The sequence below is a fragment of the Pontixanthobacter luteolus genome (assembly GCF_009828095.1).
Lineage (GTDB): Bacteria > Pseudomonadota > Alphaproteobacteria > Sphingomonadales > Sphingomonadaceae > Pontixanthobacter > Pontixanthobacter luteolus.
Genome location: NZ_WTYP01000001.1, coordinates 1,699,271 through 1,755,000, shown reverse-complemented (window position 1 = coordinate 1,755,000; position 55,730 = coordinate 1,699,271). Strand labels below are relative to the sequence as shown.

General features: G+C 59.5%; 39 protein-coding genes, 1 tRNA gene and 2 rRNA genes (2 of these 42 running past the window's edge). 26 read left to right on the top strand and 16 right to left on the bottom strand.

Annotated elements, in window-relative coordinates:
• The 3 genes from GRI43_RS08430 to GRI43_RS08420 all read left to right on the top strand — a co-directional run.
• Positions 1-1,417, top strand: a 23S ribosomal RNA gene (locus tag GRI43_RS08430); it begins 1,375 nt to the left of the window's first position.
• 130 nt (positions 1,418-1,547) lie between these two features.
• A 5S ribosomal RNA gene (rrf, locus tag GRI43_RS08425) occupies positions 1,548-1,662 on the top strand.
• A 118-nt stretch (positions 1,663-1,780) separates the two neighbouring features.
• Positions 1,781-1,857, top strand: a tRNA-Met gene (locus GRI43_RS08420).
• A gap of 724 nt (positions 1,858-2,581) precedes the next feature.
• On the opposite strand, the gene GRI43_RS08415 is transcribed toward GRI43_RS08420, so the two are convergent.
• Both GRI43_RS08415 and GRI43_RS08410 read right to left on the bottom strand, forming a co-directional pair.
• The gene (locus GRI43_RS08415; protein WP_160730536.1) at positions 2,582-3,736 is read right to left on the bottom strand and encodes a hypothetical protein; all 1,155 of its coding nucleotides are present in this window, start codon (positions 3,734-3,736) and stop codon (positions 2,582-2,584) included.
• Between the two features lie 154 nt (positions 3,737-3,890).
• A complete protein-coding gene (locus tag GRI43_RS08410; protein ID WP_160730535.1) occupies positions 3,891-6,281 on the bottom strand; it encodes an outer membrane beta-barrel protein in 2,391 nt (796 codons plus the stop codon).
• 291 nt (positions 6,282-6,572) lie between these two features.
• Here GRI43_RS08410 and GRI43_RS08405 point away from each other — a divergent pair, with 291 nt between their 5' ends.
• Positions 6,573-8,039, top strand: a complete 1,467-nt coding sequence (locus GRI43_RS08405) for an MFS transporter (RefSeq protein WP_160730534.1) — start codon at positions 6,573-6,575, stop codon at positions 8,037-8,039.
• On the opposite strand, the gene GRI43_RS08400 is transcribed toward GRI43_RS08405, so the two are convergent.
• Positions 8,040-8,516, bottom strand: a complete 477-nt coding sequence (locus GRI43_RS08400; RefSeq protein WP_160730533.1) for a MarR family winged helix-turn-helix transcriptional regulator — start codon at positions 8,514-8,516, stop codon at positions 8,040-8,042. It abuts the gene before it with no gap.
• A 129-nt stretch (positions 8,517-8,645) separates the two neighbouring features.
• Between GRI43_RS08400 and GRI43_RS08395 the strand changes: the two genes are divergently transcribed.
• From GRI43_RS08395 to GRI43_RS08375, 5 genes are all read left to right on the top strand, one after another.
• On the top strand, positions 8,646-9,608 hold the full coding sequence (locus GRI43_RS08395; protein ID WP_202391618.1) for an alpha/beta fold hydrolase: 963 nt from the start codon (positions 8,646-8,648) through the stop codon (positions 9,606-9,608).
• Between the two features lie 34 nt (positions 9,609-9,642).
• Complete coding sequence (locus GRI43_RS08390; RefSeq protein WP_160730532.1) at positions 9,643-11,463, top strand: flavin-containing monooxygenase; 1,821 nt, start codon at positions 9,643-9,645, stop codon at positions 11,461-11,463.
• A gap of 161 nt (positions 11,464-11,624) precedes the next feature.
• Positions 11,625-12,836 carry an acyl-CoA dehydrogenase family protein gene (locus GRI43_RS08385; RefSeq protein ID WP_160730531.1) on the top strand — a complete coding sequence of 404 codons (1,212 nt, stop codon included), beginning with the start codon at positions 11,625-11,627 and terminating at the stop codon, positions 12,834-12,836.
• 16 nt (positions 12,837-12,852) lie between these two features.
• On the top strand, positions 12,853-13,923 hold the full coding sequence (locus GRI43_RS08380; RefSeq protein ID WP_160730530.1) for an acyl-CoA dehydrogenase family protein: 1,071 nt from the start codon (positions 12,853-12,855) through the stop codon (positions 13,921-13,923).
• A complete protein-coding gene (locus GRI43_RS08375) occupies positions 13,920-15,221 on the top strand; it encodes an MFS transporter (protein ID WP_235903643.1) in 1,302 nt (433 codons plus the stop codon). Before GRI43_RS08380 ends, GRI43_RS08375 begins: the two co-directional genes overlap by 4 nt.
• A 9-nt stretch (positions 15,222-15,230) precedes the next feature.
• Here the strand turns inward: GRI43_RS08375 and GRI43_RS08370 are convergent, their stop codons facing one another.
• The gene (locus tag GRI43_RS08370; RefSeq protein WP_160730529.1) at positions 15,231-16,970 is read right to left on the bottom strand and encodes a class I adenylate-forming enzyme family protein; all 1,740 of its coding nucleotides are present in this window, start codon (positions 16,968-16,970) and stop codon (positions 15,231-15,233) included.
• A 131-nt stretch (positions 16,971-17,101) separates the two neighbouring features.
• On the opposite strand from GRI43_RS08370, the gene GRI43_RS08365 reads away from it, so the two are divergent.
• The 12 genes from GRI43_RS08365 to GRI43_RS08310 all read left to right on the top strand — a co-directional run bounded on the left by GRI43_RS08365 (position 17,102) and on the right by GRI43_RS08310 (position 35,064).
• Positions 17,102-18,379 carry a serine hydrolase domain-containing protein gene (locus GRI43_RS08365; protein WP_420849990.1) on the top strand — a complete coding sequence of 426 codons (1,278 nt, stop codon included), beginning with the start codon at positions 17,102-17,104 and terminating at the stop codon, positions 18,377-18,379.
• 13 nt (positions 18,380-18,392) lie between these two features.
• Positions 18,393-20,429 (top strand): 3-hydroxyacyl-CoA dehydrogenase NAD-binding domain-containing protein, encoded by a 2,037-nt coding sequence (locus tag GRI43_RS08360; protein WP_160730528.1) that lies wholly within the window; start codon positions 18,393-18,395, stop codon positions 20,427-20,429.
• Between the two features lie 162 nt (positions 20,430-20,591).
• The gene (locus GRI43_RS08355; RefSeq protein ID WP_235903698.1) at positions 20,592-21,179 is read left to right on the top strand and encodes a CC0125/CC1285 family lipoprotein; all 588 of its coding nucleotides are present in this window, start codon (positions 20,592-20,594) and stop codon (positions 21,177-21,179) included.
• 37 nt (positions 21,180-21,216) lie between these two features.
• Positions 21,217-21,357, top strand: a complete 141-nt coding sequence (locus GRI43_RS08350; RefSeq protein WP_160730527.1) for a hypothetical protein — start codon at positions 21,217-21,219, stop codon at positions 21,355-21,357.
• 25 nt (positions 21,358-21,382) lie between these two features.
• A complete protein-coding gene (locus GRI43_RS08345; protein WP_160730526.1) occupies positions 21,383-22,558 on the top strand; it encodes a TetR/AcrR family transcriptional regulator in 1,176 nt (391 codons plus the stop codon).
• 184 nt (positions 22,559-22,742) lie between these two features.
• Positions 22,743-25,715, top strand: a complete 2,973-nt coding sequence (locus GRI43_RS08340; protein WP_160730525.1) for a TonB-dependent receptor domain-containing protein — start codon at positions 22,743-22,745, stop codon at positions 25,713-25,715.
• A gap of 108 nt (positions 25,716-25,823) precedes the next feature.
• Positions 25,824-27,095: a spinster family MFS transporter gene (locus GRI43_RS08335; RefSeq protein ID WP_271439293.1), complete on the top strand. Its 1,272-nt coding sequence runs from the start codon at positions 25,824-25,826 to the stop codon at positions 27,093-27,095.
• Positions 27,096-27,119: 24 nt separating this feature from the next.
• Entirely contained in the window at positions 27,120-28,724 is a 1,605-nt protein-coding gene (locus tag GRI43_RS08330) for a carboxylesterase/lipase family protein (protein WP_160730523.1), read from the top strand.
• 70 nt (positions 28,725-28,794) lie between these two features.
• On the top strand, positions 28,795-32,367 hold the full coding sequence (locus tag GRI43_RS08325; protein ID WP_160730522.1) for a hydantoinase B/oxoprolinase family protein: 3,573 nt from the start codon (positions 28,795-28,797) through the stop codon (positions 32,365-32,367).
• Positions 32,368-32,435: 68 nt separating this feature from the next.
• Complete coding sequence (locus GRI43_RS08320) at positions 32,436-33,107, top strand: DUF969 domain-containing protein (RefSeq protein WP_160730521.1); 672 nt, start codon at positions 32,436-32,438, stop codon at positions 33,105-33,107.
• Positions 33,104-34,066 carry a DUF979 domain-containing protein gene (locus GRI43_RS08315; RefSeq protein ID WP_160730520.1) on the top strand — a complete coding sequence of 321 codons (963 nt, stop codon included), beginning with the start codon at positions 33,104-33,106 and terminating at the stop codon, positions 34,064-34,066. The genes GRI43_RS08320 and GRI43_RS08315 overlap by 4 nt, the downstream gene beginning before the upstream one ends.
• On the top strand, positions 34,057-35,064 hold the full coding sequence (locus GRI43_RS08310; protein ID WP_338090025.1) for a DUF2891 domain-containing protein: 1,008 nt from the start codon (positions 34,057-34,059) through the stop codon (positions 35,062-35,064). The genes GRI43_RS08315 and GRI43_RS08310 overlap by 10 nt, the downstream gene beginning before the upstream one ends.
• Positions 35,065-35,075: 11 nt before the next feature.
• Here the strand turns inward: GRI43_RS08310 and GRI43_RS08305 are convergent, their stop codons facing one another.
• The 9 genes from GRI43_RS08305 to GRI43_RS08265 all read right to left on the bottom strand — a co-directional run bounded on the left by GRI43_RS08305 (position 35,076) and on the right by GRI43_RS08265 (position 48,465).
• Complete coding sequence (locus tag GRI43_RS08305; RefSeq protein WP_160730519.1) at positions 35,076-38,288, bottom strand: amidohydrolase family protein; 3,213 nt, start codon at positions 38,286-38,288, stop codon at positions 35,076-35,078.
• A 128-nt stretch (positions 38,289-38,416) separates the two neighbouring features.
• Positions 38,417-40,240, bottom strand: a complete 1,824-nt coding sequence (locus GRI43_RS13950) for a methyl-accepting chemotaxis protein (protein WP_235903642.1) — start codon at positions 40,238-40,240, stop codon at positions 38,417-38,419.
• Positions 40,237-41,733 carry a putative bifunctional diguanylate cyclase/phosphodiesterase gene (locus tag GRI43_RS08295; protein WP_235903641.1) on the bottom strand — a complete coding sequence of 499 codons (1,497 nt, stop codon included), beginning with the start codon at positions 41,731-41,733 and terminating at the stop codon, positions 40,237-40,239. The genes GRI43_RS13950 and GRI43_RS08295 overlap by 4 nt, the downstream gene beginning before the upstream one ends.
• Before the next feature lie 119 nt (positions 41,734-41,852).
• Positions 41,853-42,725: a CheR family methyltransferase gene (locus GRI43_RS08290; protein WP_160730518.1), complete on the bottom strand. Its 873-nt coding sequence runs from the start codon at positions 42,723-42,725 to the stop codon at positions 41,853-41,855.
• Positions 42,716-43,747 carry a chemotaxis-specific protein-glutamate methyltransferase CheB gene (cheB, locus tag GRI43_RS08285; RefSeq protein ID WP_160730517.1) on the bottom strand — a complete coding sequence of 344 codons (1,032 nt, stop codon included), beginning with the start codon at positions 43,745-43,747 and terminating at the stop codon, positions 42,716-42,718. The genes GRI43_RS08290 and cheB overlap by 10 nt, the downstream gene beginning before the upstream one ends.
• 82 nt (positions 43,748-43,829) lie before the next feature.
• A complete protein-coding gene (locus GRI43_RS08280; RefSeq protein WP_160730516.1) occupies positions 43,830-44,195 on the bottom strand; it encodes a response regulator in 366 nt (121 codons plus the stop codon).
• 55 nt (positions 44,196-44,250) lie between these two features.
• Positions 44,251-44,682, bottom strand: coding sequence for a chemotaxis protein CheW (locus GRI43_RS08275; RefSeq protein WP_160730515.1), 432 nt, complete (start codon positions 44,680-44,682; stop codon positions 44,251-44,253).
• Positions 44,679-47,039 (bottom strand): chemotaxis protein CheA, encoded by a 2,361-nt coding sequence (locus GRI43_RS08270; RefSeq protein WP_160730514.1) that lies wholly within the window; start codon positions 47,037-47,039, stop codon positions 44,679-44,681. The genes GRI43_RS08275 and GRI43_RS08270 overlap by 4 nt, the downstream gene beginning before the upstream one ends.
• 91 nt (positions 47,040-47,130) lie before the next feature.
• Positions 47,131-48,465 (bottom strand): MATE family efflux transporter, encoded by a 1,335-nt coding sequence (locus GRI43_RS08265; RefSeq protein ID WP_160730513.1) that lies wholly within the window; start codon positions 48,463-48,465, stop codon positions 47,131-47,133.
• Positions 48,466-48,588: 123 nt separating this feature from the next.
• On the opposite strand from GRI43_RS08265, the gene GRI43_RS08260 reads away from it, so the two are divergent.
• Entirely contained in the window at positions 48,589-49,146 is a 558-nt protein-coding gene (locus tag GRI43_RS08260) for a (2Fe-2S)-binding protein (protein WP_160730512.1), read from the top strand.
• Positions 49,147-49,165: 19 nt separating this feature from the next.
• Here the strand turns inward: GRI43_RS08260 and GRI43_RS08255 are convergent, their stop codons facing one another.
• Positions 49,166-51,196 carry a TonB-dependent receptor gene (locus tag GRI43_RS08255; protein WP_235903640.1) on the bottom strand — a complete coding sequence of 677 codons (2,031 nt, stop codon included), beginning with the start codon at positions 51,194-51,196 and terminating at the stop codon, positions 49,166-49,168.
• Between the two features lie 193 nt (positions 51,197-51,389).
• Between GRI43_RS08255 and GRI43_RS08250 the strand changes: the two genes are divergently transcribed.
• Positions 51,390-51,734 carry an arsenate reductase family protein gene (locus tag GRI43_RS08250; protein WP_160730510.1) on the top strand — a complete coding sequence of 115 codons (345 nt, stop codon included), beginning with the start codon at positions 51,390-51,392 and terminating at the stop codon, positions 51,732-51,734.
• A 15-nt stretch (positions 51,735-51,749) separates the two neighbouring features.
• Here GRI43_RS08250 and GRI43_RS08245 read toward each other — a convergent pair whose 3' ends face one another.
• Positions 51,750-53,144, bottom strand: a complete 1,395-nt coding sequence (locus GRI43_RS08245) for an MFS transporter (RefSeq protein ID WP_160730509.1) — start codon at positions 53,142-53,144, stop codon at positions 51,750-51,752.
• A 198-nt stretch (positions 53,145-53,342) separates the two neighbouring features.
• Between GRI43_RS08245 and GRI43_RS08240 the strand changes: the two genes are divergently transcribed.
• Positions 53,343-53,927, top strand: coding sequence for a class I SAM-dependent methyltransferase (locus GRI43_RS08240; protein WP_160730713.1), 585 nt, complete (start codon positions 53,343-53,345; stop codon positions 53,925-53,927).
• A gap of 57 nt (positions 53,928-53,984) precedes the next feature.
• Here the strand turns inward: GRI43_RS08240 and GRI43_RS08235 are convergent, their stop codons facing one another.
• Complete coding sequence (locus tag GRI43_RS08235; RefSeq protein WP_160730508.1) at positions 53,985-54,803, bottom strand: hypothetical protein; 819 nt, start codon at positions 54,801-54,803, stop codon at positions 53,985-53,987.
• Between the two features lie 60 nt (positions 54,804-54,863).
• Between GRI43_RS08235 and lipB the strand changes: the two genes are divergently transcribed.
• Together lipB and GRI43_RS08225 are read left to right on the top strand one after the other, a co-directional pair.
• Positions 54,864-55,541 carry a lipoyl(octanoyl) transferase LipB gene (gene lipB / locus GRI43_RS08230; protein WP_160730712.1) on the top strand — a complete coding sequence of 226 codons (678 nt, stop codon included), beginning with the start codon at positions 54,864-54,866 and terminating at the stop codon, positions 55,539-55,541.
• Positions 55,538-55,730, top strand: partial view of a hypothetical protein gene (locus tag GRI43_RS08225; RefSeq protein WP_160730507.1) — the 5' portion only. 131 nt of this gene lie beyond the right edge of the window; only the first 193 of its 324 coding nucleotides appear in the window; it begins with the start codon at positions 55,538-55,540; its stop codon lies off the right edge, out of view. Before lipB ends, GRI43_RS08225 begins: the two co-directional genes overlap by 4 nt.

Genomic DNA, 55,730 nt, shown 5'->3' with positions numbered 1-55,730 from the left:
CCGGCCCCTAAGACGAGCCCGAAGGGGGTAGTCGATGGGAACCACGTTAATATTCGTGGGCCTGAAGATGTGTGACGGTTTGTGGAAGTAGTTTGTCCTTATTGGATTGGGCAGGCTGCCAAGCAGATCCAGGAAATAGCCTCTTCATATAGACCGTACCCGAAACCGACACAGGTGGTCAGGTAGAGTATACCAAGGCGCTTGAGAGAAGTATCCTGAAGGAACTCGGCAAATTGCCTCCGTACCTTCGGAAGAAGGAGGCCCCATCTCGAGGCAACTCTTGATGGGGGGCACAGGCCAGGGGGTAGCGACTGTTTATCAAAAACACAGGACTCTGCTAAGTCGGCTTCAAGACGACGTATAGGGTCTGACGCCTGCCCGGTGCTTGAAGGTTAAGAGGAGGAGTGCAAGCTCCGAATTGAAGCCCAAGTAAACGGCGGCCGTAACTATAACGGTCCTAAGGTAGCGAAATTCCTTGTCGGGTAAGTTCCGACCTGCACGAATGGCGTAACGACTTCCCCACTGTCTCCAGGATATGCTCAGCGAAATTGAATTCTCCGTGAAGATGCGGAGTACCCGCGGTTAGACGGAAAGACCCCGTGCACCTTTACTGCAGCTTTAGAGTGGTATTGGGAAAGAACTGTGTAGAATAGGTGGGAGGCTTTGAAACTTGGGCGCCAGTCCAAGTGGAGCCAACCTGTGAAATACCACCCTGTTGTTTTCTAATATCTAACCTAGATCCGTTATCCGGATCAGGGACCCTCTATGGCGGGTAGTTTGACTGGGGCGGTCGCCTCCTAAAGAGTAACGGAGGCGCGCGATGGTAGGCTCAGGACGGTTGGAAACCGTCTGCGAGAGTGCAATGGCATAAGCCTGCCTGACTGCGAGACTGACGAGTCGAGCAGAGACGAAAGTCGGTCATAGTGATCCGGTGGTCCCTCGTGGAAGGGCCATCGCTCAACGGATAAAAGGTACGCCGGGGATAACAGGCTGATGATTCCCAAGAGCTCATATCGACGGAATCGTTTGGCACCTCGATGTCGGCTCATCACATCCTGGGGCTGGAGCAGGTCCCAAGGGTTTGGCTGTTCGCCAATTAAAGTGGTACGTGAGCTGGGTTCAGAACGTCGCGAGACAGTTTGGTCCCTATCTGCCGTGGGCGTCGATACTTGAAAGGAGTTGCCCCTAGTACGAGAGGACCGGGGTGAACATGCCTCTGGTGTACCAGTCATGCCGCCAGGCGTGCCGCTGGGTAGCTATGCATGGACGGGATAACCGCTGAAAGCATCTAAGCGGGAAGCCTCCCTTAAGATAAGGTATCTTCGAGTCGTGATAGACCATCACGTTGATAGGCTGGGTGTGGAAGCGTAGTAATACGTGAAGCTAACCAGTCCTAATAACTCTGATCATGCTTGATGAATCCCACCATCAACGACAGGCCTGAAAAGGTGCTGCGCTTGATGATGTCGGAAGACATCCAGCCAGATCTACGACGCCTAATTAAACGTATCGCATCGATTAAACCCGCACATCCACTGGCTTTATTGCTTGGTGGCCATAGCGTCTGTGACCCACCCGATCCCATCTCGAACTCGGCCGTGAAACCAGACAGCGCCGATGGTACTAACGCTTAAGCGTTGGAAGAGTAGGTCGTCGCCAGGCATTATAGCTGGTGGGTGAGCGAGGAAAAAACCCATTCATATGTCAAAGGGCTGACCCCACAAGGGCAGCCCTTTTGGCGTCTCTAGGCTTCGCGCCTCGTGACGCCGCAAATCGGTGACGCGGGGTGGAGCAGTCCGGTAGCTCGTCAGGCTCATAACCTGAAGGTCGTTGGTTCAAATCCAACCCCCGCAACCACCGTTTTCAAGCACTTCAACACCCTGCGCCCTGCTGCAATCCAGCAGGGCTTCTGCGCGTCTGTATGACGCCCCTAATCGGGCCGAAGGCGGTACATCTGCTGTGGGGTAGTTTTGTCGAAATGCCGCCTGTGAGCTAACGATCCAATTGCGAACATTCACGCCATTCGCCATATTTGAAATATGAAGTGTCGAATGCATCCGGTCGTAAACATCATCTGCCATGGTGTGCAAAGGCCGCAAAGAAGATGGAAAAGGCCGCTTCTCGCTGTGCTATCGCTTCCGATTATTGCCTTCGGTGCGGTCTTAGTGTTCGCCAGTATCGCCGAGAAATTTTGGGTGTTGATGCTAGGGTTGCCGGTTCTCACGTATGGCTTGTTGGCCTTCATGGTCGCTATCTTGGGTTGCGATGAATGCGTCGCGAAAATTTATGGCGATTGGAAGCATGGCTGGCCCTAGGCCATCGACCAAATACATATTTCTGAGCCCATGGCCGCGGCGTTGATCAAGGTCGCGGCCAATTTCCCAATAGCGTGCAGCGAAGTCCGCTTCCCCCCCCCTTCGTGACTGATTTGACGAGCTTGTGATGTGCCAGAAACGGACGGGCTGCTAATGACCTGATAGCTGCCGTTCCGTGTTCGGATCGCGTAAGCGCAAATGCTGGTGCGAGCCAAGTATTTGGAAGCGCCGGCGATCTCAGGGGATCGCCAGCGCCCAATGTTCTATCAATCCGTGCTGTCTGCGGGGATTGCGTACTCATGGATGAAGTTGATGATCTTGCGCGCATCATCGGCAGCCTGAGAGAAGGCGCTTATCGATCCTTCTCCTGTGAAATCGACTCCACCAAAAATCACTTGATAAACATTGATTGTCGTGGGTGCCCACGTCCCGTCGGGCTGCTGAATGAGAACCTCGACTGTGACGCCTTCGTACATGTCGGAACGATCATAGGTGAAGTCGCTAAAATCAAAATTCGAATAACTGACGTCCCCAACTCTTTCGATGTTGATATCCAGAAACGCGTTGAGATAGGCGATTTCATCGATCGAGAACTGACCTGTCTTGTCGGTTGCAGCGGCCGCGAAGGACGCTGCGGCCAAGACATCGGCAGCGGTCAATTCGCCGTCGACCAGATAGTCAAATTCTGTGCCTGGCAAGTCGTCGACGCCGGGTATGGTGCCGGTCGTCATCAGGGCAATGTAAATTGCGAGGTTCTCCAACGGGGAATCGATTGTCTTGGCTTCACCGTCAACGGTCAATACCAGCCGGCCCGCTGCATCAGTTTCGATTGCGGTCGCTTCGTTGAGAAGTATGATCACCTCTTGCGCGCGGCGATCAAGAACCTGGGGCGGGGCTCTGCCAACGTTGAGACGGCCCAGTTCAACTTCAATCGCCAGTTCCGGATCAATCGGCGCGCCCTCTTCATCCAATGGGATGAGATTGCCATCTGCGTCGATCGGTTGGACGAAACCCTCCTCACTCAGGATCGGCACACCGTTTATGTCGCGCAGGATTACATACATGTCGCCAAACAGGTCGCCCTGCTTACCTGCCGTATCGGGTTTACCACCGCGGTCTGCGCTGCCGCCTTTCCCGCCTGCCCACGCAGGTTTGTCGGAATCGTCGTCGCCAGTGTCCGTGCCTGTTACGTCGCGGAAGATATCTTCAAGTCCGCCGCGCCTACCGCCTTGGCCGCGAGTGCCAGGCGCATCGCCTTTCTTGCCGCGCTGGCCCTGGGTTTCGTGATCGCTTCCGTGATCGGTATCTGTGTGGTCGTGATCGTCTGTTGAGCCACTATCATGGCCGCCGCCATGCTGTTGAAGCGACGCAGCTACCTCTGCCGAGGCAGGTAGGCTGTACCCTGCTCCGAAGACCATCATGGCAGCCATTGCGGTGCCATAGGGGAGAGCTTTCAAGCTAGTTTTGCTGACGTTTTTAAACATTTTTGACCTCACTTTGTTTTTATCTTTCCAAGCATCAATCCAGATTATTTTTCTGTCGTTACGTAGTGTTGCGGGGCTGCCGTTCGGCCCTTCAGAGTCTGAATAAGACGCCTATTCGGAACAGGTTTTCGCTGTTCTCGAATCCATCGGATGCGGCATCAATTTCGACATCGAAGCCGCCATAATCTGTGTGTGTGTAATCGAACCTGAGGGACGTTCTGGCTGCGATGCCGAGCTCGATGCCGCCGCCGGCACGGAGCCCGGTTTCCCAGTTGATTTCGCGGACGGACGCCGCCTGCGTTGCGTAGTCGGTTTCAAATCTCGTTCTGGCGAAACCCAGACGGCCATATACGTGCGCGGCTTTGCCCAATTGAAAGCCAACCCGGGCAGCAGCCCCAAAAGATAGCTCGTGTTCTGTGGAATAGATGCGACCGGTGGGTTCGCGTTCGATATTCCAGTCTATGTTGGAAATATCCGCTTCCAATTCGCCGCCGAAGATCAACCGGCCAGCGCGCGCAGACAGGCCAGCAACCAATCCGGCCAGCGGGCCTCCGCTAGCGCGATCTATAACGATCGGCGTTCCGCCCGAGCGTATGCCGGAGTTTTCGCTGATCAGTGAGCCGTGACCGACCTGAACCCCAATGTAAGGTCCGGCAAAATTGTGCGGTGGGAGATCCGTCTTCTGCTGTTCTCCGGTCTGGAAGCCGATACCGACGCGGAACTGGCTCTCCTTGCTGGAAAAATTGTCGAACCCTCCGTCTCCGGTTGGAATGTCAGTATCACCGTAAGACTGGAAGCCATATTCGGCGCGGAGAAAGCCCCGTCTGCCGGCGCCAGCTTCCATACCGACACCGAGCCCGGGGCCAAGCATGGTATCACTGATCGTAATCGAGGAATTGGCGTGGCTGTAATCGGTCCTGACCTTGGTCCAGCGCAGACCAAAGCGGGTGTAAAGTAGGTCGGAATGAGGGGTCACAATGCCCAAGCGTGCGTTCCCGCCAAATGAGTGGCGCTTGCTCACCGCAAAGTCTCGGCTCGCGATATGCTGCCAATCGGCACCATCAAGAGTGCCTTCGACTTCCAGGCCGAGATAGAATTGTCCGCTCACAACACCGTAGCCGCCGATTGCTGACAAGCTTGCGCCATCATTGCCGAAATCCGCAGTGTTCGCTCCGTCCCTGCCGCGCGGGCCATCGAGGGCGGTCACGATAGTCGAATGACCGAGCAGCAAGGCGCCATACGCCCCGGCTGGAGCATTGCCAGACGACAGGTTGAAACCCTGTCCCTCAGCGAAGCCTTTTCGAGCGCCCGTCTGCGCACCAAGGCGAAGGAAGAACCGGTTTTCATGAAAATCAAAGCCGGCGCGGTTCGAAGTTCGTTCGGCAAAATCATAGTCAGCGCCGATGTAAATCCTCGGGCTGAGCCAGAAACGGGACCAGATCTCGCTGGATAAAATGAACTCGGAGCGGGATACACCGACATAGTCCAGATGCGATCCACTGATCCCGAATCCGGCAGAGAAACGCGCCGTATTGGCGGCCTGAAGGGATAGTCGTGCGGTGCTGAGGATGTAGGCCGAAGAACCGGGCAGTGTGGTTTCCTCTACCGTTCGGTCGATGCGTAGATTGGCTGAAACACCGCGAGGGTCGCTCCAGTTGAGCAACGCGCCGAAATCCACCGTGCTGACGTTTTCCAGCGAGGGGTCGTCGAAATTCTGTTCCATGATGCCGGCGAAAATCTCGCCGCTGAGGCGCGGTGAGAATCTGTGACGGATCCCGGCGGTTGCCGTGTACCCGCTGGAACTGCGGGCGAAGCCGAAATCATCGAGCCGGGCGCTATAATCCCGCTCGTCGTAAGCGATCTGCAAGAAGGGCTGGGTGTCCGGGCTTGCCTGATATCCAAATCGGCCGCCCAACTCGTAGCGCACCCGGTCACGGTCATCATTGTTGATGGTGCCGCTGATTGACGGCACGTCGTCGAAATCGAGGTCTGCGACAGTGGCAGCGAGCCGAATGCTCAGGTCATCAGTGTCGAGCAAAAGCCCGGCAAAGCCATACGCCCGTTCGAATTGTGTTGGCTCTGTGCCATTCACATCGTCAGGCGACGAACGATTTTCATGATCCCATTGATAGCTGCCGCCGCCGACAATGGTGGCCCTGTCGCTGAGTTTCAGCCGCCCATCCAGCGTGAGCTCCCAGTCTTCATAATTTTCGGATGTATTTTCTTCATAGCGACCGATCAGGCCGCGCGCGCTTGCGGCGACGCGGTAAGCGCTATCCTGCGCAGACAGGTTTATTCGCGGGCGGATGACTGCGACCAGATCATCGATCCGCGAATTCTGGGTCGCAAAAATGTTGTCAGCGTATCCCACCGCCCCATCAAGGTCGGCGCTGAAGGAGACCTTGGCATCCGAAGCTTCGGCTTCAGCCACTTGTTCAACTACTGGTTCACTCTCCTGAGACTGGATTTCAGTTTGTGCCAATGCTCCGCTGCTTGCACATGCCGCAGAAGAGAGCATGAGAATTGCCTTGAAAGATTTTGGAATGTCGCGCCCCACCGATTTATTTTTCTTCGGGCCGAAACTAGGGTTCGCTTCATCAAGCGCGGTATCAGGATTATTCCCTAATCGCGTGCCGCAAAGATCCCGTGGCAAAAAGACGGGACTTGTATGTTAACCTACAATCTGTTCTCATCATCCCACCTTGGAGAGGGTAGGACATCGATGGTAGGAAACCGGCAAGCGGAAACACAAGCTGCGGCCGTTGCCGCTGGCATGACCGGCGCGGCGGGCGCCGAGGCTGGAGGCCGTTCGGCCGAGATACCGCCGCTGCGCCTGATCACGAAAATCGCTTACGGTTTTGGCGCGGTGGCCCACGGCGTAAAGGATCAGGGTTACAACTATTTCCTGATGTTCTTTTACAGCGCTGTTATGGGCCTGGATGCGGGCCTTGCTGGCCTCGCTATCTTCCTCGCACTTATTCTTGATGCGATCAGCGACCCACTGGTCGGGTATATCTCCGACAACTTCCATTCCCGCTGGGGCCGGCGCCATCCATTCATGTACGCTTCGGTCATACCGCTGGTGCTGGGTTATTATTTCGTCTGGACCCCGCCGGAGGGGATGAGCCAGATGGGCCTGTTCGGATATCTGCTTACCATGGCGATCATCACGCGGACCTTCATCACCTTTTACCAGGTGCCGAGCACCGCGATGATGCCGGAGCTGACCGACGATTACGATCAGCGCACGGATATTATGTCTTACCGTTATTTCTTCGGGTGGCTGGGCGGTGCATCGCTTTCCATCGTCACGCTCGCATTCTTCCTGGTCCCGACTGACACGATTTCGAACGGTTATTTCAATGTCCAGGGATACAGGACGTATGGTTTTGTCGCATCGTCGCTGATCCTGCTTAGCGTTCTGACTTGCAGCATCGCAACGCATGGCCGCATCAAGTATATGCGGGCCGCCCCGCCCAAGGAAAAGAAAACTGTGCGGGGTGTGTTTGGCGAGATTTTTGAAACTCTGTCCAACCGGTCTTTTCTGGTTCTGTTCGTGGCCGCTCTGTTCGGGGCGGCTGCAACCGGCGTCGGGGCAGGCTTGAACCATTATCTGATGGGATTCTTCTGGGGATTCAGCCCGCAACAGGTGTCCGGCCTGCAGCTCGCGCTGTTTATTTCCTGCGTTGTTGCCCTGGTATTGTCGCAAGTCATTTCGAGGAAGCTCGGCAAGAAGCAAGGGGCATTGCTGACTGGCGGAACCGCCATGATCATGACCCCGATGCCCTACATTCTGAGGCTGATGGACATGCTGCCGGCCAATGGTGAGGACGCGTTGTTCTATTTCATTCTAGTGTTCCAGATGATCGACGTTGCGCTGATTATCACGGCGCAAATTCTGATGTCGTCCATGATCGGAGACATCGTCGAGCAGAGCGAACTGAAAACCGGACGCCGGTCTGAAGGTATGTTTTTCGCGGCGATCAGTTTTTCCAAGAAATGCACCCTTGGCCTAGGTGGTTTCATGGTCGCAATCATTCTGTCGCTGTCGAATTTCCCCGAAGGCGCGCAACCTGACGAGGTGTCGCAGGCTGCCATCGACGGGATCGGTTTCTATTATATTCCGGTGATTTTCGGGCTGTGGCTGGCGATGATGCTGTGTGTTGCCGCGTATTCGATCAATCGCAGCGACCACGAGGCTAATCTAGCTGCGTTGAAGGCGCGCGAACGCGGCGAATAATCAGCCGAGCCCGACGCGCGCGTTCGCCTTGATCGCTTTCAGGACCTGAGTGGCCGTTTCCAGATCCTGCGGGGAGATTCCAGCAAACAGCTTTTCCGCGGCCGCATTTCCCAGTTCTGTCATTTGTGCTGCTGAGTCGATCGCCCGCTGGCTGGGGCGTACGCGCCTGACACGTCCATCGGTGTCGTCTTCGTGGCGCTGCAAATAATTCTTGTCCTCAAGCTGGCGGATCAGAACCCCCGCAGACGCGCGGCCGATGTCCAGCATTTCGGCAAGTTCACTCTGCGTCGGAGACCGTTTGTGAAGCACGGCCAGCAGCATGCGCCATTGCGCGCGCGTAAGCCCCAGTTTCTGCATTTCCCGGTCATAGGCGCGGCGCATCCAGCGTGTGCTGTCGCCCAGCAGATAGCTGAACCTGATCGCTTCCTCGATTGCCGGGCCGATTTCAGCAGCCGCGCCTTCATTGTCGTTTCTCATCAATTCCCCTGACCCAGCGGCGTTAACTGCATCAAGCCAAGCCCCTCATCAAGCGCCACCAGCATTGGGACCCCATTTACATATTAATATGTATTGATACAAATTGTCTGACGGAGAGGGATTACCGCATTGCACATACAACCGATCAAAGATGACAATACGCTGCTGCCGGAACCTGAAGGCTGGTTGGCATGGGTGCTGGGGCAACCGGTTTCGCGGGGTACTGCCACCGACCGGGGATGCCCGATCAATTATTTCGAGTGGGGCGACCCGGCCAACCCCCCGTTGATCTTGCTGCATGGGTTTCTCTCACACGCAGGATGCTTCGCAGCCATAGGGCCTTATCTGGCCAAGGATCATCACGTAATCGCATATGATCTGTCGGGCATGGGCGATTCCGGCACGCGCGAGCGCTATTCCGATGAGACACGCGTCGCCGAACTGATGGCGGTGGCCCGGCAGACCGGATTGTTCGATCACAAGCGGAAGCCGGTTATCATAGCCCATTCCTACGGCGGGAATGTCGCGATTGAGACGATGCAGGCGCATCACAGCGAGTTTGCCGGCGCGATCATCTGCGATCTGATGGCGCTGAGGCCGGAGCATCTGGCACGGCATTTCAGTGGCAACCGGCCGCCGGGCTCGCAGGACCCTGACCGGCCGAACAAGATTTATCCGGACTACGAAACAGCTCGCGGCCGCTATGTTCTTTCGCCCAAGCAGAAGGTGGAAGAACCCTATTTGCTCGAATACATGGCCTATCATTCCATGAAGCGGGTCGATGGCGGTTGGAGCTGGAAGTTCGATCCAGGCGTATTTCGCCGCGATACAACGCGCGAAGACAGGTGGGAAAGGCAGGGGCCGCGAATTGTCGAGGCACCGGGCCGCAAGGCGGTGATCTACGGCCAGCGTAGTTTGCTCTTCACCGACGATTCCGCCGATTATCTGCGCGAACTTGGCGGGGATGATTTTCCGATCATCCCTGTACCTAATGCCCGGCACCACCTGATGCTCGACCAGCCAATCGCATTTGCGACTGCGCTGCTTTCGGTGCTCGAAATGTGGCGTGCAGCCGACCGGACAGAACAATAACGCCGCGCAATTTTTCAAGAAGGACTGAGGGATAATGGCAGGCAACGCGCAACCGGCGGGTACGGCAGGCAGCATCGACAAGGAGGCCTTGCGCCGCAAATATGCTGAAGAACGTGCCAAGCGGCTGCGTCCTGATGGCAATGAGCAGTACCAGCGGCTGGAAGGCAAATTCGCCGCCTATGCAGAAGACCCGCATATGCCGGTCAAGCCGCGAGAGCCGTTGCGTGATCATGTGACGTTCGCTTTTATCGGGGGTGGATTTGCCGGGCTGGTCGCGGGCGCACGGCTGGCCGAACGCGGCATCACCGACGTCCGCATCATCGAGAAGGGCGGGGATTTTGGCGGCACGTGGTACTGGAACCGGTATCCGGGTGCGCAGTGCGACACAGCATCAATGATCTACATGCCGCTGCTCGAAGAAACCGGCCATATGCCGACCGAAAAATACGCGCATGGTCCGGAAATCCTCGAGCATTGCCAGCGCATTGGCCGGCAATATGGACTGTATGAAAATGCGCTCTTTCATACTGAGGTCGAAGCGCTGGAATGGTACGAGGCAGCGCATCGCTGGATCATACGCACCAATCGCGGCGACGAGTTCACCGCGCAGTTTCTGGGCATGGGCACAGGCCCGCTGCACGTTGCCAAATTGCCCGGTATCGAAGGGATCGAAAGCTTCGAAGGGAAAAGCTTTCACACCAGCCGCTGGGATTATGGGTATACCGGCGGCGATCCTTTTGGCGCGCCGATGACCGGGCTTTCGGACAAACGGGTCGCCATTATCGGCACCGGCGCAACTTCGGTCCAATGCGTCCCCCATCTCGCCCGCGCGGCCAAGGAACTGTATGTGTTCCAGCGCACACCATCCTCGATCGACGTGCGCAACAATCAGCCGATCGATCCGGAATGGTTTGCTGATGTCGCGCAGCCCGGCTGGCAAAAGCGCTGGCTCGAAAACTTCACCGCAAATCAGGCAGCCGGACCGGGAGCTTCGGAGGATCTGGTACAGGATGGCTGGACCGATATCGCAAAGCGCCTGCGCGCCCGGATTTTTACCCTACCGCCTGAAAAGATGAATCCGGAAGGGATGATGTCCGCATTCGAAGATGCCGATTTCGAGAAAATGGAGGAGATACGCAGGCGTGTCGATCAACTGGTGGAGGACCCGGAAACAGCACAATCGCTGAAGGCCTGGTACCGCCAACTGTGCAAGCGGCCATGCTTCCACGATGCCTATCTTCAGGCATTCAACACACCCGGCACACATCTGATCGATACAGGCGGCAAGGGCGTGGACCGGATTACGGAAACGGGGCTCGTCGCAGGCGGAAAGGAATATCCAGTCGACTGCATAATTTACGCCTCCGGCTTCGAAGTGGGGACGGATTACACGGCGCGGGCGGGCTATGATCCGGTCGGCCGCGGCGGCGTCAGGCTTTCCGAATATTGGGCCGATGGGATGCGCACGAAACACGGAATTCATGTGCGAGGTTTCCCGAACATGTTTGTTGTCCAGCCAACACAGGGCGCGAACCTGATTTCCAACATCCCGCACAATCTGACCGAGTCCGGCGCGACGATCGCGGCGGTAGTCGATGAAGCCATCCGAAGAGATGCGGCTGAGGTCGAAGTGACGGAAGAGGCGGAGCAGCAATGGATCGATCTGCTGCTTAGCGGTCCGGGTATGATGATCGGCGCGCAAGATTGCACGCCGGGATATTATAACAACGAAGGTCAGGAGCCGGGGCCAAAGGCCAAGCTGTCGGTCGGCTATCCAGCCGGAGCGATGGCGTATTTCAAGTATATTCAGGACTGGCGGGACTCGGGCAAATTCGACGGGCTGGAATTCCACTGAGATTTCACACGGCGTTTGGCGCGCGCCATCGGGGAAGTTTGCGAGCAGGCAAGCATTTCTCGTTCGCTTGTTGCCCAAACGCTGATCGCGGTTATATGTATGCAAGCATACAAAATGCTCGCCGGCTTCGAGCCGGACCGGGCTGATAGAGGAGACAGGCGATGGCAACACAGGTCGATAGTGCAGCAGCAAGCGAAGGGGATGCCTTTCGCGAGGAGGTCCGCCAGTTTCTGGCCGAGAATTTCCCCGCAGAGCTGAAGGGCAAGAACAATGCTCTCGCCAGCGTCGAGGGACCAACCGAGGAAAGCGATGCGCAGCGCCAATGGCGCGAAGCGATGGGCGCCCGCGGGTGGGGCACACCAACCTGGCCCAAGGAATATGGCGGCGGCGGCTTGACCAAGCCGCAGGCACGCATTCTCGATCAGGAAATGGCCAAGATCGGGGCTTTCAACCCGATTGGCGGCATGGGCGTGATGATGTTCGGCCCTACGCTCCTCGAATATGGCAGCGAAGAGCAGAAGAAAGAGCATATTCCGCCGATCTGCCGCGGTGAAATCCGCTGGTGCCAGGGATATTCAGAACCCAATGCCGGTTCGGACCTCGCCAACCTTCAAACCATGGCTGAGGACAAGGGCGAACATTACCTCGTCAATGGCCAGAAAACATGGACCAGCGGGGGCCAGTGGGCGGACAAGTGCTTCTGCCTCGTTCGCACCGATCGCAGCGACAAGCACAAGGGCATCAGCTTCCTTCTGATCGACATGGATACGCCCGGCGTCGAAGTGCGCCCGATCACGATGATCAGTGGCGCCAGCCCGTTCTGCGAAACATTCTTCACCGACGTCAAAGTGCCAAAGGAAAACCTGGTCGGCGAAGAGGGTAACGGCTGGACCATCGGCAAGCGTCTGCTTCAACATGAGCGGACCAATTTGTCGGGCGGTGGCAGCATGGCACGCCTGATGGGTGCGAGCATCGCCGATGTTGCCAAGCATTATGTCGGGACCGATGCGGATGGCCGGATTGATGACCCTGTTCTGCGCGACAGGATCGCAGATTTTGAGATCCGCTGGAATTCGTTCTTGCTGACTGCGCGCCGCGCGGTGGAAGAAAGCAAGGCGCAAGGCGGCGTCTCGGAAATCAGTTCAGTACTCAAGAAACTTGGCACCAAGCTGGGTCAGGAACGTGCCGAGATGGCGATTGAAATCATGGGTCTCCAAGGTCTCGGCTGGGAAGGCGAGGGTTTCACCGACAAGGAACTTGCCGGTGTCCGCGGCTGGCTCTTCGGGAAAGCCACCACGATTTATGGCGGATCAACCGAAATTCAGAACAACATCATTGCGAAGCGTGTCCTCGGCATGCTCGATCACCAGTAAGGGAGGGCACAGAACGATGGCCATTCTCAACGAAGAACAGGAAATGCTGCGCGATATGGCGCGCGATTGGGCGAGCAAGGAAAGCCCGGTCACCGAATGGCGCAAGGTACGCGCCGGCGGTCAGCCGGAAGCCTTCAGCCGCGATGCCTATTCCGCAATGGCGGACATGGGCTGGACCGGGGTGATAATTCCCGAAGAACATGGCGGTTCAGATTTTGGCTGGCTTTCGGCCGGTCTCGTGATCGAGGAATTGGGCAAGACGCTGACGGCAAGCCCGCTGATTGCGAACACAGTGGCAGCCTCTGCGATCATTCTGGGCGGAAGCGAAGAACAGAAAGCTGCCTGGCTACCGAAACTTGCCAGCGGGGAAGCAATCGCAACGCTCGCGATTGACGAGAGCGCGCGGCACAACCCCGCTGCGATAGAGACCAGCGCTGCGGGTGGTAAAGTGTCAGGCACGAAGGCATTTGTGCACGAGGCGCATAGTGCAGATCTGTTCGTGGTTGCGGCCAAGGATGGGCTCTATCTGGTCGAAAATGGTCAGGGAGTTTCCCTGTCGTCCCGTAAGCTCGTCGATTTGCGAAGCCATGCAGAGGTGAGCTTCGACGATGCGCCTGCGCAAAAGCTGGAGGGCGGCGGCGACGATCTGCTTGAACAGGTGCTCGACCGTGCACGTATTTTGACTGCGTGCGAAATGCTGGGCATGGCGCAGGCGGTGTTCGATACGACGCTCGATTATCTGAAGCAGCGTGTGCAGTTCAATCAGGTGCTGGCCACTTTCCAGTCCTTGCAGCACCGCATGGCAGACCTGTTTGGCGACCTTGCTCAAATGCGTTCTGCGGTTGAGGGCGGTCTTCAGGCGCTCGACAGCGGCTTTGGTGTCGCCCGTGCGGCGACAATCGCCAAGGCAGAAGCAAACCGCGTGCTGCACGCTATCAGCCGCGAGGGCCTGCAATTGCACGGCGGTATCGGGATGACCGACGAATACGACATCGGTTTTTATCTCAAACGCGCCCGTGTGCTTGAGGCAAGCTGGGGCAGCACGCCGTGGCTGCGGGGCCGGTTTGCCGGGATCAGCGGGTATTGAGCGACACTCTCGCCGGCACTGGCGAGGCGAATGAGGCGCGCCCGGATGGAGACGTCTGGGCGCGCCATTCTGCGTTTGTGGAAAGCAACCTCAAGCGCAACTACACCGCAAATCTGATCCACGGTGTCTTCGGGATGACCGGGTTTAGGTTGATTTATGCACCGACCATCATCCCCGCCTACATCTTTTTCCTGACCGGCAGTGCGGCAGCAGTCGGTTTGGGTGCCGCGCTGCTGCAAGTGGGCGGCACGCTTTCCCCGATCCTGTCCGGCGCGCGGATCGAAAGCCGCAACCGGATTTTACCCTACGCTATTTCGGTCGGTTCGATGATGCGGGTGATGGTGCTGGCGCTCGCGATCGCGGCATGGATGCTGGAAGGCACCGCGCTGCTTGTGGTGACGCTGGCTGCTTTCCTTCTGCTCGGCTTTTTCAGCGGAGCGCAGAGGGTCGCGTTTCAGATGCTGATGGCAAAACTGATCCCGATGGACCGGCGCGGCAGATTGCAGGGCATTCGCAACATGATCGGCGGGATGATTGCAGCGGTCCTTGCGTGGGTCGCCGGGCATTATTTCATCGAGCAGCAATGGTTCGGTAACGGCTATGCGACGACGTTTCTGCTCGCGTTTCTTTTGACAACAGTCGGGCTGGTCGTACTGAAACTGGGGATCAGGGAGCCTGATGCACCGCGCCTGCGCCCGGCAATTCCGCTGCGCGAAAGGTTTGCTCAATTCGCCATGCTGCTGTCCCATCGCGGTTTCCGTGCGTTTCTGATTGCCCATGCATTCGGCACAATTGCGCGCGTCGGATTGCCGTTCTGGACGCTGTATGTCGGCGACCGCATGGGAATGGACGGTGCGCTGATCGGCACGCTCAGCCTGGCTTTCCTGGGGGCGGATACGGTTTCAAATCTGGTCTGGGGCGGGGTGGGCGACCGCTATGGCTTCCGCCTGGTCTATATCGGTGCCTTGCTGAGCAGTCTGGCGGGCATGGCGCTGCTCGTAATCGGCAGCGGATGGATTGTGATCGCCGCGTTCGTCGCGCTGGGCTTCGGCTTCTCCGGATGGATGATGGCGGCGGTGACGCTGGTGCTCGAATTTGGCGAGCATGAGGACATACCCATGCGTCTCGCTCTGCTGACAACCACAGAAGGGGCTATTGCGTCGATCGGGCCAATCGCTGCCGGTCTGGCTGTTGCGGCGATGGGCTACACTCCGCTGATTGTCGCGGCGTTTGTCTCGCTGGCAGCGGCTCTCCTGTTCGTTCTGATACTGGTCAGAGAGCCGCGCCGCTTCGGTTGAACGCCCTGATTAGCTGGTGAAGAAGGACTGGAGGTCTTTCTTCAGGATTTTCCCGTTGGCGTTGCGCGGCAAAGTGTCTTCGCTGAAAGCAATGCGGACGGGGATTTTGAACTTCGCAAGCCGTTCCCCGACCCATGCGCGCAATTCGTCTTCGCTTGCCTGCTCTCCGGGGGCCAGGTGAACGACTGCCGCCGGTTCTTCTCCCAGCTGGGTATGCGGCAAGCCGATCAGCGCGGCATCGGTGACCGCCGGATGATCGTAGAGGACATTCTCGACCTCTGATGAATAGATGTTTTCACCGCCGCGAATGATCATGTCCTTGGCACGGTCGACGATGTAGCAGAAACCCTCGCCGTCCAGTTTGGCAAGGTCGCCGGTATGCACCCAGCCATCGGTGAAGGTGGCTGCCGTGGCCTCTGGATTGTTCCAGTATCCTTTCACGATCATCGGGCCGCGCGCCCACAGCTCGCCGACTTCGCCCACGGGCAATTCCGCCGTGCCGTCCTCATTCATGATTTTCAGGTCTGCCACAGCGACAGGCGGGCCGCAGCTGTCCGGGCGGTTGAGATAATCTTCAGAGCTATGGCCGGTCACTGTGGCCATGGTTTCCGTCATGCCCCAACCATTCCCGGGCAATGCGCCAAACACCTCGCGGATCTTGCGCACCAGTTCCGGGGCAGCAGGCGCGCCGCCATAGGCGATGGCTTCGAGGCTGGAGAGGTCGTAATTTTTCCGCTCTGGATGTTCCAGCAATTGCCATGCGATTGTCGGGACGCCGCCGGTGACGTTGACCTTCTCGCGCTCGATAATCTGGAATGCTTCGACCGGGTCCCATTTGTGCATGAAGATCAGTTTGTTGCCCGCGGCGATGCCCCCCATCAGGTTCGCCGAGCAGGCTGTCACGTGAAACAGTGGGATGACCATCAGGCCGGTTTTTGCCACGGGCTCCGGCGGTTGTTCACCGCGCCTCAGCGCGGCACAGGCGGCGTTGAAACCGCTTGAAAGGATGTTGGTGCACAGATTGCGGTGGGTGCCCAGTGCGCCCTTGGGATTCCCTGTTGTGCCGCTTGTGTAGAATATCGTCGCGTCATCATCAGGATCGATTGAAACATCGGGCAGGTCGGCTAGCGGGAGGCCGGCGAAATCTGCCGGTGTTCCGATAATGCTTTCCAGCGTCGCGGCATCTGCCGGCTCACCATCGGTGCGCGAAACGATCGCGGCTTCCAGGTCCGGGCAATCCTGCCTGTGCGGTTGGATCCTCTCCCACCGTTCGGCATCGCAGACCAGAATGCGTGCGCCGGAATTTTTCAGGCCGTATGCCAGTTCGGGGCCGGTCCACCACGCATTCAGCGGAACGCAGATCGCGCCGATGGTCACTGCGGCGAAGAATGCCACCGGCCATTCCGGCAGATTGCGCATAGCCAGCGCGATCCGGTCGCCCTTCCTGATCCCGCGCGTCTGAAATTCGTGCGCCAGTGTGGCGACCGCGCGGTACCACGCATCGTACGTAACCCGCTCTCCTTCGTAGACCGTGAACTCCCTGTCGCCGTGCGACCTGCCCAGTTCCGCAATTACCCTGAGGTTGGTCGGCGCATTCTTCCACACGCGGGTCGGTACGCCGCGGATATCGATGTTCTCCATCTCGAATCTCGCGCCAGGGGCGGTCAGCGCTGCAACGCAGTCTTCGCGGCTCATCGCAGGCCAGCCTTCGGGCGCAGTCCAACCAATCGCCTGTGCGAGATCGCTCATCCTTTTTCCCCTCCAAGATTTTTTACCGTGGCATCGGCCCGGTATTGTATGCAAACATAGTATTCCCGACGATGGCACGCGGCGCGGCGGAAAAACAGGCAAAAACGTAGCGCCGCCCAATCAATTCGTTAATGGGGTATGTTGAAGAAGAGGAATTGGGGAGAGACATTCGCATGTTCGATCTGGCGAAAGCACAGGATCAGGGTTTCGACGCCGAAAGGCTGGACCGGATTCCTCGATTTCTGGCGAAAACCTATATCGATAATGGCCGGTTGCCCAATGCGCAGCTGGTCGTCGCGAGAAACGGAGAGCCCGTTCATTACACCCGGCTCGGCAAGATGGGCGATGACGGGCGCGACCTGAAAGACGATGCGCTGTTCCGCATCGCTTCCATGACGAAACCAGTCACTTCCATTGCGTTCATGCAGCTTGTCGAACAGTGCAAGATCGCGCTGGAAGATCCGGTCAGCCGGGTGTTTCCCGAATTTGCGGACCTGGCAGTATATGGCGGCGGGGGCGGCGCGGTGCCATTCGCCCCCGGCAAACCCGCTGCACAGATGCGGTTTGTCGACCTGATGACGCACATGTCGGGTTTCACCTATGGTTTGCAGAACCGGAACAACATCGATGCCGCCTATCGCGAGCATGATTTCGACTTTGCGCGGCATCACCTTTCGTCAGACGAGTATGTTTCCAAGCTGTCGCAGCTGCCGCTCGAATTCTCGCCCGGTGAAGGGTGGAATTACTCGGTTTCGACCGATGTGCTGGGCATCGCGGTAGAGCGGATTTCCGGAATGCGGCTGGGTGAGTATTTCGAAAAGCACATTTTCGGCCCGCTCGGCATGAAAGACACGGCGTTCGGCGCACGCAATGATGGGAAGGAGCGGCTGGTCGATGCCTACGCCTATCGCCCCGGCGCGGAACCGCGCATGATCGACACCGGCGCGAGCAGCAAGCTGAACCACGAGGGCAGTTTCGACAGCGGCGGAGGCGGGCTGGTTGGCTCCATTGCGGATTACCACCGTTTCGCAACCATGCTGCTGAACGGCGGCGAGCTGGACGGGGCCCGGATCATCAGCCCCAAGACCTTGCGGCTGATGCGGACCAATCACCTGCCCGGCAATGCCGACCTCACACAGATGTCCAGCAGCCTGTTTTCCGAAGCCAACAATGCCGGCACCGGTTTTGGCCTTGGCTTTGCGATGGTGATCGACCCGGCAAAGGCGCTGATGCCGTCCAGCATGGGCGAATTTTACTGGGGCGGTGCCTATTCGACCGCTTTCTTTGTCGATCCTGTGGAACAGATCACAATGGTCTTCATGACGCAGGTTTATCCGTCTTCGATCTATCCGATACGGCGCCAGATCAAAACGCTGATCTATTCCGCCCTTACCGAAACATACGCCTGAAGGAGCGCAACCAATGACTTCACCAATCCGCACCGAACTGCATGACGACGTGCTTGTCGTGATCTCTGACAATCCGCCGGTCAACGCGCTTGGCCAGGCTGTCCGTCAGGGCTTGAAAGACGCAATTGAAGGCGCGCTGGGCGATGACCGGGTCAAGGCGGTGGTGATCCGCTGTGACGGGCGGACTTTCTTCGCGGGCGCCGACATTACCGAATTCGGCAAGCCGCCGCAGGGCCCGAACCTGCCGGAAACACTGGATGCGATGGAAGCCAGTGACAAACCGGTCGTCGCCGCGATCCACGGTACTGCGCTAGGAGGCGGCTGCGAAGTTGCGCTGGCCTGCCATTACCGGGTCGCCGTGCCCAGCGCGAAAATCGGCCTGCCCGAAGTCAAACTCGGCCTGATCCCCGGCGCGGCCGGAACGCAGCGCCTGCCGCGCCTTGTCGGGGCAGAGGCCGCCTTGCCCATGGTGGCAATCGGCAATCCGATCGCAGCGAAGAAAGCGCAGTCCATCGGGCTGATCGACGCACTGGTCGGCGAAGACAGTCTGGAAGCAGACGCGATCGCCTTCGCGCGTTCGAAAATCGGCCAGGACGTGCCGCGTTCTTCTGAAGGCACCGCCAATCAGGACGGGGTCAAGAACCCTGACCTGTTCGACGAATTCCGCACCAGGCAGGGCCGCAAGATGCGCGGTTTCGATGCCCCCAATGCCGCAATCGAAGCGGTCAAGGCGGCGGGCGAAATGCCCTATGCCGAAGGCGTCAAGAAGGAACGCGAACTGTTCATGAAGCTGATGTCCGGCACGCAAAGCGCGGCCATGCGGCATTATTTCTTCGCAGAACGTGCCGCCAACAAGATTGACGATGTTCCGGCAGACACCGAGATCCTGCCGATCAAGAAAGTCGGCATCATTGGCGCCGGTACCATGGGCGGCGGGATCGCGATGAATTTCCTGTCCGCAGGCATCGCAGTGACGATCCTGGAAATGAAGCAGGATGCGCTCGACCGCGGCACCAGCGTGATGCGCAAGAATTACGAAAACACGGCCAAGCGCGGGCGCATGACCGGTGAACAGGTCGAACAGGCGATGGGGCTGCTTACGCCGACCCTCGAATATGATGACCTCGCCGATTGCGACCTCGTGATCGAGGCAGTGTTCGAAAATATGGATGTGAAGAAAGAGGTTTTTGCCAAGCTGGATGAAACAGTGAAGCAGGGCGCGATCCTGGCATCCAACACCAGCTATCTCGACATCGATGAAATCGCGACTGCGACCAAGCGGCCGGGATACGTGATCGGGCTGCACTTCTTCTCGCCCGCGAACATCATGAAGCTGCTCGAAGTGGTTCGCGGTGCAAAGACCCGCGGCGATGTGCTGGCCACGGCGATGAAACTGTCGAAGAAGATCGGCAAGGTCGCCGTTGTGTCCGGCGTCTGCCCCGGATTTATCGGCAACCGCATGCTGTCGAAGCGGCAGGAGCAGGCCAACCAGTTGATCATGGAAGGCGCAAATTACTGGGACGTAGATGATGTTCTGCTGGAATTCGGTTTCCCGATGGGGCCGTTCCAGATGGGCGATCTGGCGGGGATCGATATTGGCTGGCACCGCGATCCTACCAAGGTCACCACAATTCGCGAGGCCCTGTGCGCAGTCGGCCGTTTCGGGCAAAAAGCGGGCAAGGGCTTCTATGATTACGACGAGGCCCGCCAGCGCACGCCATCCGATGAAGTGAAGCAGATCATTGCTGATTTCGCCGCGAGGGAAGGCAGCGAACAGCGCGACATTTCGAAGGGAGAAATCAAGGAGCGCCTGCTCTACCCGATGGTCAATGAAGGCGCGAAGATCCTGGACGAAGGAATGGCCCAGCGCGCGAGCGATATCGATGTGGTCTGGATCAACGGTTATGGCTGGCCGCTGTTCACCGGTGGGCCAATGTTCTGGGCAGACACCATTGGCCTCAGCACGGTTGTCGAAGGGCTGGAAAAGCACGGTCTCGAAGTCAGCGACTATCTGCGCAACAAGGCCGAGAAGGGCGAAACCTTCAACTGAGCAGACATCGGCGCCGCTGCGCTTTTCAGCAAGCGGCGCCGACCTGCCAGTCGCGTGATTGTGAACAGTCCCGGGGATTTACGTATAGGATCAGGTGCCTGACCAAGTTGGAATGCAGCGGACCGGCAAAACGTCGCCGGCCGGCTACTGGAGACTTGAAGTATGCGCCTTTACCCGAAGATTGCCCTGGCCGCTGCAGCGACAGCAATGCTCGCCAGTGCAGGCTGCACCTATCGCAGCACCCCCTATCAGCCGCTGTCATCCGCAAACGAAGTGGCCGGTGGCTATTCGGACGAACGTCTTTCGGATCAGCGCTACCGCGTGTCCTTTGCCGGGAACAGGCTCACTTCCCGCGAGCAGGTCGAAAGCTATCTGCTTTTCCGGGCAGCGGAGCTAACGGCCCAGCAAGGGTATGACTGGTTTGCGATTGAAGACCGAGTGCTTGAACGCGAGGTCGAACGGCAGATCCGCCGCGATCCGCTTTATGACCCGTGGTACGGTCGCTACTACGGTGATTGGCAGCCATATTGGCGGTATTACGGGCCGAGCGGCTGGCGGGCGTGGTACCCCTATTACGGTCATTCATTCTGGACCGAACACGTCGATATCCGGGAGGTCGAACGTTTCGAGGCCACCGCTGAAATCCGGCTGGGCAAAGGCGAAACCCCCAACAGCACAATGCGGGCTTTCAACGCGCAGGACGTAATCGAAAGGATCGGTCCGCGGATCGAATACCCCGGCGAGAAATAGCACCGTTGTTGGCGCCGCCTCAAAACGGGGGGCGCGCATGAGTAAAGCCGGCCAGCGAGCATATCTGGCAAACAGATACGTTCGCATGGCCGGTTTTTCTGCAAGCAGCGAAGGCATCGGCGATGCTCGGCCGAAAGCCGTGATACTGAAGTTCGGATTGCTGCCAGCTTGGCTCTGACGCGACCTTGGGCTAATTGCGGCGCATGAGACGCGATCAAATCCTGGACGCAGCATCGGAGTCGTTGGCGCTTGGGAGCGTTGCCGATCTCGATCTGGCGGAGATCGCAAACAAGGTCGGATTGAAACCGACAAGCGTGCGGTATTATTTCCGAAACCGAGAAGATCTGGCGGAGGCTCTCTATCATCGCCGGCTTGAAGAGCTCGAGGAAAGTCTCGCTGCTGCGGAGGAGCAGGAAAGCTTGTCCGGCGCTGTTGCGACCATTTTCGATATCGAACTCCAAAATTACGCGCTGTATTTAGAAGGCAAGGCCAACCGCCGCAGCCAGCTGGGCGAAGTTCGCACGCTGCACCGGTCGCGGCGCAGCCGGGTGGGGGCGCGCTACAAGGAAGCGCTGGAACGAACCCGGAAGTTGCTGAATGACCGCGTCAATCCGGCGGATGAAACGGTGCCGCTGGCGGCCGCTCAATTGCTGCTGGAGAACCTCTTCTGGCTGCCCGCATGGATCGATGATTTCCGCGATTGGGAATTCGGGTATGTTCGTGACCAGCTGACGGCACTTACTTGCGGGGGTATTTTGCCGCGCACTGTCAGGCCGAACTGGAAGGTGCTCGACGAAACTGATGCCGGAACCGGGAAGGCAATCGACAATGCAGCATTCCTGCGGACTGCCACTCAACTGATTTGCCGCAAGGGTTATCGGGGCACGTCGATTGATGCGATTGCCGCGGAGCTCGGGGTCACGAAGGGAAGTTTCTACCACCACAACCGGATCAAGGAGAGCCTGGTCGAACAGTGCTTTGAAGAAAGCTACAACCGGATGGGCGAATTTCAGCGCAAGGCCGCCGAAATGGCCGGAAATCCGGTAGACTCGATCGCCACTGTGCTGGCCTCCATCATTCGCGTTCAGCTGGAACAGAAGGAACCTTTGCTGCGCGCGTCGGCGCTGCCCGGCCTTCCGCGCGCGATCCGGATGGCTACAATCGAACGATCGAAGCCGGTGACGCGCTGGTATGCGAGCGAATTGTCACGCGCTGCTGCAAATGGCGGAGTGAACCCCGTCGATCCGAACATAGCTGCGCAATTCATTTCGATTGGTGCCAATGCGACTTACGATCTTGCCCGCTTCCACAACTATAATTCAACCCGCGACAGCATCGCCAATTGCCTGCGTTTGATCTTGTACGGTGTAGTAGAATAAGTATGGCTTTTTGGTGCATAAAGAGCACATATGCAGGGGTTGAATTATCATATTTGTAGGTTCAGTATGGCCTCGCCGGGAGAGGGCGCTTCAATTCGATAGGGTGGGTCAGGTGAAAAATCGCCGGCTACCCAAATGATCAAACTCCTCGGCAAGTTGCAACGTGCACGATCGGGGAGAGATCATGAAGGCCAAGTTTCTCAATACAATTGCAAAGGGTACCATCGCCGTAAGTCTGGCGTCCGTTCCATGTGCAGCATTCGCACAGGCAGAGGCTGAGCAAGCCGGCGCTTCGCAGGCAGATGACGAAAAGGTTTCGATTGTCGTTACCGGCTCGCTGATCCGCGGCACCCCGGAAGATGCCGCCCTGCCGGTTGACGTGTTCACAGCAGACGACCTTCGCAAGCAAGGTGTCGACAGCCCGCTCGAATTCATCAAGGACCTCCCATCGGTTGGTGCGGTGCTTGGCGATTCCAACCAATTCTCCACCGATGCGCAGGGCTTTCAGGGCGTAGGCTCGATCAACCTTCGCGGCCTTGGTGCGACCCGTACTCTCGTGCTGCTTAACGGAAAGCGGACCATCCAGTCGCCTGGTTCAGGTTTCGTCGATACGCAGCTCATCCCGCTGTTTGCCCTCGAGCGGGTTGAAATACTCAAGGATGGCGCAGGTTCTACATATGGTTCCGATGCGATCGCAGGGGTCACCAACTTCATTACGCGCAGCAATTTCACCGGTGTGGAATTGCAGGGCGACTATGGTTTCGTCGATGGGTCGGATGGCAATTACAGCCTGAGCGGTCTCGCGGGATTTGAATTCGGCGACGCCAACCTTGTGGTCGGTGCCGGCTGGCAGCACCGTTCGGAGCTGCCGACAACCGCACGCGACTATATCAATGTCGGTTATGCGACCAATCCTTCTGCCTATTCGGCGCTTTCGACACCGGGTCTGGTCGCGGTAACGTATTTCGATACTGGTACCGGCGGTCTCAACACCCAGGTCAGGCCTGACCAGGGTTGTAATGATCTCGGCGGGTTTCAGGACGGCGCGCTTTGCCGCTTCACCTATGTACCTTACGATAACCTCGTCGAGGAAGAAGACCGCTATCAGGTGTTCGGTGAATTGTCGGCCGATCTGAGCGATACCACTCGCTTCCATGTCGATGCGCTGTGGTCGCGGAGCGAACTTGAATCGATCAACTATTCGCCAGCCTTCCCGCCAACGCAGGGCCCCAAAGGCTCCGGTTTCCAGTCGGCTTTCACTACCTCGCCGACCAACCCCGGTCTTCCGGCATTCCTGACTCAAGTCGGGTTGCCGCAATCGTCCGCGACCAATCCGATCGTGGCAGTAACCAACGTACTCTTCCGTCCGTTCGGTTACCTCGGCAATCCGCTGGACCCTGATCGCGGTTCGGGCACCGGCCTTGCTGTCAATGATGCCTGGCGCGTGAGCGGCGGTTTCGAATTCGATGTCAGCGATAATCTCGTTCTCGACGTCAACGGCACCTTCTGGCAGTCCAACCGCACGGCATATGCGCCGGGCATCGTTGGCTCGCGCCTGCAGGATGCCCTTAACGGTCTTGGCGGCGAGAATTGCACCGGCACGACGCCGGGCGCAAATGGCTGCCTGTATTTCAACCCGTTCGCCAATGCCGGACCGAACAACCCGACACTGGGCCTCGACAATCCGTTCTACGTCCCGGGTGCGGAAAATTCGGCAGAACTGGTCCGTTATCTTCAGGTTCCGAACGGCACTGACGAGAAAGAAAGCCAGTTCGTCTTCGACGCGGTTCTTTCCGGCCCGACCGGTATTGAACTTGGCGGCGGGCCACTGGCCTTCGCTGTCGGCGCACAATATCGGAAGAACAAATATTCGACCGATCCGATCCGCCGGGAATCGAACCTCGATTTCAATCCTTGCTTCATTGAAGGCGATCAGAGCTGCGTCGGTACTTCAACCGAAGGCGTTGGCTCGTTCATCTTCCTTGGAGGTTCGCGCCCTGACCGGCTTGAGCAGGATGTCTATGCGGTCTTCGCCGAAGTCAGCGCTCCGCTGATGGAGGGTCTCGAACTGTCGGGTGCGATCCGTTACGAAGATTACGGCAGCCCGGTTGGATCGACGATCAATCCGAAGGGTTCGATCCGCTTCGAGGCAACCGACTGGCTGACACTGCGCGGCTCGATCGGTACGACCTTCCGCGGGCCGCTTGCGTCCAACGTATCGCCGAACTCGGTTACCGCACTGCAGGGCTTCACTGCGGCAGGCGGTAACTACAAATCGCTCGATATCTTTGGCAACCCGACCGACCTCGGGCCGGAAACGGCACTTACCTATAACATTGGTGCCATTCTGGATGTGCCGCTGGGCGCTGCAAACCTGACCTTCTCGGTCGATTACTGGACGATCAATCTGGAAGACCGGATTACGACCACGCCGGGCGATGCAATCGCCAGCCTGGTGGCAAACGGGCAGACATCCGGCAACGACCCGGTCAACTGTTCCAGCCCGCTTGTTGGTCTGATCACGTTCAGCAACAACGCGTGTGTCCAGGGCACCACGACCGGTCTCGATATCAGCCGCGTTCGCACTGACTTCGTAAACGGTCCCGACGTCGATATTTCAGGGCTCGATTTCTCCCTGAACATCGACATTCCGGTGTTTGAGGACGGCATGTTCTCGTTCGGCGGTAACGCTGTCTACAACCTCGAATACAAGTTCGATGATTTCGAGGTTCAGGGCGTTGTGGTTCAGCCTTCCTACGATGCGGTCGGCTTCGGGAACTACTTCCGCGATCCGAACACCGTTCCGGAATGGCGTGCCAACGGGTATGCCAACCTGAATATCGGGATGGTCAATGCACGGTACTCCGTCAGCCATATCGATGGCGTGTTCGATGACCGCTGCATCAACCGTACGCCGTGCTTCAGCACTTCGCAGGGACCGACCGATTTCGGTGTTCAGAGCGGTTCGTACACCCAGCATGATATCGCGCTGACATTGCAGCTCGATCTCGGCGGTATGGAAGTGGAACTGCAAGGCGCCGTCGAAAACTTCACCGACGAAGAGCCTGCCGAGGCCCAACTGCCTCTTGGCTATAACCCCTTCATCGGCAACGCGATTGGTCGCAACTACCGGGTTGGAATTCGCACCCGGTTCTAACGAGCTAGGCGAGCCGGGTCTTCCCTCCGGCTCGCCTTCTCTTTTGGTGAAAAACTTTTGAAAACAGCTCAGACCGCTTCACAGCCTTCAACCGGATCAGGGGAGGAAGTGAACGCGAAGGCCCGCAGAATTACGCTTCTGCTCCTGACCGTGACCTATTTCTTCAGCTATATGGACAGGCAGATCCTGGCCATCCTGCTGGAAGACATCAAGGCCGATCTTCTTCTCAATGACACTCAGCTTGGCCTCCTGTCCGGCCTCGCATTTGCCCTGTTCTATGCCACGCTTGGCATCCCCGTTGCCGCCATGGCCGACCGGATGAACCGCGTGAACATCATCTCCATTGCGCTCGCCATCTGGAGCGGGATGACCGCAGTGTGCGGCTTGGCCCAGAACTTCACGCAGCTGCTGCTGGCGCGTATCGGGGTCGGCATCGGCGAGGCTGGATCTTCGCCTCCCAGTCACTCCATCATTGCCGATTTGTACCCGGCTGATAAACGCGCGCTTGCCCTTTCGATCTATTCGCTTGGCGTGACCTTGGGTGCCGCCGCAGGCCAGATGTTTGGCGGGAACCTGACCTATTTCTTCGACTGGCGCATCGCATTCCTTGCCATCGGGCTGCCCGGTGTCGCTCTGGCGATAATCGTAAAGCTGTTTGCGACCGAGCCTATGCGCAAGGCCGAACCGGGCGCGGTCGAAAGCGACAAAATGCCGTCGATCGGCGCGGGTTTCCGTTCCATCTTCGCCAACCGCGCAGCGGTCTGGCTGGTCGCAGGCGTCACGCTTACTTCCATGATCGGCTATGCGCTGACCGGCTGGACCCCGGCGTATCTGATCCGTTCATACGGGCTGAATACCCTGCAAGTCGGCAATATTGTCGCGCCGCTTCTGGCCATCGCCGGCGTTGCCAGCGGACTGGGCAGCGGCTGGCTCGCCAACCGCCTGTCGCAGCGTTACGGGATCATGGCGCAGCCGCTGATGGTGGCCGGGCTGAAGGCCATCGCGCTGCCGTTCCTGATCTGGTTCTACATGGCTGACTCTGCGCCGCTGGCAGTAGGCGTGTATTTCATCGCCGTACTGTTCCAGTCCTGTTACCTCGGGCCGACCTTCGCCATGATCCAGACGCTCGCACCGCTCAGGATGCGAGCCGTGTGGGCGGCGATTACGCTGCTTGTGATCAATCTCATCGGTCTGGGTCTTGGGCCGACGCTGGTGGGCGTACTGTCTGACTATTTCGTTGCGGATTACGGCGATGAATCGCTGCGTCAGGCGCTGCTCGTCATCGCGTGTTTCACCCCGCTGGCGATCTTTTGTTATTGGCGCGCCTCACGCTGCCTGGCTCTACAGGCGCAGGCCGAGCCCGCCGGATTGAAAGCCTGATTATCGATTGGAAAGGATCGCTTGATGCGTATTCCCACAGTTTTCGCCGCTCTGCTTCTGGCTGCGGTAAGCCCAGCGGCATTTGCTCAGGATGTCACCCCCATCGTCGAGACGGGTGAGGGACGTGTTCAGGGGTTGGAGCAAGACGGCATCGATGCTTTCCTCGGCCTGCGATATGCCGCCCCGCCGGTGGGCGATTTGCGGTTCAAGCCGCCGGTTGCTGCCGATGCGTATAGCGGGCTCTATGACGCGACCGGAATGGGCGCGCCATGCATGCAACTGTACACGCCCAGCGGGCCCAATTCGACCGACGTCACGCGCGGCATTCAGGCGATCTTCCCGACTTCCACTGAACAGAAAATCGACAATGAAGACTGCCTGTTCCTGAACGTCTGGACCCCCGATGCCGGGGCAGGATCGCGCCCGGTCATGGTCTGGTTCCACGGCGGCGGATATGATTACGGATCTGGCGGGTGGCCAGCCTATAACGGCCGCAACCTCGCCGCGAAGGGCGATGTCGTAGTGGTGACCGTGAACCACCGGCTTAACGCGTTCGGATACCTCAATCTGGCAGAGAAATTCGGCGATGATTATGCCGCGTCGGGCAATCTCGGCAATCTAGATTTGGTGCGCTCGCTGGAGTGGGTGCGCGACAATATCGGTGCCTTTGGCGGCGATCCAGACAATGTCACGATCATGGGCGAATCCGGCGGCGGGTCGAAAGTCAGCCACTTGATGGCAATGCCGTCTGCCAAGGGTCTGTTTCACAAGGCGGTTGTGCAATCCGGCCCCGGTGTAACCAGCGGCAAACCCGCGGAAGCTGCTGCCTATGCCAGCGATATTTTGGCGCACGCGGGCATTGCCGATCCGGCTGACTTACAGGCAATTGCGGCGGACGATTTGCTGGCGGCGGTCCGCCGGGCTACACCTGCCAATGCCGGGTTCGGTCGCGGGCCGAGATTTGGGCCGATTGCCGATGGCGTTATCCAGCCGCGCGATCCCTTCCTGCCTGCCGCGCCGGAGCAATCCGCCGACATCCCGCTGATGATCGGTTACAACAAGGATGAAATGACGCTGTTCCTCGCGGCGCAGCCGTGGTTCGGAATGATCGACGATGCCACCCTGAACGCGATGGCGGCAGGCATGGGCCCGCAGGCGGCAGGGGCAGTGGCGGCGTACCGGGAAATGTACCCCGATTATTCCGCAACGCACCTCGCCAGTGCAGCGTTCGGAACCCGGTTCGTTCAGGGCACTTATCTGCTCGCCGACCAGCAATCGCGCACCGCGAATGCGCCTGTATTCGTTTACCGGCTGACATGGGAAACCCCCGTCGCGAACGGTATGCTGCGCTCGCCGCACACGCTGGATATCCCGCTGATGTTCAACAACGCGGCGGAAAGCGCGGCGCTGCTTGGCGAAGGGGAGGACGCAGCAAGAATGGCCGACATGATGAGCGATGCGTGGATTTCCTTTGCCCGGGAAGGTGCGCCGTCCAGCGATCTCATGCCCGACTGGCAGCCTTACTCGGTCCCTGATCGAAGCGTGATGGAACTGAACCTGCAGCCTGCCATGCGCGATGATCCCGAACGCAGCATCCGCGAACTGGCCGCCGCCAACGCTCCGAAATAATCCGCAGCACAATTGGCTTCGTCATCGCTGAACCGCTTGTCCGCGCCTCGCGCTTCCGTATAGTCGCGCCATGGCCGCACCCAGCACCGAGCACGCAGTTTCCGAAGGTTCATGGAGATTTGCAATCGACCGCGGCGGAACCTTCACCGACGTGGTCGCCACCACGCCCGACGGCAGGATAGTCACCGACAAGCTGCTGTCCGAAAACCCGGATCAATATGAAGACGCGGCCAGCGAAGCCGTATCGCATCTGATGCAGCGGCACGGGGAAGCGCCGATTGCGGAGGTGCGCATCGGCACCACCGTTGCCACCAACGCGCTGCTTGAACGTAAGGGCGCGCGAACGGCGCTCGCGATTACGGCCGGGTTCGGCGATGCGCTGCGGATTGGCACGCAGGCGCGGCCAGAGATCTTCGCCCGACATATAGAGCTTCCATCGCAGCTTGCCTCCGAAGTGGTGGAGGTAAACGAACGTGTTGCGGCCGGCGGTGAAGTCCTGCGCGCGCTGGACGAAGATGCCGCCCGTGCTGCGCTGACGGGGCTGAAGGAGCGCGGCTTTGCGTCGCTCGCGATCGTGCTGATGCACGGCTGGAATTACCCTGAACATGAGCGGCGTCTTGCGGATATCGCCCGCGAGATCGGTTTCGCCCAGATCAGCGTCAGCCACGAGGTTTCGTCCCTGATCAAGCTGGTGCCGCGCGGCGATACGACGGTGGTCGATGCCTATCTCTCGCCCGTCCTGCGCACCTATGTCGAACAGGTCGAAAACCGCTTGCCGAAGGCGGGCAGGCTGCAATTCATGCAGTCGAACGGGGGCTTGGCGGAAGCGCACAGGTTCCGCGGCAAGGATGCGATCCTGTCGGGCCCTGCCGGCGGCGTAGTGGGTATGGTCGCGACCTCCCGGGCACTCGGCCATGATCGGCTGATCGGCTTCGACATGGGCGGCACGTCGACCGATGTTGCGCACTATGCTGGTGAGTATGAACTGACCGGCGACAGCGTTGTTGCCGGGGTGCGGGTGGCCGCGCCGATGATGCAAATCCATACCGTTGCCGCAGGCGGCGGCTCAATCTGCCAGTTTGACGGGACACGGTTTCGCGTTGGTCCGGAAAGCGCGGGCGCCAATCCGGGGCCGGCGTGTTACCGCAAGGGCGGGCCGCTGACGGTCACCGATTGCAATCTGTTCCTTGGCCGGATCAATCCGTCGCTGTTCCCTGCTGTTTTCGGACCAAACGGCGATCAGCCGCTTGACCCTGAAGCATCGCGTTTGCGGTTGCAGGAAATTGCCGACAGCCTTGAATCCGGCGAAACTCTAGAGAGTATCGCGGAAGGGTTTCTGGCAATCGCGGTCGACAACATGGCTGCCGCAATTCGCAAGATCAGCGTGGCACGGGGGCATGATGTTACCCGTTATGCGCTGGCCTGCTTTGGCGGGGCGGGCGGGCAGCTGGCATGCAGGGTCGCCGATGTTCTGGGGATCGAGACGGTGCTGGTTCACCCGCTTGCCGGGATGCTGTCAGCCTATGGAATCGGCCTCGCTCCGATCAAGGCGATCCGCGAACAGAGCATCGTAAAGCCGCTCGGCACGGATATTTCCGGCGAACTGGCGGTGCTGGAAGATGCTGCGGCTTCGGTCCTGCGCGACCAGGGTCTGACCGATACCGATATCGATCTGATGCGCCGCGTAAGACTGCGCTATGCCGGAAGCGACAGCACCCTGCCGCTGGATATGGCCAGCGAGCACGTGCTTGCTGAGGAATTCCACCACCAGCACCGCCAGCGCTATGGTTATTCCGACCCGGACGGCGAGATCATTGTCGAGGCGCTGAGCGTTGAGGCAAGCGGATCGTCGGGCGGGCTTGCCTCTGCCGAATACGAACCTGAGCCCTTCGATATCGAAACCCATGGCGACTGGCCGGGTATGGGCCGCAGCCACATGCAAGCTGGCGTAGCGGTGAAGGGCCCGGCGATCATCGTCGATCCCGGTTCGACTATGGTGGTGGAAGATGGCTGGGCCGCCACCCTGCAGGACAATGCCAGCCTGGTGGTGCAGCGCACGGTACCGCTGAAACGGCAAATGGCCAGCGGGACGCATGTCGACCCGGTCCGGCTGGAGATATTCAACAATCTCTTCATGGCGATAGCAGAAGAGATGGGCGTTGTTCTGCAATCCACCGCGACCTCGGTGAATATCAAGGAACGGCTGGATTTTTCGTGCGCCTTGTTCGACGCCTCAGGATCGCTGATCGCCAACGCGCCTCATATCCCGGTGCATCTGGGTTCGATGGCGGATTCCATCCAGCGCATTATCGAGGCACGCGGCGATGCGCGTGACGGCCGCGGCATCCGGCGCGGCGATGCCTATGTGTTGAACGATCCCTACCGCGGCGGAACGCACCTGCCCGATATCACGGTGATCGTGCCTGTGTTTTATTCAGACGCCGCACAGCACCCCGACGCATTCGTCGCCGCTCGCGGGCATCACGCGGACATTGGCGGGATCGCCCCCGGGTCAATGCCGCCTGAAAGCCGGACAATCGACGAAGAAGGCGTGCTGCTCGACAATCACTTGCTGGTTGATGAAGGCCGGTTTTGCGAGGCGGAAATTCGCACAGCGCTGGGCAGCGGCGAATGGCCAGCGCGCAATCCCGATCGCAATATTTCTGACCTCCGCGCGCAGATCGCTGCGTGTACCAGAGGCACGGAACTGCTTGCTCAAGCCGCGAATGAAAACGGCACGGAGGTACTTGCCGCGTATATGGATCACGTCCTCGCCAATGCGGAGGAATCGGTCCGCCGCCTGCTTGACCGGTTGGAAGATGGCGAGTTCACTTATGAAATGGACAGCGGTGCAAAGGTCTGTGCGGCGATCCGTATCGACCGGGAGAACCGCGCCGCGGTGTTCGATTTTACCGGCACCAGCGCGCAGCAGGACAGCAATTTCAACGCGCCGCGTTCGATCACCCGCGCTGCTGCGCTGTATGTTGTCCGCACCTTGATCGACGATGCGATACCGATGAACGATGGCTGCCTGCGCCCGGTTGAACTGATCGTGCCAGACGGGTCGATGCTCAATCCTGCGCCGCCCGCTGCCGTTGTCGCTGGCAATGTCGAAACCAGTCAGGTGGTGACCGATGCTCTGTTCGCGGCCACCGGCCAGCTTGCCCCGTCGCAGGGTACGATGAACAATTTCACCTTCGGCAATGCGCGGCATCAATATTATGAAACCATCGCTGGCGGTTCCGGTGCAGGGCCGGGGCATGATGGCACCAGCGCGGTCCAGACGCATATGACCAACAGCCGGCTGACCGACCCGGAAATACTGGAAACGCGGCTGCCCGTTCGGCTTGATCGTTTCGCAATCCGTGCCGGTTCCGGCGGGCAGGGCGAATATTGCGGCGGTGACGGGGTAGAGCGGCGGATCACGTTTCTGGAGGCGATGCGAGCGAATATGCTGGCCAATCGCCGCAAGATCGCGCCGCGCGGCATCTGCGGCGGCTTGGACGCGAAGCCCGGCCGCAATTGGGTGGAGCGCGCTGACGGGACCCGCGAAGATATGAGCGCGACTGCTTCGGCAGAGATGCAGCCGGGTGACACCTTTGTGATCTACACGCCCGGCGGCGGGGGATATGGCCGCCGCTAGGGTCAGGCCGGGGGCGGCCAAGTTATCAGAGCCATGCCGAGCGTGCGTGGTCGAGGAGGGAACAGCTGATGAATTACTGGCCGCTTGCGGGCATCGCCATCGTGGTCGCGGGGTTTGCCCTGCGTTTCAATCCGCTGCTGGTGGTGGTCAGCGCCGCGCTGGCAACCGGGCTGCTGGCGGGCCTAGAATTCGTGTCCGTGGTCGAGGCGCTGGGGGCAGCATTCAACGACAACCGCTACATCTCGGTCACCTGGATCATCCTGCCGGTGATCGGTTTGCTGGAACGATACGGTTTGCAGCAGCGCGCCCGCGGCCTGATTGAAAGCGTGCGCGGCGCGACGATGGGCAAGCTGCTGGTGATCTACCTGATTTTCCGGCAGCTGACGGCGGCAATCGGCATGAAGGACATTGGCGGGCATCCGCAGGCTGTTCGCCCGCTGGTTGCACCTATGGCCGAGGCAGCGGCTGAAAAATCCCACGGGAAACTGCCCGATGCGGAACGGGAGAAGGTGCTCGCAATGTCCGCTGCTACCGACAATGTCGGGCTGTTTTTCGGCGAAGACATTTTCTTCGCCATCGCCTCGATCCTGCTGATTCAGGGCGTGTTTGAGAGCGCGGGATATCCGCTTACTCCGCTGCAATTGTCGGTCTGGGCGATCCCCACCGCAATTTGCGCCTTCCTGATCCATGGGGGACGCATCCTCGCGATGGATCGCCGTTTGGGGAGGCTGCCGGAATGATCACCTATGAATGGCTGTATATCCTTGCCGGCAGCTTTTTCGCGGTCTGGTCGCTGCTCAGCCTGCGCGACACGGCCAATAACAAACGCCTGGGCAACGCCGCTTTCTGGGGCTTGCTGGCGGCGAGTTTCCTGTTCGGCAGCCACCTGCCCGATTTCGGCAACGGTCTGCTGGTTCTCGCCATGGTCGGCATCGCCGGTGCAGGGGGGCTGGGGCGCAGCAATCCCGAGACTACTTCGCTCGAAGAACGGTTCAACTTTTCGGCATTGCTGGGCAACAAGCTGTTCCTGCCCGCTCTGATCGTGCCGGTCACTGCGGTCGCGGGCACGCTGCTGTATAATTACACGCCATTGGGTGACACTGGCCTGTTCGAGGAACGGCGCGAGACACTGATCCTGTTCGGTGTCGGGGTGGTTTTCGCATTGGCTGCGGCAATGGTATGGCTGAAGGCACCCGTCATGGCCCCCGCCGAGGAAGGTCGCCGTCTGCTCGATTCCATTGGCTGGGCTGCGATACTGCCGCAAATGCTCGCGGCGCTGGGGGCTGTGTTCGCGCTGGCCGGTGTGGGCGACGTGATCGGCAGCCTTGCCGGGCAGATTATCCCCGATGGCAGCGTGCTGCTGACCGTGATCGTGTTCGCGCTGGGTATGGCGCTGTTCACGATGATTATGGGCAATGCCTTTGCCGCTTTCCCGGTAATGGCGGCGGCCATTGGCATTCCGCTGCTGGTGGAAGGGTATGGCGGCAATCCAGCGGTGATTGGCGCAGTCGGGATGCTCGCCGGATTTTGCGGTACGTTGATGACGCCGATGGCGGCGAACTTCAACATTGTCCCGGCGGCATTGCTTGAACTCAAGGACCAGAACGGCGTGATCAAGCAGCAGATCGGCACGGCAATTCCGCTGTGGGTGTGCAACGTCGCGATCATCTATGTCGCGGGGTTCCTGCTGTGGAACTAGCCGTCAGCGAACTGAACGGGGAAACTGCCCGCCGCTTTGCGCAGGCCGCGCTGGGCCATGTGGTGCGCGAATATCCGCACAAGCTGGATCATGTGCTGGGCGGTGATGAAGACGCGCTGCCGCCCCGCGTGCTGCATCCGTGTTTCTTCGGCAGCTATGATTGGCATTCCTGTGTCCATGGCTGGTGGACCTTGCTCACCTTGCGGCGGCTGTATCCTGACATGCCCGAGGCGGCGGAGATAGCGGCGCTGGCGGACAGCACCTTCACCGAGGAAAAGCTTGCCGCGGAACTGGCCTATCTCGATCGTCCGGGTTCGGCTGGGTTTGAACGGCCCTATGGCTGGGCATGGCTGCTGTATCTGCATCTGGAAACCCGGCGGCATGGCGGCGCACCGTGGGCAGGGCGCCTCGAACCGCTGGCCCGCGCCTTCGCAGCGCGGCTGCGCCGCTATCTGGACAAACTGACATATCCAATCCGAACGGGCACGCATTTCAACACCGCATTTGCGCTGCTGCTGTCCCGCGAATGGGCCGAGGTTTTCGAGCCCGAGCTTACGCCGTTGATCGATAGCAAGGCATCTGACTGGTTCGCGCAAGACCGTGCCTGCCAGGCGTGGGAGCCGGGCGGCGATGAATTCCTGTCGTCTGCGCTGAGCGAGGCGATGCTGATGCAACGCGCGCTGGGGCAGGAACAGTTCCGGCAATGGTTTGCAGACTTCCTGCCGGATATGGCGCAGCGCGAGCCAGCCACGCTTTTTGCACCGGTGACAGTCAGCGACCGTAGTGATGGCAAGATCGCTCATCTTGATGGTCTGAACCTGAGCCGGGCATGGGCCTGGCGCACGCTTCAGCCGGATATGGGGGCAGCGGCTCCGCTCGCGCGGGACGCGGCAGAGATGCACCTCAGTGCAGCTTTGCCGCACGTCACCGGCGATTACATGGGCGAACACTGGCTGGCGAGCTTTGCCTTGCTGGCATTGCTCGCCCGCCCTGTTTAGCCGCCGCTAGTTCATTCCCACCAGTAAGGCAGGCGCTTGGCGGTGCCGGTCTCGACTTCGTTCATGGTTTTGGCATCGTACAGCCTGCCGCCCAGCATGACCTTTTCGATGTCGTCGCTGTTGCGGATATCCGCCGATGGATCAGCAGTCAGCACGATCAGGTCGGCAAGCTTGCCCGCTTCCAGACTGCCGATATCCTTGTCCATGCCAAGCGATTGGGCGGGCAAGATGGTACCCGCGCGCAGCGCCTCGACCGGGCTCATCCCGCCGCGAACGAAGCTCCACAGTTCCCAGTGCGCCCCGATACCTGCCTGCTGGCCGTGTGCGCCGATGGAAACCTTCACGCCTGCATCAGCCAGCTTCTTGGCCTCGCGCGCGGCATTGTCGTCGACGAAGGCCCATTCCGGGGCTTTCGTACGCCGGGCATTGCCGGCCAGCAGCATCTTGGGCGGTGTGTGGACCATCAGCGGGTTCTTCCACACGTCGGTCGCCTGCCGCCAGTATGGGTCGCCGGCAAGCCCGCCATATGTGACGACGAGTGTCGGGGTGTAATTGCTGTCACTCTGACTGAAGAACTGGACCACATCCTTGTAGAACACGTCCAGCGGGACGTTGTGTTCAACGGTCGAGTTGCCGTCGGCGACAAGGTTCATGTCCATCCCGAACAGAGATCCGCCTTCGGCCACGACCAGCATGTTTTCAGCGGCAGCCGCACGGGCAACCTGCTGGCGCTGTTCCCTGCGCGGCTGGTTGTAGTTTTTTACCGAAATTCCGCCCTGCGCCTTGATCCGGCGGACATGGGCCAGCGCGTCTTCGTAATTGTTGATCTCGGCGTAGACGCTCGGCGATTTTGCCCCGTAGATGATTTCGCCGGTCGAGAAGATCCGCGGTGCAAGCAGCTTGCCCGCGCGCTGCCGTTCGGAAGCGGCGAAGATCTGGCTCGCGGACGAAGACGGATCGTGCATCGTGGTGGTGCCAAGCGCGAGGTTCTGGACGAGCGCCCAGTTCTGCTGCGGCACGAGGTCACCGGTTCCCTGCGGACCGTGCGCGTGGGCATCGACGAGGCCGGGCATGATGACCTTACCCGCCATGTCCACCTGGTTTGTGCCAGCGGGAATCGCGATTTTACTGCGCGGGCCAACCGCAGTGATCCGGTTCCCTTCGATCAGGACAACGCCGTCTTCAATTGCGCCGGCGCCGCTGCCCGACATGGTCAGCAATTTCGCCCCGACGAGGGCTACGGTGCCTTCCGGCTTTGCTGCACGCTGGGTCATGGACAGCGAAATGCCGCTGGTCGGCGGTGTGAACTTCGCATCCTCGTCAACTTTGCCTGCCGGGAACAGGTCGCCGATTGCAGCGGAATACAGGACAGGGCCCATGCTCCAGTTCAGCGTGCTGCCGCCGCCCGACCAGCCGATATAATCCGCACCGCCCTTGCTCGCCTTGGCGACGGGCAATGCGGTGGCCTTGGGGCTGACCGATACCATCTGCCCGCCGGGCATCAGCGGCATCGCGAAAGCTTCGTAATTCTGTCTGAAGGCGACGAACTTCCCGTCGGGCGCAACCGCGAAATCGTTGACCAGTTCGCCCTGGGCATGAACCCGCTTTGCCTCGCCGTTAAGGTCGGTCGAGACGAGCTGAAGCTGGCCCTCGGCGCGGCCGATCATGAATAGTCTGTCGCTGGCCTCGCCAAACTGGGGTGAATTCATCCCCTTGGTTACGAGGCGTGGGGCACCGCCGGATGCGGAAACCGCATAGACGCCGCTGTTCTCGGACCATTCGGGCGAAGTCAGGTAACCGCCGCTGCGTTTTTCGAACACGATGGTCTGGCCATCGGGGCTGTAGCGGGGCACGCCGTAATGGCCCGGCTGCGATGTGACTAAGTTTTCGCCGCCGCCGTTGGCATTGATGGTCACAATCCGGCCCAGATCGCTGTCTGTCCAGCGAACGAACACGATCTTGCGGCCATCGCGCGACCAACTGGGGAATGCCTCTACGGCGTCATCGCCGCCCGATGTCAGCTGGCGCGCGGAGCCGCCATTGGCAGGCTTCACGTACAGCTTGCCCAGAGTTTCGAACACGATCTGCCGGCCGTCTGGCGATACGCTGGCGAATTTCGGGATGCTGGTAGTGAAGGTATCGGGCGCAACATCGATCACCGGGTGCGGGGCGCTTGCAATGCCGCGCGTGTCATTGATGGCAAAGGGGATGTCGCGCAGGTTGGAACCATCGGCATCAACGCGGCGGATCTTGCCGCCAGACCAGAACACGATGCTGCCCGAATCCGGGGTCCAGTCCATGTTGGGATAGACACCCGTCACCGCCCAGGTTTCGGACACGTCCATGTCGAGGTCGCCATAAATCATGGCCTCACTGCCAGAGGCGATATCTTTCACCCACAGCTGTGACCTGTCTTGCTCACGCCGGACGAAAGCGATCGATTTGCCATCGGGCGACGGAGCGGGCCGGACTGCGCCGCCAAAGCCTGAAACGGCGGTGGTGACTTCGCCGGTGGCAAGATCGTAGCGCTCGATATCGAAAATGCCCTGCGTCGAATCTTGTGCATATTCGAAGATCGGGCCGGATGTGGTATTGCGGGTGTAATATACCGCCGTGCCGTCGGGCGCATACACCGGTTCGCCCAGTTCTTTCTGATGCTGTTCATTGGGGCGTTTGACCAGCTTAACGCCGCCGCCGCCTGACACGTGATACAGCCAGATTTCACCGGTGCCGAGCGAACGCCCGGTGGTGAAATGCTTTTTGGCTGCGATGAAGCGGCCATCGGGACTCCATGTCGGCTGGTTGGTCAGGCGGAAATCTTCTTTCGTCACCTGCCGCATGTTCGCGCCATTGGCGTCCATCACCCAGATATTGTCGCCTCCGCCGCGGTCGGATGTGAAGGCAATCTTGCTGCCATCGGGCGACCAGCGCGGGTGCACTTCCCATGCAAGACCTTCCGCAATGCGGGTGGGGGTGCCGCCAGAAATCGGCATGGTGTAAATATCACCCAATACAGTGAAGGCGACCATGCGGCCATCAGGGCTTACATCCACATCCACCCAGCTGGCTTCGTCAGTCTGGATGGGGACCTGGCTGATGACGGACCCGGTGGGAGCATTAACGTCCCACTTGGCTTCCTCTTTCTTGTCCTGTGCATGGAGAGGCGCGACCAGTGAAGTGGTCAAAAGCAGGCTGGCAATTGCCGAAGCAGCGCGAAATTTCATGATTGAGTCCCCTGATATCGTGCAGGGGTTCTAAGACGCTGGCGAGCACGCGTCCATGCTGTGCGTCCGGATGTATTGGCGGCTTGCAGAATGGAGGCGATTCTCCTCCGGCAACTGCAAGCCTCCAATCAGCTTGCACGAATATGCCTCAGGAAGTCGCCGACCTGACTGCGCAGTGTCGCTGCCTGATCTTCCAGTTCCGTGGCAGAGCCGAGCACCTGCGATGCCGCTGCGCCGGTCGCGAGCGAACTCTCGCGCACGCCCTCGATGCTGGCGGTCACTTCATCGCTGCTGCGTGCGGCCAGATCGATGCTGCGGGCAAGGTCCTGTCCTGCGACCGATTGCTGGTCGACGGCAGATGCAATGGAGATGGCGGTAGCTTCGAGTTGCTCAATCTGTTCGCCGATGGTGCGCAGGGCACCGACGCTGTTCGTGGTTGAACTTTGCATGGCGCGGATCTGCTCCGCCACTTCTTCGGTTGCGCGGCTGGTCTGTGCGGCCAGTTCTTTCACTTCGGAAGCGACCACGGCGAACCCGCGGCCTGCTTCGCCGCCGCGCGCGGCTTCGATCGAGGCGTTGAGCGCCAGCAGATTGGTCCGCTTCGCGATCGACTGGATCAGCTCGACGATATTGCCTACCTGTTCCGCCGATGTCGAAAGCGCGGAAATTGTCTCGTCTGCACGGTCTGCAGAATCGGATGCCTTGCGCGCCAGCTCAGCAGAAGATGCGGCCTGGCGGCTGATTTCGCCGATCGACATTGCGAATTCGTCACTCGCCGCGGCTGCTGCGGTGACGCCGGTCGACGCTTCGCCCATGGCGGTCGCGACATGGCCCGACTGCGTCGTCGATTGCTCTGCAGCGGCAGCCATGGATCCGGCCGTCGACTTGAGCTGCGACGAAGCGGAGGCCACGCCGCTGACGATATCGCCGACGGTGGATTCGAAGCGTGCTGCGAATTCCTTCAGCATATCGCGCTGTTTCTGCTGCTGCTCTTCCCGTTCGCGTGCGCGCTCTTCCTGCAGGTCGAGTTCGGCTTGTGTGCGGGCTTGCCGCTCCGCTGCATCCTTGCGCAGGCGCTTGTTGGCAGCCTTGAACACGTCGAGAGCCCGGACCATGTCGCCGATTTCGTCCTTGCGGCTGCGTCCTTCGATTTCGAAATCGGCACTGCCCTTGGCAAGCAGGTTCATGCCGCCGGTTACTTCGCCGATTTTAGTGGTCAAATCGCTCGAGAGATAGCGCAGGCCGACGATCAGCACGATCGTGGCCAGCAACCCTAGCATGATGATGAAGCTTACAAGGTTGAAGAACTGATCGAGGCCAGCCTCGCGGAAGAGTGTCCCTTCCTTGAGCAGTTGTTCTTCGAGGCTGTCCGCTTGTGCGTAAAGCGCGTCACCGGCGGCCGACAATTCGTAGGCAAGCCGGGTGGTCGCATCGCTCCGTCCGCTGGCTGCGAGGCTCGCCTTGAGGCGCTCGAACGCGGCTGCATAATCGGCAAGCTGCGCGCCAAGGGCGTCGATTGCCGGAACAACGCCCGGGGTGACTTCGCCAGCGCCGGAACGGATTGCTGCGATTTGAGCTTCCGCCCGAGCAAGGGCAGCCTGCATTCGGTCGGCTTCTGACGATTCACCGGCCAGCGAATAACGCATGGCATGGTACCGCATCTCGCCCGAGGTGGCGCGGAGATTGGCCGATTCCAGCGTCGCCCGGTCCAGCGTCGTACTCTGGAAATAGCGATCATAGACGGACGCCGTGCCGAAGGAGAGAGCCGCTATCAGTACCGCGGAAATTACAAGGAACGTCCCGAAGATGACCCGCAGCTTCTTCTTGATCGGAAGATTGCGGAATTCAGCGCGGACCCGGGCAATGCCGGTCTGCGTTAGTTCCTCGGCTTCCTGCTGGTCCTGCTCCAGTTCTTCCTGGATTTCAGCAGCGACTAGATCCATCGCACTCATGATGCGTTCCTTTGCAGATCGTGAATTTCATTGATTGGGAGCGGTTCCAGCGCCGAGAGGTGCTGGGCAATTTCTTCTTTCGGCATGGCCTTGAAATACAGCCATCCCTGAATCTGGTCGCAACCGGCCGCGCGAACCAGATCGGCTTGCGCCTCCGTCTCGACGCCTTCTGCCGTAACGCCCATTTTCAGCGCCTGAGCCATCGAAATACTCGACAGCATCATTGCCCGTGAGCTTTCATCATCCGCCGAGTCCACGACCAGCGAACGATCAAGCTTAAGCTTCTGGAAGCGGAATTGGCGGAGAAAACCGATCGAGGCGTATCCGGTGCCGAAATCGTCCAGCACAACATTCACGCCAAACCCGCGGATCACGTCCAGACTGCGTTCGGCGACAACGGGATCGAGCACCAGGCAGGTTTCAGTAATCTCCAGCTCCAGCCGTTCCGGTTCGAAGCCGGTCTCTTCCAGAATCTGGCCCAACTGGATCGGAAATTCGGGATTGCGCAATTGCGCCGCAGAAATGTTGACCGACAGTTTGATCCCGTTCCAGTCCATTGCATCGGTACATGACTGGCGCAGGACGAACAGGCCGATCGCATTGATCAGGCCCGATTCCTCGGCCACCGGAATGAACACGTTCGGACCGATCGGCTTGCCGTCGGGACGGTTCCAGCGGATCAGCGATTCAACCGCAACCACCTTGCCCGATTGTGCATCGACCAGGGGCTGATAGTGAACCTTGAATTCTTCGTTGAGCAGCGCAGTCCGCATTTCGGAATCGAGATCGCGCAGTGCTTCCAGATTGCGGTCGAAATCCGGTTTGTACCACGTGCAGCGCATCTTCCCGCCGCGTTTGGACACATACATTGATACATCGGCGCGGCGCAGGAGTTCGGACGATACCAGGCCGTCAGTGCCGCTGCTTCTGGAAAGGCCAACGCTGGCACCCACGGCGATCCGGCGATCGTCGATCGGGATCGGGTGGACGAGGCGTTCGAGCAGGTTGCGGCAAACCCCTTCGAGGATTGTTCCGCACAGAGGGCCGCTCATGCACAGTGCAAACTCGTCCCCGCCAAGCCGGAAAGGCTTTGTCTCTTCTCCGCAGACTTCCTCTAGGATGACCGCGCATTCTCTGATCAGTTTGTCGCCAACTGCGTGACCGTAAAGGTCATTGACCATCTTGAAACCGTCGAGGTCGACCAGCGCTACTGCGATTTCTTCCTTTTTCGCGGAGTATGACTGGATTTCAGCGTGCAAGGCACGGCGGTTGGGCAGGTCGCTGAGACTGTCGGTCATGCCGAGCGTTTCAAGCCCGGCCACGTGGTTCAGGCCCATGCGGCAAATCAGCGCAACAGCCGCCGCATAGGCTGAAATCCCGCCGACAATCAGCCAAGTTGCCGGAACCGCTTCGATTTGATCATTCAGAAGGATCAGCGCGACGATCGCGAAAAAGACCGCTGTCAGCACAGCGAGAGGCGCAACGACCAGCATTCTTGGCGTTATGCTAGGCTGCCGCCAAGTTTCCCGCATTTTTGCTTCCCCCTTTTGCGTGATCGCAATCCATTGCCGAGACCTAGTCAATCGTCCCTAAAGAACGGTTAATTCGTGCTTTACCTTGCGGCCGATTGGCGGGCCGTTCTGCCTGCGTAGATTTCATGAGCGGCCTCGTCGGACATGACGTAAAGGCCCTGATTGTTTTCAGCGGCGCGGAAAATGGTCGTGCTGCCGATTGCGGTTTCTCCTGCGCCAAGCATCAGCCACGAATCCGGACGCATGGAATTGGCAATGCATTCGAGCGCCTTGGCGCGCCGTGCCTCATCGAAATAGAGCAGAACATTGCGGCACAGGACGATGTCGAAACGCTGAAGCGCAGCGGCGGGTTCGAGGATGTTGCGCACCTTGAACCGGACCATGTTGCGCAGTTGGCGCGATGGCTCCCACCCTTTTTTGGTCTCGGTAAAGTGGGCCAGCATCTGGCTGACGCTCAGGCCGCGCTGGATTTCGAACTGGGTATAGGTTGAACGCTGGGCCGTATTGATCGCGTTCTGCGAGATATCAGTGCCGACGATGTCGATGGTCCAGTCTTTCCACTGGCTCGGCTGGTCGGCAAACAGCATTGCCAGCGACAGAGCTTCCTGGCCGGTGGAACAGCCTGCTGACCAGATCGAAAGCCGTTTCGTGCCAGCGCGTTTTTCCGCCAGTTCGGGCAGGACCCTGCGCGACAGCAACTCGAACATGATCCGGTCGCGGAAGAAGTATGTTTCATTGTTCAGCAAGGCTTCGACCACTTGCTGGGCCAGGTCGCCCGATGCGGGATCGGCGAGCAGGCAGACGAGCTGGTCGATATTGGTGATACCGCGCTGGCGAAAAACGCCCGACAAAGCTGTGCCGATGCGCCATTTGCGGCTTTCGGTCAGCTGTTGCCCGGTGCGTGCTTCGAGCAGATCGGCAATGATCCGGTGGGATACCGCACTCACTTCCATGCTCGCGCTCCCGCACTTGCCATGACCCGCATGGCCAATTCAGTCGGCGTAAGAACTGCCGAAGCAAGCCCGAGCTCGGTTACCGCGCGGGGCATGCCCCAAACGGCCGAGCTTTCTTCATTCTGCGCAAAAATCGTGCCGCCGGCATCAACTAGGTGGCGGGCGCCTATCGCGCCGTCCTTGCCCATTCCCGACAGAATCAGGCCGATTGAATTGCCACCAGTCGCGTTGGCGGCGGTGGTCAGCATCGGGTCCACCGATGGCGTGCAGCCGCTGGCGGCGCTTTCATGGGTGATCTTGCATACAAGCCCGGATGCCGCCTTGCGGACATTCAAATGGCCGGAGCCGGGCGCAATGTGGATCGTATTGCTGCGGATTGGCATATTGTCGCAGGCAATCACCGCTTCGCGCGATGCTGCCAGTTCCAGTTGTCTTGCAAACACCGACATGAAGGAATCGGGCAGATGCTGGGTCACAAGGATCGGCAGGTCGAACTGGCGCGGCAGTGCGCGCAAGAAAATGCACAACGCATGGATGCCGCCGGTCGATGCGCCGATTGCCAGCAATTCAGGGTTGTTGCGCGGCTCGATCCGCAGGGCAGGGGGCACTGGAACCGACTGGTCCGCCTTGCCCATGCCCGCATTCGAGCGGCCAAGCGCGCGAATTTTGCTCAGTAAGGTCCTGCAATATGCGTTACCGAAATCGCCCGATTGCGGCTTCGCCATTGTGTCGGCAGCACCCATCGAAAGGGCAGCGAGGGTTGGCTCTGCGCCTTCGCTGGTGAGCGAAGAAACCACCAGAACCTGAATGCCGTCATGCGCCTCGAGGATTTTCGGCAGCGCGTGCAGGCCGCCCATTCCGGGCATTTCGAGGTCAAGCAGCACCACGTCGGCAGGGGTGCGTTTCAGTTCGGCAAGCGCAAGTTCCGCGCTGCTGGTTTTTGCGACGACTTCCAGATCGGCTTCGGCGTCAATGATCCGCGACAGGACCGCACGCACCGTTAGCGAGTCGTCGACCAGCATTACACGGGTCGTGCGCCGTAACTTTCGACTTCCTCCGGCACTTTCAGGCTTTATTTTGATTTCGCTGCCCATGGCGGCGATCTCAACCCATGCCGACGAGCTGAAGCTTTATCTGGAGGGTTTCATGATCGAACGGTTTCATCACGTATTCGTCCGCGCCGGCACTGATGGCCTCGCGGATGTGTGCGATGTCGTTTTCGGTAGTGCAGAACACGACCTTGGGCCGGTCACCACCAGGCTGCTGGCGCAACTGGGTGATGAATTCGATCCCGGTCATGACCGGCATATTCCAGTCGAGCAGGATCGCATCGGGCATCGCCCGAAGGCAATGTTCGAGACCTTCACGGCCATTTTCAGCTTCATCGACGGAAAATCCGAGCGATTCGAGAATATGACGCGAAACTTTGCGGATTACCCGGGAATCATCGACAATCAGGCAGGTTTTCATTTTTCGCGATCCTTGTAATTCTTCGTATGGTTAGACGAACGAGGTAACCAAGAGCTTAAGCGGCTCTCGCTACAGGTCCTTCAATCAGTAAACTTGCATTGATCAGCAGTGTTGGTCCCCGGTCTGTTTCCACCATGCCGCGGGCAACACGTTGCCATTCTTTTCCGAAACCGCCGGCAACCGGGCGAATATCGGACTGGGTTTCGATAACGTCATCGACCGCGTCGACGAGCAGAGCGTAGAGATGGCCAGCTATCTCGACGACAGGTGCGCGTTCACCCGTTGCTGTTTCGCCTGCAATGCCAAGCGCGCGGCGGCAATCGATCACGGTCAGCGACCGGCTGCGCATGGCGGTCAGGCCGACTACGAAATCTGGCGCACGCGGGACTGGATAGATATCCTCCAGCTCGATCACCGATTGTACCTCGGCTGCAGGAATGGCCACACGGCGATCATCGATGTGCAGCAGGACAATAAGTTCGTTCATGATGCTTTCCCCAGTCGGGCGCTGCGGAGCGCCTCGATCAGTCCGTCGCGGTCATAACGATAGACTTCGTGCTTATCGTTACCGGCTTTGGCTGGATCGGCGTGGATGGTGATCAGGCGGCCCGCCTTCAGGTCCGCGACGTCGGGCGGAGTGCCTTCGAGGGCGATCACAACGTCGGCGGTTTCATCTTCGCCGGTCGCGATCGCGTAGCCCGCAGCCGAAACCATGGGTTTGAGCATCCGTTCGACCCATTCATCACCTTCGGGAAGCCGGCAAAGGGGCCGTGAGTCCCGGCTTTGCTGGTGCTGATTGCCGGAAAACAGGCGGAAACCGTCGACCACCGGAACCGGCTGGCCATCGATCAGGGCGACGCCTTCGATAGTCTCGTCACCTTCGGCCGGCGCAAGATCGGTGCTGATGTCGATCGACTCGCCGAGTTCAGCCACGGCGTAGGCAATATCGGTCTCGCTGTCTGAAAGCCTCAGTAATTTGACCTTTTCGTCGGTGATCTGGGCGCAGCCTACCCCGACAAGCTTCATGATCCTGTCGTCGACTACAACTTGCGACCTGCCAGCATCGATATCGATTGCAGAGGCGTCGACCAGGTCGATGCGCGAGACCAGACCGAGATCGATCGCACGCTTGCGTCCGTCGAGAGCAACGAATGTCATGATGGAGCGCCGTTCGGCTTCAGCTGCGGCTTTGACCGGTGCGCTGGCCTGTGCCGGCCGTGCGCGCGAATCCGTGATCAGTCCTGCCTGCTGGGCAATGGTAGCGATGTCGAGCATTAGCACGGGGCTGCCATCGTCTAGCAGCGTGGTGCCAGCGTACGCGCCGGTCTGCATTACTGCCGGGGCCAGTGGTTTGATGACCAGGTCTTCCTGATCGTGGATGCGGTCGACGCCGAGTGCAAACAGACCGCCGCTTCCCAGGCGTAGGAGGACAAGCCGCTGATCCCTAGCGGCGCGGCGCTGTCCCAGTTCCAGCACATTATCCAGCGACAGGCAGGGAATGCGCTTGCCGCGGAAAGTCACAAGGTCGCTGTCACCCACTTGCGAGAATTCGATATTGGCCGACGCGCCGTGGGCGATTTCTTCGACGAATGACTGCGGAATGGCAAAACGCTGCCCCTGAACACTGACGGTCAGCGCGGAAATGATGCTTAGCGTAAGCGGGATCTGGAGGAAGAACATCGTCCCTTCGCCCGGATTCGACGATACGCTGATGGTACCGCCAATCTTTTCGATATTGGCGCGAACGACGTCCATCCCGACACCGCGGCCTGAAATTGCACTGACTTCATCGGCGGTGGATAGTCCCGCTTCGAAGATCAGGTCAGAAATTGCGCTGTCCGGCATGACATCGAGTTCGGACTGGGTGATCAGGCCATTCGAGACAGCCTTGGCCCCTATCTTGGCAGTGCTCAGTCCGCCGCCATCGTCGGTAATCACGATGGAAATCCGGTTGCCGGATTGGCGCGCGGCGATTGTCAGCATTCCGATTTCACGCTTGCCTGCCGCGCGGCGCACGGCTGGTGCCTCGATCCCGTGATCCACCGCGTTGCGGATCAGGTGAACAATCGGGTCGCGGATCATTTCGATCATTTCGCGGTCGAGTTCGACGGCGCCGCCCTCGAAATCGACCATGACCTGCTTACCCAGATCGGCAGACAGGTCGCGCACAAGGCGGGGCAGGGCATTATACAGGTGTTCGATGCGCTGCATCCGCATCTTCGTTACCGCCTCGCGCACATCGCCGAGAATGCCGGAGAGCCGTTCGAACGGGCCATCGAGAGTGGGTTCCGCCCCGGATTCGCGCAGGCGGCGGGCCAGGTCGTTGCGGGCCAGCACCATGTCGGAAACGCCGCTCATCACGCGGTCGAGTAGTTCGACCGGTAGGCGGATCGTGCGCGGTGCCGATGGACCGGCTTCGTTTGATTTGGCCGCACTTTCGCCGGATTGCATGGCTGCGATCTCGCCCACGTCGCTGGCATCGGGTTCCAGTGCAGCGATCAGGAATTCATCGCCTTGAGCAGGCATTTCTTCGCCAGCCTCGATGGCGTTGGTCATCTGCATGATGCGGTCGATGATCGCGAGAACAGCTGATACCAGACGGCTGTCGGGATGGCGGCGGCCAGCGCGCACTTCGGCCAAGGCACCTTCTGCGGAATGGCTCAGCTTCTCCAGTCGCGGAAAATCGAAGAAGCCGCAATTGCCCTTTACGGTGTGAACGAAGCGGAAAATGGCATCCAGCCGGGCGCGGTCAGAGGGCTCGCTTTCCCAAGCGACAAGCTCCCCTTCGATTGCTTCAAGCATTTCGCGCGTTTCTGCGACGAAATCTGCCAGCAGGTCATCCATGTAACTACGCCCCCGATTATTCGGACGTATCTATGAAGGGCGATGGTTAACGAAGGGTAAGGAACGCAGGGAAGATCAGCTTCTGCAGCCGCTATTTTCTGTGGAGGACCCGCCGCACGATCAATATCGCGACGATCCCGCCGACTATGTTGGCCGCAAGTTCCGCCGTATAGATCGCATCGGACCCCCATGACGGGCGCAGCAGCCACGCCACCGGCAGCATGACCATAAATACGCGGAAGAAGCTTTGCCCCAGTGCCCATCCGGCCTTGTCGACCGCATTCAGCGCGCCGTTGCTTACGATCAGCAGGCCGTACCCTGCATATCCCCAGGCGGCGATCCGCAGATATGCCGTAAACTCACTGACCACCGCAGGATCATCGGAAAACAATCCGGCGATGGTGCCGCTCGCTGCGACCAGAGCAGCCGCGATGACCAGCCCGTAAATCACCGAAAATCCGCCTGCCCAATGCATCGCCTCGCGCGAACGGTCGGGCATGTTGGCGCCCCAGTTTTGCCCGACAATCGATCCGATGGCACCCGACAGGGCGAGCAGCGGAACCACTGCAAAGCTCTGCACACGTCCGGCCGCGCCGAAACCGGCGACGGCATCTTGCCCCTGTGTCGCGACCAGCGCGGTCAGAACCGAAAGCCCTATCGGATTGATCGCGTTGGAGAATGCTGCTGGCCCGGCGACGCTGGTCAGCGCCTTCACCGACGGGCCAAAATCTGCCTTCAAGACCTTGGCGGGGCTGAAAGGAATGGCAGTTTTGCTCAGCAGGTAAAAACCGAAAACAATGGCGATCGACCAGCCGGCCAGCGTGGCATAGGCCGCGCCGACGATCCCGAACCCGGAAAAGCCCAGCGCTCCCGTAATCAGGATCGGATCGAGCACCCAGTTGGCTGCTGCATAACAGATCGACACGTAGGATGTTTTGCGCGCTTCGCCCTGACCGCGCAGATTGCCATTGATGCCCATGATGACCATTTGCAGCGGGAAGCCCAGTGCGAAAGGCTGCATGTAAGTACGGATCAGCGGCAGGGTTTCATCGTCCGCCTGCATCAACGAGAACAGCGGGTCGAGCATGGCATACAACAACAGCCCGATGATAATGCCGAGCAGGACGGCAAATGCGACCCCGAAATTGCCGCGGCTGGCCGCGCGTTCATCATCCCCGGCGCCCAATGCTCGCGAAACAACTGAATTGATGCCAACCATCACGCCGACACCGAGGCTGGCTAGCGCTACGCTGATGGGAAATACGATGGAGATCGCCGCCAGTTCGGCGCTGCCCAGCTGGCCGATGAAATAGGCATCGACGAGGCCGATGGACATGATCGCGAACACGCCGATGATCATCGGGGCAGTCTGGGTCACCAGGTGTCCGCGAATACTGCCGCGCGTCAATTTGGCGTTTTGGCTCATTGTCAGCGGCCCTAGCGGCGCGGATGTATGCGGGGAAGCAGTTTCGGTATGCGTCTCGCGCCTTGTGCGCCGGGCCGTGACCGTGCGATAGGCCTGACGTCAACGCAGCAGGAGTTTCCGGCAATGCCCCGGATGACAGTCAACGATCAGCCGGTCGAATTTGAAATGGATCCGGACACGCCGCTCTTGTGGGCATTGCGTGATGCCGCGAACCTGACCGGAACCAAGTATGGCTGCGGGCAGGGCGATTGCGGTGCGTGCATGGTGATCGTCGACGGAGAGGCACTGCGCAGCTGCCTGATCACGATTTCAGAGGCCGAAGGGCGCTTTGTAACCACGATCGAGGGCCTGAGCCGTGACCGTTCGCATCCGGTGCAGCAGGCGATGGTGGCCGAACAGGCGATCCAGTGCGGGTTCTGCACCCCGGGCATCGTCATGGCGGGTGCTGCGTTGATCGCGAAGAATGCCGATCCGAGCAGGAAAGACATTGAACAGGCGATACCCAATCTGTGCCGCTGCGGGGTCTATCCCCGGCTGGTTCGCGCGATTGAGCGGGCGGGACGTGTGGCGCGCCGCCGTGAAACGATCAGTTCAGCGCCGGCACCGGGTATCAGCGCAGAAGATGCTGCGCGCGAAGTCCCTGCGCTGGCCGTTCCCGACAGCGGAACGACCAGCGATTAACGTTCGCCCCTTTGGGGGTTTACATCTTGATGCGTACACCGAACCGGGCGCTCAATGGATCGCCGGGCTGGATGTTGTTGTCGCCATGGGCGCTTGCATAATAGTTTTCATCGAACAGGTTTTCGACGTTCACCTGCAGCGAAACACGGTCGTTCAGTTCGAAATATGCTGCTGCATCGAAACGCCAGTAGGATGGCAGGACCACCTCATTGCTGAAGCTGGAAAACTGCTGCGACTGGTGGATAGCGCCCAGACCGATGCCGAAGCGGTCGGTCACGTCGATATGGTTCCATGCGCTGATCTGGTGCTTTGGCAGTTGCTGCAACCGCGTGCCTGCAACCGCGAAATCGCTGGTGGTGCGGATTTCCCCGTCGAGATAGGTGTAGCCAAGGCTGGCCGACCAACCGGGCAGGATGTCACCGACCAGGCTCAGCTCCGCGCCTTCGACCCGGCTTTCACCAATTTGCACCGTCAGCCCGGTATTGGCTGGGTCAGGTGCGGTCGTGTTGGTCCGGTCGAGCCGGAAAACCGATGCGGTAAAGAACAGGTCGGGTTTGACGAGCCATTTCGCGCCGATCTCGTAATTGGAGAACTTCTCCGGATCGAATGCAGCATCGCCGGCACTCAGGCTCAGGAACTGGTCGCCCGATTGCGGCAGGAAGCTTTCCGAATAGCTGGCATAGAACGAAAGGCTGCCTGACGGTTTCAGGACAATGCCGAAACGCGGGCTGACCATTTCATCAACCCGGTCGACCTGCTGGCCCGAAACCAGATTCAGCGTTTCCAGATCGAACCGCTCCCAGCGCAGGCCAGCGATCAGTTCGACATACTCGCCGATTTCGATCTGGTCCTGAATATAGCCGGAAAGCACATTCAGCTGGCTTTCGCGGTTGCGGGTAAGCGGTGTGAGCGTGACTGTCGGGAAATCGATCAATTCCTGCAGATCGACTTCATCCTCGCTCAATGAAATCCCGAACCGGCCATTGCTGGTGTCCTGATCCAGCGCCTCGATACCGGCCAGGAATGTGTGGGACAGCGGTCCGGTATCCACGTTCCAGACAAGGTTTGCCTGACCCACGAAGTTTTCGCGTTTGGTGAAGTCCTTGTAGCCGCCAAGCGATACCGTCGTGCCATCGGTGCCGCGCGGCAGGATATTGGAATAGACCTTGTCGTAATTGGCATATTGCACCGATGCGTTTGCAGAAAGCGCACTGGAGAATTCATGATCGACCCGGGCGCGGGCGATGTGCACTTCGGCGCTCGCTTCGTTGAAACCGGGCACGCCGAAGAATGTCTGGTCGAAGCCGGTCAGAGGCTTGCCGTTGAGCGATGGCACGCCGCGGTCGGTCACGCGCTCGTCATTGTCATAGGTGTAGTGGGCAGTCAGGCGGGTTTCAGGAGACAGATCGGCAGTGATCGTGGGCGAAATGCCGATGAAGCGGCCTTCGTAAAACTGCCGGTCGTTGCCGAATTCCTCGTAAGTCGCGTTGATCCTGGCGGCGACATTGTCGCTCAGCGGCTGGTTCACATCTGCGGAAACCGCAAAGGCACCGAACGTGTCGACCTGTGCATCGGCGGCAAGAAACATATCCATCGGATCGGCGATCTTGCTGACGCGGTTGACGACACCGCCGCCGCCGCCGCGGCCAAAGATCAGCGCGTTCGCGCCCTTGAGAACTTCGATCCGTGAAACATTGTAGAGCGAGCGATAATATTGCGCATCATCGCGCAGCCCGTCGAGATAGAAGTCTGCAGTAGATTCCTGACCGCGAATGAACACTTCGTCGCGGTGGCCTTCACCCGTTTCCAGGCTGACACCCGGGACAAAACGGAGCGCGTCGCCCAGCTGGGTAATCGCCTGGTCGTCCAGTTGATCTTCGGTAATGACCACAATGGTCTGCGGCACTTCGATCAGCGGTGTCGGTGTCTTTGTGCCGGTCGAACCATCGTCGGTCTTGTAACCGCCACCTGCACCAGTCACGACAATGTCCACCGGCAGATAGTCACGGTCCAGGTCTTCACCCTCACTGGCGAAGGCTGGAGTAGCCATGGCAGCGGCAGCCACTGTTGAAAGCAGTGAGACGTGGCGAAGGTTGAAGAGCATAGATATCCTTATTGCGAATGATTCTCGATTGAGGTGATCTGCTATTGAGAATAGTTCGCATTTGCAACCCTAGTCTTTGCTTGGCGCGAAAAAAATCACTGGCTAGGGGCAGCGAGACACACAATCTGCGGAGCGATTTATGAAAGCGACCATTTGGCACAACCCGAAATGCGGCACATCGCGCAAGACGCTGGCGATTCTCGAAAACCTGTCGAAGGTTGATGTGACCGTAGTCGAATACCTGAAGGACCCGCCAACCGTGGAAAAGCTCGCTCAGCTTTTCAAGGACGCTGGGATGGAACCGTCAGAGGGGCTGCGCCTGCGCGGCACCGATGCCGAAGAACGCGGCCTGCCAGATGCCGATGGCGAGACCGTGCTTCGCGCGATGGCGGCGGACCCGATCCTGATTAACCGCCCGCTGGTGGAAACGGAGAAAGGCGTGCGCCTTTGCCGCCCTCAGGATATCGTGCTGGAAATTCTCTAGCGGCTCCGCAGACGTTTAGCGCCGTGCCTGGGTGGTAATCTCATCCGGCGCAAGCGAACGCCAGCCATTGATAAAAACCGCAGCGCACAGTCCGACGATCAGGCCAAAGCCAAGCCAATCGGAATGGCCATAAAGCCATACGCCCAGCGCCGGTGCGAATACGAAAGCCGCGCCGGTAATCGATGCAACCACGCCGGATGCCTCTCCCTGTTCTGCGCGCGATACGGCCAGCGACGCACCGGCGTTGAAGCCAGGGCGGAACAGGCCAAACCCCAGCGATGCGATCGCATATCCCAGCGATATCGAGTGCAGATCCTGAGCCACGCCGAACATGATCACTCCGACTGCTGCAAGGGCCACGCCCCATAAGGTGGCTGCGCGGGGGCCAAGGTTCATGCGCGGGATCACGCCCCACTGTGCCAGCAAAGTCGCAATAGCGCCGCACATCAGGACCAGCCCGACTGGCCCGGCGCCTTCGGCTGGTGTGTCGCGCAGTCCCAGCCTGTCGAGCACGAGGAAGCCCGCAATTCCCAGCACCATGGCGTGCGCATGTCCGCCCAGAAGCCCGGCAATGACCCATGGCCGCAGCCGGGGTTCCCACCAGCTGAGCCGCTTGGCAGGCACGGCGGCGGTGCCTGGGCCGTTGGGTTGGCCGGTTTCTTCGTCTTCTTCGTCTTCCGAACGGTCGGGGGAACTGGTGCCATAGGGCGCACCAAATGCACGGCCGCGAGCGGCGAATTGCGGTTCATCGTTGGGCAGCCAGATCCGCAGCGCGATGAGCGCCGCTATCCCGATGGCAGCGAACGCTACGAACGGACCGACCAAGCCCAGTCCCGGGAACACCAGCAGCGGCGCGAGTGCAGGGCCGATAACGGTGCCCAAACCAAAGCTGGAGGCGATCAGCGATAATGCCTGGGTGCGTTCCGAACGCGGGGTGCGCGATGCGACATAAGCTTGAACTGCGGGCGGGGCGGCTGAACCGAAACCGCCATAAAGCGCTCTGAAAATTGCGAACAGGATCAGCGTCCAGATTGCTGGCAGCAAGCCGGCAAGGCCGAACCACAAAACAAGGCCGCACAGGCCCATCGACACGATAAAGCCGACCAGACCCAGCGCCATCATCGCCTTGCGGCCGCGCTGGTCCGAGCGGCGTGCCCAGATGGGCGCGCAGATGACCCACAGCAGCGCCGACCAGGTATAGGCCAGGCTGATCCAGACATCGTCCACGTTGAGCGCCGTCCCGACGGACGGCATCACCGATTGCATCGCGGTGTTGCCCGCGGCGGTGACCAGCATCACGATGAACAGCAATGTCATGCGATTGCGCGAAATAGGGCGATTGGGCGAGTTGGGTTCGCGGGCCTCTATCGAGGGTGTCTGCTCAGGTGCGGAGTGATCGGCTTCGGCCATGCAAAAGCGGCTACTCGTCAAGTTCGGGGCTGGCAATGCTGTTGGTGCCCGCATAAGTTGGTGCCCCGCTTGCATTGCGCAGGCGAATTTGCCAACGCACGCGCAAATCAGGCCTTACCAAGGCGGTGAACAAGCGAATAAAGGGCGTCCTTTTTCTTGACCAATATCAATCAACTGACGGCAGACAAACGCAGCACAATGGGGAAGCGGCTTTCCCGCGTTCTGGGCCAATGGGCGGTGTTTTTCCGCGGATTTGTGGAACACCCGAAAATGGTCGGTTCGATCATTCCGTCATCACGCTTCACCATCCGCAAGATGCTGGGCCCGGTAAAGTGGAATGAATGCAAACTGTTCGTTGAATACGGTCCGGGCGTGGGGACTTTCTGCGAACCGGTGCTGGAAAACTTGCGGCCTGACGGTGCGCTGATCGTGATCGATACCAACCCGCTCTATATCGATTATCTAAACCGGACGATTGCCGACAGCCGTTTCAAGGCGGTGCTTGGTTCGGCTGCGGATGTAGAAGAAATCATCCGTGCCAACGGCCATGATAACGCCGATTACATCCTGTCAGGTCTGCCGTTTTCGACCCTGCCAGAAGGTGTTGGCCCGGCAATCGCTGCGGCCACGCACAAGGTGCTGCGCCCCGGCGGCGCGTTTCTGGTGTACCAGTTCAGTGCCAAGGCGCGCGATTACATGGCGAAGCATTTTCAGCGTATCGACCAAGGTTTCGAGCTGTGGAACATCCTGCCCTGCCAGCTTTTCTGGGGCTGGAAAGACTGATCCGTTCGGTGGGAGGCCGGATCGGCTGACGGATACCCCGTTGGCCGATCCCCCCGCTTATTCGAAGGCTTCGATGTCTTGCGGCGAAACGTCACCGGCCAGCTGCTTGTAGATCGCGACATACACGGTGAGCATGATCACGGTCATCACCGCGCCCATGATCCCGCCAAGGATCGCTTCGATCCACAGTCCGGCAGTGCCGCTGAAAACTGCCGCGATCAAACCGAAGATCAGGCCAAGAACCAGCGATACGACCACCAGTGCCACGCCGAGCATGAGGATGAACAGGACCACGCGGCGCGTATTTCCTTTTACAAGGTTCCACGACCGGGTGAGCGCGGCGACCGGGTTCATGATGCCTTCTACCATCATCACAGGGCCCAGCAGGATCATTCGGAAGGTGACGAACATCAGGACCATGATCGCGACGAATATCAGCAGTGCGGCAATCAACGTAGAGCCTGTCACGCCGCCTATCGCCCCAGCGAGTACGATCAGCAGACCAGCGAACAGGCCCAGAATCAGCGAGGCAATGATATAGGGGATCAGCGCCTTCATGGCCGCACTGATCGCTTCGCCGACGGTGGGCCGATGCGGTTTCCCGATCAGTGCCATGATCGCCAGCGTGCCGACAAATGTGGCGATCATGTAGGCGAGGAACAAAGCCCAGTTTTCCGCGAAATAAGCGGAGAAAGCAGCCTGTGCCGCGTCCGGATTTGCAGCCGCTGCAGCTTCGATTTCCGTGGTTGGTGCGATGATACTTACGATCAGCGCCGGCAGGAAAAAGAACACCGCAGCCAGGATGCCGATTACATCCTTGTTCGCGCCAAGCATCGCCAGTGCATCATTCCACGCCCGGCCCATATCGAATTTCATTGCAAACGCCCCTCTAGATTGTCGTTTCCCCTTGATAAGCCCGATGCCACGCGCCACGCAATGCGCATGTCGGGAAAACTCGAATCTGATATCGCGGTGCGCCGCGCGGCCAGCCAGATACCTTACCGCGAAGCCCTGGACGAGATGGATGCGCGCAACCGTGCGATAGCTGCGGGTGAGGCGCGCGAATTGTTGTGGCTGCTGGAACACCCGCCAGTCTATACCGCCGGGACCAGCGCAGCTGAGGCGGAATTGCTCGATCCCCGCTTCGAAGTTGTCGAGGCTGGCCGGGGCGGGCGCTACACCTATCATGGCCCGGGTCAGCGCATCGGCTATGTCATGCTCGATCTGACCAAGCGTGGGCGCGATGTACGCAAATTCGTCCATAGTCTGGAAGGCTGGGTTATCGATACGCTCGGCGATCTGGGCGTCGAAAGCTGGCGCGCCGAGGGGCGCATCGGCATCTGGACCCGCGATATAGACGGAACCGAGGCCAAGATCGGCGCGATCGGCGTGCGCGTGCGCCGGTGGGTCACGATGCATGGCTTTTCCGTCAATCTGAACCCGGACCTGTCGCATTTTGCCGGCATCGTGCCCTGCGGCATCGAAGAGTTCGGGGTTACCAGTCTGGCGCGGCTGGGCATCGATATTTCGGCAGAGCAGTGGGATGATGCACTGCTTGCGCGCGGCGGCGGCTTCCTAGATAGGCTGTCCGAAAATTCGGGAGCACGAAAATGAAGCGATACCTTGTCCCCCTGATCGCATTGTCAGCCGTCGCTGGTTGCAACGATGAGCCTGCACCTGTTGCTCAGGGCGGGGATGACCGCGCGGCATTGGGGGAAGTTCAGGAAGGGTCGATCAGCGATGCCATGCTGCCGCTGGATTCTGTGCAATCGGTATCGCCGCCTGTCCGCAGTTCGTCTGGTG

Bases quoted from the DNA above. Each gene is read 5' to 3' on its own strand.
- GRI43_RS08415 (WP_160730536.1), bottom strand. From the start codon at position 3,736: ATGATGGTCTTCGGAGCAGGGTACAGCCTACCTGCCTCGGCAGAGGTA.
- GRI43_RS08405 (WP_160730534.1), top strand. From the start codon at position 6,573: ATGACCGGCGCGGCGGGCGCCGAGGCTGGAGGCCGTTCGGCCGAGATA.
- GRI43_RS08400 (WP_160730533.1), bottom strand. From the start codon at position 8,516: ATGAGAAACGACAATGAAGGCGCGGCTGCTGAAATCGGCCCGGCAATC.
- GRI43_RS08390 (WP_160730532.1), top strand. From the start codon at position 9,643: ATGGCAGGCAACGCGCAACCGGCGGGTACGGCAGGCAGCATCGACAAG.
- GRI43_RS08385 (WP_160730531.1), top strand. From the start codon at position 11,625: ATGGCAACACAGGTCGATAGTGCAGCAGCAAGCGAAGGGGATGCCTTT.
- GRI43_RS08380 (WP_160730530.1), top strand. From the start codon at position 12,853: ATGGCCATTCTCAACGAAGAACAGGAAATGCTGCGCGATATGGCGCGC.
- GRI43_RS08370 (WP_160730529.1), bottom strand. From the start codon at position 16,970: ATGAGCGATCTCGCACAGGCGATTGGTTGGACTGCGCCCGAAGGCTGG.
- GRI43_RS08365 (WP_420849990.1), top strand. From the start codon at position 17,102: ATGGGGTATGTTGAAGAAGAGGAATTGGGGAGAGACATTCGCATGTTC.
- GRI43_RS08360 (WP_160730528.1), top strand. From the start codon at position 18,393: ATGACTTCACCAATCCGCACCGAACTGCATGACGACGTGCTTGTCGTG.
- GRI43_RS08355 (WP_235903698.1), top strand. From the start codon at position 20,592: ATGCGCCTTTACCCGAAGATTGCCCTGGCCGCTGCAGCGACAGCAATG.
- GRI43_RS08350 (WP_160730527.1), top strand. From the start codon at position 21,217: ATGAGTAAAGCCGGCCAGCGAGCATATCTGGCAAACAGATACGTTCGC.
- GRI43_RS08345 (WP_160730526.1), top strand. From the start codon at position 21,383: ATGAGACGCGATCAAATCCTGGACGCAGCATCGGAGTCGTTGGCGCTT.
- GRI43_RS08340 (WP_160730525.1), top strand. From the start codon at position 22,743: ATGAAGGCCAAGTTTCTCAATACAATTGCAAAGGGTACCATCGCCGTA.
- GRI43_RS08330 (WP_160730523.1), top strand. From the start codon at position 27,120: ATGCGTATTCCCACAGTTTTCGCCGCTCTGCTTCTGGCTGCGGTAAGC.
- GRI43_RS08325 (WP_160730522.1), top strand. From the start codon at position 28,795: ATGGCCGCACCCAGCACCGAGCACGCAGTTTCCGAAGGTTCATGGAGA.
- GRI43_RS08320 (WP_160730521.1), top strand. From the start codon at position 32,436: ATGAATTACTGGCCGCTTGCGGGCATCGCCATCGTGGTCGCGGGGTTT.
- GRI43_RS08315 (WP_160730520.1), top strand. From the start codon at position 33,104: ATGATCACCTATGAATGGCTGTATATCCTTGCCGGCAGCTTTTTCGCG.
- GRI43_RS08305 (WP_160730519.1), bottom strand. From the start codon at position 38,288: ATGAAATTTCGCGCTGCTTCGGCAATTGCCAGCCTGCTTTTGACCACT.
- GRI43_RS13950 (WP_235903642.1), bottom strand. From the start codon at position 40,240: ATGAGTGCGATGGATCTAGTCGCTGCTGAAATCCAGGAAGAACTGGAG.
- GRI43_RS08295 (WP_235903641.1), bottom strand. From the start codon at position 41,733: ATGCTGGTCGTTGCGCCTCTCGCTGTGCTGACAGCGGTCTTTTTCGCG.
- GRI43_RS08290 (WP_160730518.1), bottom strand. From the start codon at position 42,725: ATGGAAGTGAGTGCGGTATCCCACCGGATCATTGCCGATCTGCTCGAA.
- cheB (WP_160730517.1), bottom strand. From the start codon at position 43,747: ATGCTGGTCGACGACTCGCTAACGGTGCGTGCGGTCCTGTCGCGGATC.
- GRI43_RS08280 (WP_160730516.1), bottom strand. From the start codon at position 44,195: ATGAAAACCTGCCTGATTGTCGATGATTCCCGGGTAATCCGCAAAGTT.
- GRI43_RS08275 (WP_160730515.1), bottom strand. From the start codon at position 44,682: ATGAACGAACTTATTGTCCTGCTGCACATCGATGATCGCCGTGTGGCC.
- GRI43_RS08270 (WP_160730514.1), bottom strand. From the start codon at position 47,039: ATGGATGACCTGCTGGCAGATTTCGTCGCAGAAACGCGCGAAATGCTT.
- GRI43_RS08265 (WP_160730513.1), bottom strand. From the start codon at position 48,465: ATGAGCCAAAACGCCAAATTGACGCGCGGCAGTATTCGCGGACACCTG.
- GRI43_RS08260 (WP_160730512.1), top strand. From the start codon at position 48,589: ATGCCCCGGATGACAGTCAACGATCAGCCGGTCGAATTTGAAATGGAT.
- GRI43_RS08255 (WP_235903640.1), bottom strand. From the start codon at position 51,196: ATGGCTACTCCAGCCTTCGCCAGTGAGGGTGAAGACCTGGACCGTGAC.
- GRI43_RS08250 (WP_160730510.1), top strand. From the start codon at position 51,390: ATGAAAGCGACCATTTGGCACAACCCGAAATGCGGCACATCGCGCAAG.
- GRI43_RS08245 (WP_160730509.1), bottom strand. From the start codon at position 53,144: ATGGCCGAAGCCGATCACTCCGCACCTGAGCAGACACCCTCGATAGAG.
- GRI43_RS08240 (WP_160730713.1), top strand. From the start codon at position 53,343: ATGGGGAAGCGGCTTTCCCGCGTTCTGGGCCAATGGGCGGTGTTTTTC.
- GRI43_RS08235 (WP_160730508.1), bottom strand. From the start codon at position 54,803: ATGAAATTCGATATGGGCCGGGCGTGGAATGATGCACTGGCGATGCTT.
- lipB (WP_160730712.1), top strand. From the start codon at position 54,864: ATGCGCATGTCGGGAAAACTCGAATCTGATATCGCGGTGCGCCGCGCG.